We start from the raw sequence: 57,671 nt of genomic DNA on the forward strand, positions 1-57,671 counted from the left end.
GGCGGGCTTGCCTTCTGTCAGTCCCGTGGCTTGAGCGTGCCCGAAGACATCGGCATCGCCGGATGGGGTGGGATGGAGGCGGCGTCCATTCTGCAGAAGCGCCTGACCACGACCGTCGTGCCGACAACCAGCATCGGCAAGGCGGCGGCCGAAGCCCTGGTCGCCAAGCTGAAGGGCGAACCCGTCCAGACCGTCACCTTCGTCCCAACCCGGCTGGTACCCGGCGAGACGGCTTGAGATGCCAAACTGGCCTCAAGGGGTCTGGATGCCGCGCCGGTTCAGCACCACCGAATAAACACTCGTGGTCGCCGTGATGAACAACCGATGCTTCGAGTGACCGCCAAAGCAGAGGTTCGACACCATTTCCGGCACCAGGATCTTGCCCATCAGATGGCCATCCGGCGCGATGCAATGCACGCCATCCGCTGCGGAGGACCACAGGTTTCCGTCCGTATCGACCCGCATGCCATCGGCGCAGCCGGGCGTGATCACATGGAAGATACGCCCATTCACCGGACGCCCATCGACCATGTCGAACACGCGGATATGTTGCGGATCGGAAGAAAACATGCGCCCTGTATCCGCCACATAAAGACGGCTGCCATCCGGGCTGAAGGCGAGGCCATTCGGCCCCTGGATGTCGGTGATCACGGCCTCGAGGCCACCATCCGATGACACCCGGTAGACCGTGCAGGGCAGCTCCTGCTCTGCCTTTGCGCCCTCGTAATTGGTCATGATCCCGTAATGCGGATCGCTGAACCAGATGGCATCATCGGGAGCAACGATGACATCGTTCGGACTGTTGAGACGCTTGCCTTGATAGCTGTCGGCGATAACCGTGATAGACCCGTCCCATTCGGTCCGCGTCACCCGGCGCGTTCCATGCTCGCAGCTGACGAGACGGCCCTGCCGGTCTCGTGTATGGCCGTTCGCAAAGTTCGAGGGCTGGCGATAGGTGGTGACGCCATCCTCGCTCCAGCGGACGATGCGGTTGTTGGGAATGTCGGAAAACAGCAGGCAGCCGGCATCGCCGAACCACACCGGCCCTTCCGTCCAGTCAAACCCGGTCGCCAGCCGCTTTACCGGCGCATTGCCGAGCACATAGGTGGCGAAGATCGGATCGATGACTTCAAAAAACGACATGGCTCATGCTCCTCCCTGAACAGTCGCCGCACTTAAGCCGAAAACGCAATCTGCGCCTTCATTGCCTGGCTCCGATCCGATGCGAGCAGAAAGCCCTTCTCGGCCTCGGCCAGCGACACGGTATGCGTGATCAGCGGCTTTACGTCGATCAAGCCTTTCCGCATCAGTTCGACACCGATGGCAAATTCCTGATGGAAGCGGAAGGAGCCTCTGAGTTCGAGCTCCTTGGCCGTGATCGCCATCATGGGCAGTGTCATATCGCCGCCCAGGCCGAGCTGCAGAATGATCCCGCGTGGCCTGAGCGCCGGAATGGCGCCTGCAAGCGCCGCAGCAACACCCGTGCACTCATAGAGCACATCGAAAGTGCCCTTGTCGCCGGCATAGGCCGACAGCGCATCCGGCTCATTCGCCGTATTGATCACCCTGTCAGCCCCGACCTTTGCGGCCAGCGCCAGCGTGAAATCGGAGAGATCGGTGGCAACGATCTCGGCAGCACCAGCGCGTCGTGCGGAGAGGATCGAGAGCACGCCAATCGGTCCGCAGCCGGTCACGAGGACCCGCTTGCCGAACAGGCTGCCCGCTCGCGTCGTGGCATGCAGGGTGACCGCCAGCGGTTCGGCCATCGCCGCCTCGCCGGCAGAAAGCCCCGTCGCATCGACGCATTGATAGGCATCCGCCACCAGGCTTTCGCGGAAAGCGCCCTGAATGTGCGGGAAGGGCATGGCGCTGCCGTAAAAACGCATGTTGAGGCACTGGTTCTGCAGTCCCTCGCCGCAATAGCGGCACTGGCCGCAGGGCCGAGAGGGCGAAACGGCCACAAGCTGCCCGATCTCGAAGCCGGAGACACCGGGCCCGATCGCCTCGACACGAGCCGAGACCTCATGGCCAAGGATCATGGGTTCTTTCAGCCGCACCGCGCCGAAGCCGCCGTGATTGTAATAGTGCAGATCCGAACCGCAGATCCCGCCTGTCGCGAGCTTCAGCCGCAGCTGGCCGGCTTGCGGGTCTTCCACAGGGCGATCTTCGATCCGGAGATCACGGGCGGCATGAATGACGATGGCTTTCATCAGAGCACCGGAGTGAGGAGGGCTTCACCGGCGAAATGCGCGGTGAGATTGTCGCGGACGAGCTTGCCCATCGCCTTTCGAGTCTCGATGGTCCCGCTGGCATGATGGGGCTGCAGCAACACATTCGGCAGCGACAGAAAGCGCGGATTGAGATTGGGTTCGCCTTCGAAGACATCGAGGGCTGCCGAGCCAAGCTTGCCCGTCTCAAGCGCTTCCAGCAGGGCTTCTTCATCGATGTTGGAGGCGCGGCTGATATTGATCAGCATGCCCTCGGGCCCGAGCGCCTCGATCACCTTGGCACCGACAATATGCCGGGTCGCAGCCGAAGCTGCCAGCGTGACAAAGAGGAAGTCCGAACGCTCTGCGAGTGCTACAGGATCGGCGATGAATTTCCAATCCTTGGCGAAATCCTTGGCCGAGACATCGCTATAGGCAATCTCCATGTCGAAGCCGGCTAGGCGTTTGGCAACCTCGAATCCGATCCGCCCAAGGCCGAGCACCCCTGCCCTGCGTCCCCAGACGCGACGCTTCAGGGGATAGAGACCCTTGGCCGCCCAGGACCCGTCTTTCACCCAGGTTTCAGCACCGATCATCCCACGCGACTGGACCAGCATCATCGCGACCCCGAGATCGGCGACATCGTTCGTCAGCACGTCGGGCGTATTCGTAACGCGGATTCCACGCTCCCGGCACGCGCCGAGGTCGACCGCATCAAAGCCGACGCCATAGACCGAGATGACTTCGAGATTCGGGCAGGCTGCGATCGTCTGTGCATTGGCGCCGAGCTCGCCACGGGTCGCGATACCCCGGATTTTCTGCCCGACCTCGGCCAGGAAGGCAGCCTTGTCGTCAGCCTCGAAGTAGCGATGCATCTGGAAGCTTTGCTCCAGCGGCACCTGGTCCCAGTCCGGATAAGGACCCATCTGCAGGATATCGGGTTTGGTCATGATGTCTCTCCCCAGGGATGCTTGACTTTCGATTGTTATCGATAACATATACAAATCATCCGACGCTTGTCGAGAGCGAAACTGAAGGGAGTAAACCGTGGCACTGAACCTGTTCGACCTGAAGGGCAAGCGCGCTCTGATCACCGGATCCTCGCAAGGGATCGGCTTTGCGCTGGCAGAGGGTCTCAAGGCTGCCGGCGCCGAGATCGTCCTCAACGGCCGCGACGAGGCAAAACTCAAGGATGCGGCCGCACGGATCGAGGGTGCCGACCAGCTCGCTTTCGATGCGACGGACCACAATGCTGTGCGCGCGACCGTCGATGCCTACGAGGCCTCCGGCAAGGGGATCGACATCCTCGTCAACAATGCCGGCATGCAGCATCGCGCACCACTCGAAGACTTCCCCGCCGACGCTTTTGAGCGCCTGCTGCAGACCAATATCGCCAGCGTCTTCCATGTCGGCCAGGCCGTTGCCCGCCACATGATCACCCGTGGTCGCGGCAAGATCATCAATATCGCCAGCGTCCAGACCGCACTCGCCCGCCCCTCGATTGCCCCTTACACCGCGACCAAGGGCGCGGTCGGCAACCTGACCAAGGGCATGGCCACCGACTGGGCCAAGCACGGCCTGAACTGCAACGCGATTGCACCCGGTTATTTCGACACGCCGCTGAATGCAGCTCTCGTCGCCGACCCGACCTTCTCGGCCTGGCTCGAAAAACGCACGCCGGCCGGCCGGTGGGGCAAGGTCGAGGAATTGCAGGGCGCATGCATCTTCCTCGCTTCCGATGCATCCAGCTTCGTCAACGGACATATCCTTTATGTCGACGGCGGGATCACGGCATCGCTATGAGCTTGCGTCTGGTCATCATGGGCGTGGCAGGCTGCGGCAAGTCGAGCGTCGGCGCCGCTCTGTCCGAACAGCTTGATATCCCATACCGCGACGGCGACGATCTCCACAGCACCGAAGCCGTCGAGAAGATGCGGGCAGGTATTCCGCTTGACGATGACGACCGCTGGCCCTGGCTCGATCGGATTGCCGACACACTGAGAAGCGAGGCGCCGCTGATCATCGGCTGCTCTGCGCTTCGGCGCGTTTACCGCGACAGAATTCGCGCTGGCGCTGGCGGAGAGGTGACATTCGTCCATCTCGCGGGCGACCGCGATCTCATTGCATCGCGCATGGCCTCCCGCGCCGGCCACTACATGCCCCTGTCACTGCTCGACAGCCAGTTCGCGACCCTGGAAAAGCCAGGGCCGGACGAAGCCATCGAAGTGACGATCGACCAACCGATGGCAAATATCGTCGGCGAGGTCCTGTCTAATCTCGGAGGAAGCCCGCAATGACCAACAAGATCGCCCTCATCGGGGCCGGTGCCATGGGCGGTGCCATCGGCGCCCGCCTCACAGAGACCGGAACGGACCTGATCGTCTACGATCGTGACCCAGAAAAGATTGCAGCCCTTGTCGCAAAGGGTGCCGCTGCAGCTTCGTCGGCAGCAGATGCGGCAAGCCAGGCCAAGGCCGTTATCCTCTCGCTTAACTCGGCAGCCATCGTCCGCGCCGCCGTCTTCGGGCCGCAGGGCGTTGCCGAAGGGGCCAAGCCCGGCACGCTGATCATCGACATGTCCTCGATCGACCCGGAGACGACAAAAGCACTCGCGACAGAAGGCGCGACCCGTGGCTTGCGCTGGGTGGACAGCCCTCTGTCCGGCGGCATTCCGAAGGCCGCGATTGGCCAGCTGACCCTGATGCAGGGCGGCGCCGAAGCCGACGTGCAGGAAACGCAGGGCATCCTGTCGAAGCTCGCCGGAAACCAGACCCATATGGGCGGTCCAGGTGCTGGACAGACCACCAAGATGATCAATCAGGTGCTCTGCGGCCTCGGCTTCCTGGCTGTGGCCGAGGCAACCGCCCTCGCCGAAGCAGCCGGCGTCGATGTCGAGAAGATTCCGCAGGCGCTCAAAGGTGGCCGCGCCGACAGCGCACTTCTGCAGGAATACATGCCGCGCTTCGCCAGCAGGGATTACCGCCGCACCGGGCGCATCGACAACATGGTCAAGGACCTCAACGCCGCCCAGGATCTGGCGAGGCTCACGCACACCTCGATGCCGCTGACAGCGATCTGCGCCGAAGTCCACCGCATGCTGACAGCCGCCGGCCTCGGCGGCGAGGACCAGGCCGCATTGATGGAATATTTCAAGGGACCCAACAAGGAGATTGCCCCATGATCACCCGCTACGCATTGTTCGACGGCAAGATCCATGAAGGACAGACGGAGGCTTTCCGCGCCGCCGTCCTCGCCGAAATCCTGCCGAAATGGCGCCAGTTCCCCGGCGCCCTCTCCGTCCGCGTCACCTTCGCCGAAAGTCGCGATGACGGCGCACCGGAATATCCGATGATCCTCGCCATCAGCTATCCAGATCTGCCGAGCGTAGACGCAGCCCTTGCGAGCCACGTTCGCACCGAGGCGAGGGCCGCGACCGAGTCCGTCCTGGAGCGCTTCTTCACTGGCTCGATCCATCATCACGTCACAACGGCGCATGAATACACGCCCCTGTGATCTAACCCTGCAGAGACTGGATTTTCGCCAGAGATAACGATAACAAAATGGTATGAGCACGCCCCGCAAAGCACCGACCATGGCCGACGTCGCCCGCCTTGCGGGCGTCTCGCCCATGACGGTGAGCCGGGCGTTCAAGCGTGACGCCTCCGTGAGCGACGCAACGCGCAGTGCCATCCTCGAAGCCGCCGACAGCCTCGGCTACGTCTTTGACAGCACGGCGTCCAATCTGCGTTCGCAGCGCACCGATTTTGTCGCCGTGACGATCCCATCGATCAACAATGCCAACTTCGCCGATACCGTGCGCGGACTGTCCGAGGGGCTGAAGGAGCGCGGCCTGCAGATCCTGCTCGGTTATACGGATTATGACATCCAGGAAGAAGAGCGACTGGTCGAACAGTTGCTTCGCCGCCGCCCGGAAGCGATCGTCGTGACGGGCGGGCGCCAAACCCCGCGGACGCGGCGTCTGCTGGAAAATGCAGGCATACCTGTCATCGAGACCTGGGATCTGCCCGACAATCCCGTCGGCCATGTCGTCGGCTTCTCCAACGCGGCTGCGGTTCGCTCAATGGTCGACCACTTCGTCTCGGTCGGGATCACCCGAATTGCCTTTATCGGCGGCGATGCCGACCGTGACACCCGTGGCACGGATCGCCGGGCGGGCTTCATCGCGGCCATGCAGGCACACGGTCTGGATCCCGATCGACTGATCGCGGCCGGCACACCGCCCATTTCCATGAGAGAAGGCGCAGACGCCATGGGCCGATTGTTGGACACGCTGCCGGACACACAAGCCGTCATCTGCGTGTCCGACCTGTCAGCCTTTGGCGCCCTGACGGAATGTCAGAGGCGCGGCGTGAATGTCCCTGGACAGATCGCCGTCGCCGGCTTCGGCGACTACGAGATCGCTGGGATCTGCGTGCCGTCGCTCACCACTATAAACCCGCTGCCCCGTGAAATCGGCAAACGCGCGGCCGAGCTCATCCTTGATGTTCTCGATGGCACGCAGGCAGGCCCCGCGACCATTGCTCTTGAACCGATCCTGATGCGTCGCCAATCGAGCCCGTAATGGCATGAAAAAAGGGCGCTGATTATGCGCCCTTTCTCTTCGCCAATTTTCAATCCGTTACTTTTGGGTTGCCAGCACAGCATTGACGACTGCATCGCCATTGGCGGCGGTATAACCATCCCAGACCGACTTGACCGCAGCCTGGAAGGCCGCAGCGTCGACATCCGTGTTGACCTCCATGCCGGCAGCCTGGAGCTCGGCGATCATCGATGCCTCCTTCTCCTGTGCGAGCTTGCGCTGCATGGCAACAGCCTCGGCGGCAACTTCAAGGATCACCTTCTGCTCATCGGCGGTCAGGCCGTTGAACTTGGCATCGTTGATGGCGAGCGCCAGCGCCGAATAGGCATGCTGCGTCATGCTCAGATACTTCTGCACTTCATTGAACTTGAAGGACAGGACGATGCCGATCGGATGATCCTGCGCATCGACCACACCCGTCTCAAGCGCTGTGTAGAGTTCGGCGACCGGCAACTGCGTCGGATTGGCGCCGAGTGCCGCGAACATGTCGTTCAGGGCCTTGGAGTTGTTGACGCGCATGTTGAGCCCGGAAACATCGGCCGGCACGCGGATGGGACCGCGATTGTTGGTCATGTTGCGGTAGCCGTTTTCCGGATAGCCGAGCATCTTCAGGCCATGCTGGGTGAACTGGGCCGAAACGCCCTGCCCGACTTCCCCGTCTAGGACCTTGTAGGCAAGTTCCCGGTTGGGGAACATGAAGGGCAGTTCAAAGGCACCGGCATCCGGCACCAGACCGGTCAGGTTGTTGAGGCCCGTCATGACGATGTCGATGATGCCGGAACGGGCACCATCGATCATCGCCTGGTCGTTGCCGAGTTGCCCCTGGGGGAAAATGGTGACCTTGACCGAGCCGTTCGTGCGCGCTTCGACCTGCTCCTTGAAGAAGACGGAGAGGGTCTGCTGCAGATCGGTATCGGGCGCGGCATGAGCAAGTTTCAGCTCTGTTTCGGCATGCGCGGAAACCCCGGTAAAGGCGATTGCGGTTGCTAGTCCAAGCACTTTCAAGATTTTCATGTCAGGCTCCTCCCTGTTGTGAAGTCTCAGCCGCCAAGGAACTTGGCGGGAACGGTAATGAGTTGCGGAAAGATGATGAAAAGGCCGAGCAAAGCCGCGTAGGCGAGCAGGAACGGTGTCACACCGCGCACGGCCACGCTCATCGGGACGCGTCCGACCCCACAGATGACGTTGAGGACGGTCCCGACCGGTGGCGTCAAAAGGCCGATCGAGCAGTTGAGGATGAACATAAGTCCGAAATAGACCGGATCGATGCCCGCCATCTTCACGACAGGCATGAACAGTGGCACCAGGATCAAAACGGTCGGAGACAGATCCATCACCATGCCGACGGCCAGCACGATCAGCATGATCACCAGCATCAGAAGCCTCGGGCTGTCGATCAGCGGCTGCAGCGTTTCGGCAAGCTGCTGAGGCAACTGTGCGACCGTGATCAGCCAGGCGGCAACCATGGCTGCACCGACCAGGAACATGACCATGGCTGTCGACCGACCAGCCGTCACCAGCACTTCAAAAAGGATCTTCCAAGTCAGGGCGCGATAGACGAAGGTGGACACGAGGATTGCATAGACGGCGGCAACGACTGCGGCCTCGGTCGGCGTGAAGGCACCCGAACGAATGCCGCCAATGATGATCACCGGCAACAGCAGCGCCCAGATACCGTCTTTCAGCGCGGCCAACCGCTCCTTGCCGCTCGCCTTCGGCAGCGTGTCGATCTGCTCGTTGCGCATGATGAAGGACCAGACTGCCATCAGCGTCAGCCCCATCATCAACCCCGGCGCAATACCGGCCATGAACAGCTTGGCAATCGAGATATTGCCGGCAACGCCGATCAAGATCAGCGGCAGGGAAGGCGGAATGATCGGCGCGATGATGCCACCCGAAGCGAGCAGGCCGAGGCTTCGACCTTCCGGATAACCGGCCTTGCGCATCATGGGATAGAGGATCGCCACCAGGGCTGCCGCATCGGCAACGGCTGATCCTGACAGTCCTGCCAGAACGATCGCGGTCAGAATGGCAACATAGCCAAGGCCACCGCGCTTGTGGCCGACAAGCGTCATCGCGAGACGAACGATGCGCTCCGACAGCCCGCCCTTGGACATCACCTCCCCGGCCACAAGGAAGAAGGGGATGGCGAGCAGGGGGAAGCTGTCGACACCGTTGATCAGACCCTGCGCCAGGATATCGGGGCTGAACGTGCCCAGATGCAGCATGAGCGCCATGGCGGAAAGCAAGAGAGCAAAGGCGACGGGAAGCCCCGCAAGGATCGCGACGAACAGAACGCCGAGGAACAGGATAAGAGTCATTCCTTGGTATCCTCTGCAATGCGAGCATCTATGCTCATCGGATCGATGAAGCGAACGATGGCGATCGAGGCCATCAAAACAGACGAGACGACGCCCGCGAGGTAAAAGAGACCGGACGGCAGCCCTGTCAGAGGCGACAGGTTGTTCCAGTTCGCCATGGTCTGGTTGAGCGCGCCGATGAACAGCATGCCAACAGCAACCATGACTACGACCCAGCAAAGCCGGCGCAGGATCGGAACGGCTCTCGGCATCAGCGCTTCGGAAAACTCGGCAACGGCAAGATGCTCGCCACGGCGCAGAACGACGGCAGCACCCAGCATGACGATCCAGACGAACCATAATCGGGCCAACTCGACCGACTGTCGTATGCCCGAGGAGAAGCCGTAGCGCAGAACCACATTGGCGAAGACAAGCGCAATCATGGCTGCGAGAATGACCGCCATAAGGATGTCGATCATCGACCAGATCGCCTGGAACAGACGTCGCATGATGAGACCGATCAGTCCGATTTCCGCTTGCTGCATCTTTTCCTCTTTGAACTCTCGTCAGGTTGACACGTGACTAAATCACGGTCCTCATTCTGCTTTTGCCAGCAACGCCGTTATCGACCACGACGGGGAACACCGACTGCTGTTTCTCTTGGTTCAAGGCCCACGATTATCGCGCAGTCCCAACCGCTCTGCCTGTCTGTGAACCCCGAAACCGACAGGGTCCTTCGTGTTCCCGGGTAGGGTTTCGTCGGCGCCCCAGATAGCCTGGTATGTGTCGAACGCCCCGCGGCGCTGCTCCAGAGCCCAGCAGAGCGCCGCCAGAAGGAGCCACCAGCCGCCTAGCGCCAGCCACATCCATGTTGGGGCATTGGCTTGCCATAGGCCGGTGAGGATGGCCGGTACAGAGAGTGCCACGGCTACCAGACCACCCGTCTTGTGAACAGCTTCAAAGATCAGCCGGCGTGGTGTCATGTCATAATGATCGCCTTTCAGGCTCCCACCCGACTTCAGTGCGGGAGGGCCACCCTTTGTGCCTCGCATCCAGCCGGAGGCGAACTGCGAAGCGGCAAGAAGAACGACACTCCAGCCAAAGGCATGATGCATCCAAACGAATGATGTAGTGCTGCCCGACCGGCTACCGGACGAAAGGATCAGCCAGAGACCTATAAGCATCAATAGGCCTGCCATTCCGTGGGCCAAGCGGTGCATATGCCACCAGCGCCGGTCATCCAGGGTGTGCGGCCAGTTTTGGCCCGGAAATACCTTGAAGTAGCGGGCCGACAGCACGCCACAGGGCACTAGCACGCCCCAGGCCAAGACCATTGTCCTGGCATGCCATGAGAGGTGGGGGCCGACCTCGTGGATTCGGGATGGATCAATGGGGCCAAGCAGCCATTCGCTCATCCTTTCACCGCCCCCGCAGTCATTCCGGTGATGATCTGGCGACTGGCGACCAAGGTAAAGATGATCGGGGGGACCGCCAGCAACATCCCTGTAGCCATGATGACACCCCAGTCGATATCATACTCCGTCAATCGATTGACGATGGTAACGGGCACTGTGCGTGTGCCGCGATCCGTCAGGGCGTTGCCCAGCAGGAACTCGTTCCACGCGATACGGAAGGTGAAGATTGCTGCAGCGGCAAGACCCGGACGTATCAATGGTAGGACTACAAGGAAAAACACCGCGAAAGGACCAGCGCCATCGATCCGTGCCGCTTCCTCCAACTGTATAGGCACCTGTCGAATGAAGCTTTGCAGGATCCAGATGACAAAGGGCAGGTTCATGGCAACATAAACCAGCACGAGTCCGGAAAGTGTTCCGTCCAATCCGAACTGGTAGGTCCAGATGCCGAACACTGGCACAAGAAGGACGGCAGGCGGAATCATTCGCAGGATAAGCGTTGAGAAAGACACGACATCGCGCCCCAGGAAGCGGAAACGAACCAGTGCATAGGCAGCCATACAGCCGATCACCAATGTCAGCGCCGTGGCTGTCACGGATACGAGCAGCGAGTTACCGAGCGCCCGGCCAAAGGTCTTGTCGCAACGGCCAAGGTGTTCCGGTGTGTACCAGAGCGCATTGCACAGAACGGTTTCATAGTTGCGCAGAGTGGGCATGAATATTAGGCTGGACGTATCGGACATGATGTCCACGTTCAGACGCAGCGATGTTAAGACCATCATGAGGATGGGTCCCGTGGACATCAGCACCAGCATGACGACAAGGACGAAAAAGGCTGGAGAAGTCTTGTCATGTTTCATGCTACCTGCCTCCGGCTGCGCATCTCAGTGAATTTGGAATAGACAAACATGACTGCGGTCAGCGCCATCAACAGCAGTAGCAGGACGTTGGACATGGCGGCGGCTTGGCCCAGTTCACGGAATTCCGACGCCGTGCGGGAAATGCGCAATGCGAGAATTTCCGTCGAAAGGCCGGGTCCGCCATTGGTCAGCACCAGAATGACTTCCAGAACCTTAAAGGCATCAATCATGCGCAGCAGCGCAGTCACGATCAGAACCGGCATCATCAGCGGCAGCTTGACATAAAGGATCGTCTGGAAGCGTGTGGCGCCATCGACCCGTGCCGCCTCCATCGTGGAGGACGGAAGAGACTGGAGTGCCGCCAGCGATAGGATGAAGATGAAGGGTGTCCACTGCCAGACATCGGCGATGACCACGGACACAAAGGCCCAGCCAGGATCAGATAGCCAGGGAACAGGCTCCAGCCCGATAGCCTTAAGCGTTCGATTGAATATGCCGACCGTCGGATGATACATGTAGCGCCACATCAGGCCGACAACGATAGGCGCAATCATCATCGGGAGGATGAAAAGTGTCCGCAGCACGGACATGCCTCGAATCTTGCGGTCCAGGAGCATCGCGAGGCCTACGCCAAGCACCAGCTCGATTGAAACCACGCTTGCAGCAAAGGCCAGCGTCACTGTCAGACTTTCGCGGAATTGCATATCGGACAGCAGCCTGGCGTAGTTGGCGAGACCGACAAACTCCGCTTCTCCGATCCGCTGACTTGGGTTCCAATTGAGAAAGCTTGCCCAAACCATGTATCCAACCGGGTACATCAAGGCGATCGCAAGGACCACTGCGGCAGGCAGCAAAAATATATATGGTGTAGCTCTGTTGAAAGCGCTCGCACTCATGAAAGATCCTTTTGCAGATACGGTTTGCCATGGTCTCCAGGTTGTGCCCACCGCAGCGATCAACTTGCAGCGGTGGGCACAGCGACCACTACTTGGACCAGGAGTAGTAGCCAGCGTCCCTCATTGTTGCGCCGGCGCGCTCTGCCACACCATCCAGAGCCGATTTCGGATCAAGCCCTTCGGTCAAGACTTTGGACAGTTGGGTACCTAGGTCCGCATTGATCTTGCCCCAGACAGGAATAATTGGGCGCCAGTCGGGATCCGCGTTCTTCAACGCCTCGCCGAAGGTGGCCATCCATGGCATCTTGGCATTCACATCTGCATCAAGATGCGTGGAGTATCGAATTGGATTGCCTCCTGCGAGCGCAATTTCCTTGTCGATCCGTGGCGATGTCAGCCATTGCATCAGCAGAAAGGCTGCTTCCTTGTGCTGCGCATTTTTTGGAATGGCAATGCCGAAGCCGCCTGTCTGGCTTGCACTGCGTACACCCGCCGGATGGGCTGCCCAGGCCACCTTGCCTGCGACCTGGCTGCGCGTCGGGTCATTGACCTGACCGGCGATGGCCGTCGTGTCGAGATACACAGCCGCCTTGCCCTGCAGGAATGAGGCAAGCGCTTCCGCCTGACCGAAGGATTTTGCACCTTCAGGGCCGCAATCGACGATCTTCTTCAGAGTTTCGGCGGCTTTGATACCGGCCTCGCTGTTCAGGACCGGGTTCCAGTCTTCATCGAAGATCTTTCCACCCAGCGGCGCCAGATGCAGGAGGAAAGCGTGACTGGCATGCTGACCGCTGGCCGCGCGGCTGGCCAGACCGCCCATGCCAGGTTCAAGCTGCGGAATCTTGCAGGCAATATCCACCAGTTCTTCGTAGGTCGTTGGAGCCTTCAGTCCGTGCTTGTCGAACACATCGGTGCGATAGCCAAGGATAGAGGTTTCGGCACCAAATGGCAGGCCGAACAAGGAACCGGTCTTGCCAGGCAGATAACCCTTTTCACCACCGGCTATGCCGATATTCTGGATATATCCGTCGATTATGTCAGACCCGTTCCAGCTGGGATCAGCCAGCTTCGGATTCATGAAATACTTGGCGAGATTTTCGAGCTGGTCGGCAAACACGTAATCTGCCTTGGAGAACACAACGTACGAGATTAGATCGTAGTCTCCCTCTGCCTTGGTCAGCTCAAGCGTCTGCTTTTCGCGCATCTTGAGATATTCGAGCTGGTCAACCTCTACCTCAATGCCGGTTTCCTCCGTGAATTGCGGCAAAACCTTCATGACCGCGTCATAGTGCGGATGAGCCGGAAAATTAACCACCAGGGTGGTTCCGGCAAACCCTTCATAGGGATTGGCAATTGCCGTTGTAACAGGCAGCCCCCCCATATAGGCAGCCAATGCGGCCACCGTTGCGATAAACTTCTTCATTTGTTCCTCCCTTTGAACATCGGAAATTGCAGCTGTGAAACGCAGGACGTATTCACGGCTGGAGATCAGTCAGATCCGTAATCCGCTCTCTTTGCTGAACAGCAGGATATCCTCCGGTACGATCTGCATGATGATTGCTTCTCCCGCGCAAAAACGCCTGCCAGATGCAATCTCGACAAGAACCTCCGTTCCATCCGGCGTGCGTGCTGCCACCACAGTCTGTGCCCCGAGATATTCGCTCACGACCACGCGCAGCTCGATGGGAATGCCCCGCGGATGCTCGAGATGAATCGAGGATGGGCGTACACCGACAACGATCTCCCGGCCCCCCGCAGCTTCCGCAGCGCTTGACGGGACAGGGACGCAGAGCCCAGGGCTGATCGCGAAAGTTTCTTGTCCTCGTCCTTCCAGCACGGCTGTTATGAAATTCATCGAGGGGCTGCCGATGAAGCCAGCGACAAACATGTTCGCCGGCTTTTTGAAGAGCTCCTCGGGCGACCCTTGTTGCTGGATTCGTCCCTCACTCATGACCACGATACGGTCACCCAAGGTCATGGCCTCGACCTGATCGTGCGTCACATAGATCATGTTCTTGTGAAGTTTGCCGCGCATCTCGGCAAGTTCAGTACGCATCTTTCCCCTCAACTTGGCGTCCAGATTTGACAATGGCTCGTCGAAGAGGAAGGTCGACGCGTCGCGGACCAGAGCGCGCCCCATTGCGACACGCTGCCGTTGACCACCGGAGAGTTCTGATGGCTTTCGATGCAACAAGTGAGAAATATTCAGCATGTCTGCAACGAGCTTGACCCGCTTTTCGATTTCGCTGGCTGGGGTTTTGGCAAGACGCAGCGCGAAAGACATGTTTCTGGCGATGTTCATATGCGGATAAAGCGCATAGTCTTGAAATACCATCGCAATATCGCGATCTTTAGGCTCCAGCGCGCCGACGGGTCTCCCGTCGAAGAAGATTTCACCGCCTGATATCGTTTCCAATCCAGCCAACATCCTAAGTGTTGTCGATTTTCCGCAGCCAGAAGGTCCGACGAGCACTGTAAACTCGCCATCTGCCAGATCGAGATCCAATGGAGGGAGTACTTCAAGCGCCCCGAATCGCTTGGTAACTCCGGCAAGAGTAATTTTTGGCACCAATAATCCTCCCTCTTTCACGACCATCTATAATCAGAGTGAGGGCTGGAGATGAAGGTTAACTCACGCTAAAACAACGTTAGCGATAACGTCAGATTGATTGGCCCTTAAGTGATGAGCGCAGCGAGATATAACAGGTGAAGCGAAAATCAGATCTGATCCGGCTTGAAGATATCGCCCGTTCAGCCGGGGTTTCGACGATGACGGTGAGTAGAGCTCTTCGTGGCATTGAAGGCGTATCCGAAACCAAGCGTACCGAGATCGAGGCAATCGCCAAACAGCTGAAATACCTTCCGAACCTGCCTGCAAAGGCAATGGTCGAGGCGAGTTCCGGACTGGTGGGGATTTCCTTTCCAACGCTCTTCAACGAGGTCTTTGCCGATATGCTGCTCGGCATGCGTAGAGTCTTTGAAGACCAAGCCATCGCGACAATCGTGAGCACATCTGACTACAATCAATCGCAGGAACTGGCGTGGGCCCAACGGCTCGTTGCTTGGCGTCCGGCAGGGATGGTGCTGACAGGCTGTGACCATGCCAGCGAGTTGACCAGCCTGTTGGCAGGCACCGGTATTCCTGTCGTCGAGATCTGGGATTGGCGCAGTGACCCCATAGACATGTGCGTTGGTCTGGATCATCAGGAAACCGGCTATGCGCTGGCATCCAAGATAAAGGCGTCGGGTTATAGGTACCCCGGTTTCATTGGATGTCCAGAAAACATCGATCCAAGAGCAGAGGCGCGTCTAAGAGGCATGGCGGAGGCTTTTGATAGCGAAATTCCAACAGGGCGCTCACCTTCGCGCAATGCCTTCCAGGTCGGCTTTGAAGCTTGTGCCGAGCTCTTAAAAGGCGGTCGCCATATTGACGTTATCTTTGGCCTCAATGACCATGTTGCTTATGGAGCATGGATGTACCTGCAAACGCACGATATTGTTGTTCCGCAAGACGTTGGACTTGTGGGGTTCAACGGTCTTGGTCTGCTGAATGTTCTGCCTGTAGAACTCACGACGATGCGAACGCCGCGCGAACGGATAGGTGCCTTGGCCGCCAAGGCCATTGTGGCACGCAGCAAGGGCGTTAAGACACCTGTCAGTCTAAAGTTAAAGGCGGAGTATATTCTTGGCCAAACAACGAGACGAGCATGTTGGCCGTAACTGCCAGATACCCTACCGATCGGGCCAAGCAGCTTCAACTCAAAGTCAACCGGAACCTTCAAGCTCGGACAGTTTTGAAGCAAGATCTCGACGATCGCCGCCTCGTGGCCGCGGAAGCCGCCGTTGACACACGGTGATCCTCCATATCAATCCGGTTCGTTCCGCAATCGGAATGAAGGTATCCGGATAGACCTCCCCCAAGGTTGGCGAATGCCACCGGGCAAGGATCTCAAAGAATTGCGGCATTCCCGAATTCGTGTCCATGATGGGCTGAAAGAGCGAATGGATTTCGAGATCGAGATCGGCAGCTTTCAATGTCATTTCAATCTCTCGTTCTGACCGCATTGCCTGCCTGTGAGACGTCGAGAAGATCTCAGCCATCCCCCCGCCGTTTCGCTTTGCAACATAGAGCGCATAATCAGCAAATTCGTAGAGCTGCAAGGCATCACAAGACATATCTGGGCCAATCGCCATGCCGACAGATGCGCTCGCCTCAATGGCTCTGTGACCAATTCTCATGGGCTTTTTGAGGGACGCGATGACGCTATTCGCCCAACCCTGGAGATCATGAGAGCTCCCAGTGGCCGACATATAGAATGCGAATTCATCTCCACCGAGGCGATGAAACTGAGGGGTCGCATGAGACTGGGCTGACAGTCTTTCACCCACTTCTTGTGTTGGCGGCTGTCCAAAAGCGCGGATAAATGGTGCCGAGGATTGAGAACTTTGAAAGCGGCTGAAGAAGCCGCCTTCAGTGTTGCTAATCTTGATTATCGTCGGAAGCTTGTTGGTTTTGGACCATGTGCTGGATGTCAGGGGCGTAATGGTTCCAGATGGCGTCGCGCAGATCATCGAGGAGTTCGAAGACGGCCCATGCCTGCTCGGGGGTCCATTCGGCACTGATGAGGATTGGCAGGCCACGCTTGAGACCTGAAGAGTGGTGCGTCTTTTCGGTCATGATGCGGGCTCTGTTTCGCCGGATTGGTGACTGGCGCGTTGCTGACGCTGGGCTATGGAGCGCTCGTTGGCTTCCTTGAAGCGATAGGAATCTCCTTCGATCGCGACGACTTCGCAGTGGTGGACGAGACGATCGACCAGGCTGACGACGCACGCGGCGTTCGGAAAGACCTCCGACCATTGCGCAAAGGGTTTATTGGTGGTGACGATGGTCGAGCGTTTCTCGTATCGGCGGCTGATGAGCTCGAAGAGCAGATCGGCATGGCGGTTGGAATAGGATAGGTAGCCGATCTCGTCGATCAGCAGGACGTCATGGGAAGCATAGTACTGAAGCTTGCGGCGCAGCAGGGAATCGCTGTCGATGGCGGCGAGTTCGCCGAGCATTTCGCTGGCGGTGCGGAACAGGACCGAATGGCCCCGGATGAGTGCCTGGTAGGCGATGTTGAGGGCGAGCGTCGATTTGCCGACGCCGTTCGGACCGATGAAGACGATGTTGGTGGCATCCTTCATGAATGCCAGCGTCATCAGTTCCTCGACGGTGGCGCGGTCGATGCGGCGCGGCCACTTCCAGTCATAGTCGGCCATTTGCTTGAAGTGGCCGAGCCTGGCGGTGCGCATGCGTCGCAGCAGCGAGCGGTCGGAGCGCTCGTCTTCTTCCCACCGGATCACGGTCGGCACCCAGTCCTGTGTGGCGATCTCGTCCCAATGGGCCGTCAGGCCATAAAGGCGCAATTGTCTGGCGCGATTGAACAGGGTGTCGATCTTATTCATCGTCGTTTCCTTTCAATGTGAGTTGATCGTAACGGTCGAGCTTGTGGGGAATGACAGTCGTGTCCTTCTTGCGGACATGCTCGGGCAGCCTGGTTTCGACCGGGGGCGGAGCGCCCCGCGCAATCCGGCGGCGTTCGAGCACTGATCGAACCGCCTTGGAATGCGAGGCGCCGGCGCGCAAAGCGTCTTCGACGGCCGCCTGGAGTTCCTGGGCGCCGTAGAGGTCGAGCAACGTCAGCATGGCGTTGGTGATTGCGCCGATATTGGCGCCACGTTCTGCGGCATGCATCATCAGCTTCTGACAAGCCGGCACGGCCCGCGTCAGGCTATTGAGGCCGCGATGCTGGCGTGCCTCGCGCTTGACGGCGACGAGTGCCTTCAGGTGCTGAGGATCCTCGATCTGCTGGCCCCTATCGAAGCTGCGACGGTGGCTGGCGATCATCGTGGCGGCGTCGAATATCCTGACCTGGACGAGATCGGCGCGAACGGTGAGTGTTCGTTGGACATGCGTATGAGGGACCGAGTAATCGTTCAGATCGAAGCGCACGTAGGGTGTCTTGCCAACCTTCACGGCCACCTGCTCCTCGACGGGATAGGGATTGGCCGGCAAGGGCAGAAGCATGGGCTGTTCTTTTGAGAACGCCTCACGCACCGTCATTGCCCGGTCCTCCGGGCATGGCCTGTCGGCAGCCTGGGTCCGGCACCAGTGTTCGGCCTGGGCATTGAGATCGTCGAGGTCCTTGAATGTTGGTTTCCACGCGGAACTGAGCCGGTTTTTCCACCGAGAAGTGAGCCACCTCTGAGTATGGTTTTCTGATCAGGCTTTGGTCAAGGGATTGGCCTTTTCTCCTCTCTTCTGTGCCGCTGCGGCCGAGCTGGCCTTGAAGCGGAAGCTGTCGTTTCCTGTTTCCAGGATGTGGCAACGATGGGTCAGACGATCGAGCAGAGCGGTGGTCATCTTGGCGTCGCCGAAGACGGTAGCCCATTCGCTGAAGCTGAGGTTGGTGGTGATGATGACGCTGGTGCGCTCGTAAAGCTTGCTCAACAGATGGAAGAGCAATGCCCCGCCTGACGCGCTAAACGGAAGGTATCCGAGCTCATCAAGGATCAACAGGTCGAGACGGACCAGGGCTTCGGCGATCTGACCGGCCTTGCCCTTGGGCCATGCCATACATCTTCAGGCTCCGCAGCATGATGACCACGGCGGCACTGGCAGGATCATGACGCATGGCGACCCCCTACGATCCGGACACGTAAGCCGTCATAGCGTTCGACATTGGCCTTGGGTTCGCGCACCAAGGTCAGCGCCTGTGGGGTGTCGATATCGGGACCATCGATTGTCTTGCCGTCGATCAGACGGTGCAGCAGGTTCAGCACATGCGTCTTGGTCGCGACGCCGGCATCCAGAGCCAATTCTACAGCACGAAGGACGACCTGTTCGTCGTGATGAAGCACCAGAGCAAGGATGTCCGCCATCTCACGATCACCGCCAGGGCGGCGGAGCATCTGGTCCTGTAATTTGCGGAAGGCGGGTGGCAATTCCATAAAGGGTGCACCGTTACGAAGTGCTCCGGGCTTGCGTTGAATGACGGCAAGGTAGTGTCGCCAGTCGTAAATCGTCCTCGGAGGTTTGTCGTGGCTGCGCTCAATGATCCGCACATGTTCGCAAAGAACGTTGCCCTCGGCAGCAACGACCAGTCGTTCGGGGTAGATTCGCAGGCTGACGGGCCGGTTGGCAAACGATGCGGGCACGCTGTAGCGGTTTCGTTCGAAGGTGATCAGGCAGGTGGGCGAGACCCGTTTGCTTTGCTCGACGAAGCCGTCAAAAGCGGCAGGCAGTGCCATCAATGCTGCCCGCTCATCAGCCCAGACATCCGCGATCGTGCCGGGTAGGCTGCCGTGCGGTGTCTCCTGCCACAGGTCCTGGCAATGCTGCTCCAGCCAGGCATTCAATGCCGCCAGGTCGGGGAAGTCCGGCATCTGTTGCCACAGCCTTGGTCGGGCATCCTGAACGTTCTTCTCGACCTGGCCCTTCTCCCAGCCAGCGGCTGGATTGCAGAACTCGGGTGCAAAGACGTAGTGGTTCGTCATCGCCAGGAAGCGGATGTTGACCTGCCGTTCCTTGCCGCGGCCAACACGATCAACCGCGGTGCGCATATTGTCATAAATTCCACGCGCGGGCACGCCGCCAAAGACCCGGAAGCCGTGCCAGTGGGCGTCAAAGAGCATCTCATGGGTTTGCAGCAGGTAGGCTCTGACCAGAAAGGCCCGGCTGTGCGCTAACTTGATATGCGCGACCTGAAGCTTCGTGCGCTCGCCGCCGATCACGGCATAGTCTTCGCTCCAATCGAACTGGAAAGCTTCGCCGGGGCGGAAAGACAGTGGAACGAATATGCCGCGGCCCGATGTCTGCTGCTCAACCCGCCACTCACGGGCGAACGCGGCGACCCGACCATAGGAGCCGGTAAAGCCGAGAGCCACCAGATCGGCATGAAGCTGCTTCAGCGTTCGGCGCTGCTTGCGTGATCTTCCGGCCTCGGTCTTCAGCCAGGCCGCCAGTTTGTCAGCGAATGGATCAAGCTTGCTCGGTCGTTCCGGTACCGTGAACGTCGGCTCGATCGTGCCCGCGCTCAAATACTTCGCGATCGTGTTGCGCGACAGCCCCGTACGCCGACTGATCTCGCGCACTGACAGCTTCTCGCGCAGCGCCATCCGGCGGATGATGTTTAAAAGTCCCATGTGGATCACTCCGTTGCCCCCGTCGCTCTCCGCGTTGGGGGGAAGGTTCACATGGCTCAATTCTCAATGGAAATTATGCGCCTAACCGGCTCAGTTCCGCGCGGAAACCAACACCTTGAAGGTGCGGGCGATGAAGAAGGCTTCCCGGATGTGGCGAATGGCGCGCTCGACACGGCCTTTCTCGTTGCCCCGTGCTACCGCGACAGGACGGGGTTCGAAGCGATAATGAGCCGCGAAGGCCAACAATGTCGGATGGAAGCGGATGGCATCGCCCTGCCGTTCAAGGACGGCGGACTTCAGATTGTCGTAGAGCAGCACTCTGGGAAGGCTGTTCCAGTCGTTGAATGCGCCGACATGGCCGCGCAGGAAGTTTTCCATGCGGGCATCAAGGAAGAAGCGCAGATAGATGTCGCGCGAGTAGGATAGCACCATGACGAAGGCCATCAGCGGGCGGCGGGCCCTGCCGATCTCGATGTGGCCAAAATGACCCCAGTCGACCTGGCCCTGCTCACCCGGCAGGGTGCGTAGTCGTAGATAAGCTTCCGCCGCCTTCCGTGGTCGGTGCAGCGCCACCATGTGCCGGAAGTGGTCGGGCGATCCCTTATAGCCGCGCTCCTGCACCATCCCGTAAAGGCGGCTGGACGTCAGGTCAGGATATTTGGTCAGCGTCTGCTGGATAAACGGCAGGTACAGGTCGATCTCGGCGGGGCGGATCACCGGCCTGTGTCGAGGCAAGCCCGCGTCCTTCAGGACCCTGAAGACGGTGGTGTGATGGCAATGCAATTGCTTGGCGATCGTGCCGCAGCGCCACTTCTCAACGTGGTACAGGCGCAGGATCATCGCTTCCTTCTCGGCAGATATGGTCATCGGTTCGATCTCCATGGTCGAATGGACGCACGTGTGTCCCCCGGCGACGCACGAAGCCGCGGCGAAAGAACAGCGGCACAGAGCTGCCGCAGCGCCGGCACCACGGCTCGATCGATGACACCACGCCAGCGGTGCCATCGCCCGGTGCAACGATGCCGCCGTTTGTGGACGCCTTCAGTCGTGAACCCTCTGGAACGACGGGTGGAGAGTGATGCGTCACGTTTTTGCGAGCCTGCCGATATCGGCGGGAGCGATCGGCATGGGCAAAGCGCCCCGGCCGGGTGCTCTGGTAGCGCCGTCCGGCTGCCCGCAGGCTGTCACGGCGCGCCGCATGGGCGCAGGCAGAACCGCAATAGCGCTGACCCCGATCGCAATGGCGGCAAAGCAGAACCTGCGCGCGACACCGCCCGCAGAGGAAGAAACGAGCAGTTTGCATCGCGGCGGCGCACCTTTCGAAGCGCCGTCGGGATTGATCGGAGAAGCTCGACGGAATGCGCCAATACCATTATAATGACGCTCACCGTGAACCAGTCGGCAGTCCTGCGTGATGACAGCCACGTCATCTCACAGATGCCTGAGGGATTGGACATCGAATTGGCCTGGTAGCTTTGGTCGATGTCTGTTTGCGGCGCTCCGCCAGTCTATCATTGACGGACGCAGCGCGGGATGTGCCTCAGTCGCCCTCCGGGCTCCTGACGCCACATCCCGCGCTCATCTCCCCCATCAAAACCTTTGCAATAATCTCAGGGCCCTGTCCGCCGCGTCCAGATTCGCCGTAATCCCGTCTCGGCACCAAATATGCGCGGTTCTCAACAGCCACCGACAGCAAGGGCTCTTGAGAGGAGAAGGGCTGGAAACGGGGCGGCTGGACGGATGTCCATCGTCACGACGATACCCAAGGAAAAGGCCAAGGGGTTTGTCCGCAAGCTCACCGAAACCCTTTCCGGTAATCATAGTGTCAGCACGGTCGACATGATCGCCGACCTGAACCGCCAATTGGCGGGATGGGCGGCGTTCTACAAGTTCACCGACTTCACGGCGTACGTCTTCCGGCGCATCGACCATGTCGTGTTTTGGAAACTGGCGCATTGGCTGGGACACAAGTACCGATCTCGCATCAAACCCTTGATGCGGAAATGGTTCAGGGTCCCGGAATTGGGCAAGGCCAAAACCTGGCTCGTGTTTGGTCGCAATGAACGCGGCGACCCTGTCGGGAAAGCGCTGCAACGGCTTGTCTCAAGCCCCAAGGCGCAATTGCGGTGGCGCAATCCGGAGGGAAACCCATACATCTTCCGGCTTGAAGACCGCAGTACCGTTACGTCGCACTACCATGACGTTGCTATGGCCATGGGCCAAGCTTGAATAGAGAGCCGTATGCGCTGAAAGGTGCACGTACGGTTCGGGGAGGAGAAGCGCATCCGCGCTTCTTACTCCACTTCCGATGGCTCGCGGCTTCGTCTATCTCTGCGCCGTCGTGGACTGGTTCAGCCGAAGGGTTCTGTCGTGGCGGCTGTCGATCACGATGGAAGCAGCCTCCTGCATCGAAGCAGTCGAGGAAGCGCTGACCCGTTACGGCAAACCCGACATATTCGATACCGACCAAGGATCGCAGTTCACCTCGATGGACTTCACGGCGGTGCTGAAGAAGGCGAAGATCGCCATCTCGATGGATGGCAAGGGTGCGTGGCGGGACAACGTCTTCGTCGAGCGGCTCTGGCGGTCGATCAAATACGAAGAGGTCTATCTCCACGCCTACAAGACCGTGTCCGAGGCCCGCCTCGGCATTGGCCGATATCTGACCTTCTACAACACTCGACGCCCACATTCATCCCTTGACCGGCAGACACCGGATCAGGCCTACTTCAACGCGCTGGCACCAATGATGGTGGCGGCATAATCGAGGCGGAAATCCACTTAACGAAACGCCCGAAACTGTTCAGACAAACCGAGCCAGCTCTTAGAGACTGGCCTCCCTGACCAGCACCTTCGTGACGCGGCGCCATAACCGGGCAGCCAGACTCCCGCTGCGTCCCTCAAGCGATAAAACTCCTCGCACGGATTGGTTTGGTATTTCAACGTGGTCGGTCAGCCTCACTTCGATCGAAAATACGTTGCGATCTGGGACGAGGCTATCGCTCGTTGTGTGGATCGATCCGCCAAAAGCCGACGCTAGTTCGGGCAGTTCGAGCTTTCGCGTGGCGTCCGGAGCTATGCGTGCAACTACGACATTGGCAGTGTCGCGCAGCGGATCGTCTGGGACAAACTTCCCGACACTGCCGACGGTGATCTCTCCGAGATCCTGTTCGTTCAAGTATCCTCTGGCGACCAGTTCGTCGCCGGAGGTAATGACTGCCAGCCTGCGCTCTTGAGAGATCCAGCTTCCCACTCTCAGGTCTCTCGACATTTCCACCACTTGGCCGTCATCTCGGCTGATCAGTTGAAGTTTTTGCATTTCCGCGGTCAGTTCTTCGATGCGCTGCTGCACGGAGCGGACCTGGCCCTGCAGAACCATGAGGTTTGAACGCCCGTCACGGCTCGAGACGGCTGTGCCAAGCCGCGCTCTTAGGTTTCTCAGTTCAATCTCTGCGATCGCGAGCTCGGTGACCAGTTCGGGCGTCTCAAAGTCGATCAGCTCATCGCCCTTTTTCACCTCACTCGAAGGTCCGAAATGGATGCCTGCTATCTTGGCTTCCCTGGGTGGGTACAGTATCTGAACATTGCCGGAAAGAAGGACTGCTGGCGCAGAGATGGTGGAACCGAATGGCAGGAAGAGGACCGCGAGTCCCACGAGCGTTAAAGTGGTAAGGCGCCGCAGCGGCATTCTCGAACCATTTCCACCGATGAGTTTCCGCCAGACTTTGAGCTCACGCCAAATAGGCAAGAGGATCAGAAGCCCTATTGTGAGAACTAATAGGATCAACCCGACGATCTTAGCTACAAAACCATAGAGAATGTAGGCGATGCCCAGCAAGAGAGAGAGCTTGTAAACCCAGGATGCGAGTCCGAAGAGTATGAGCGCGGAAGTGGTGGAACTGGAATAGGCATAAGGTGCAACAAGGCCCTCTGTTACAAATGTCTTCCTTAACTTCCAGAGCGCAAGCTGCGTTGCTTTTGATTGAAGATTTGGAATCTCGAGGGCGTCCGACAGGATGTAGTACCCGTCAAACTTGGCCAGCGGATTCAGGTTGAATGCCAGGCTGCTGATCCAGCCAACGGTAGCGATGTAGAATAGTGTGTCCCTCAGTGACCCCTCGTCGAGAAATGCCCAGAGGAAGGTTGCCAACCCGGCGAGATAGATCTCTACGATCATTCCCGCAGCACTTATGAGGATACGTTGGCGTTTCGACGTCAGGCGCCATGCTTCGCTGACATCGGTGTAAAGCAGCGGAATAAGGACCATCAAGGCGACCCCCAAGGTAGGCACGCGGCAGCCAAAGCGATGAGCGACAACTGCATGGCCCAGCTCGTGGCAAGCCTTGAGCACTACCAAGGCAATCCCGATCTGAACGATGCTCAAGAGCTCGAAACTCTGCCCCAAGGCAGATACCGTCGCGAACATGTCAAACGCGGAGAGATAGAGTCCGAAAGCCGTGACGATCACGATCGTCGAAGTAAATGCACGTGTGAAGGCTATATCGCTTGTGGGTTTGATGACCCGTAACATCACCTCTGGATTGAACAGGGGAAGGCGTAACGAGATCAAGCTACCAAAGAGCCGAACGAACCGAGACTGGCTGAAATCACCCCGCCGCTTCAACTCGCTCCATGCACCTTCCGGAGTGAGTTCGCAAAGATTGGCCCTCTGGAGAAACTGAACGAATTGTTGAAGTCGATTGGGGCTCAGATCGACACCAAAGCGCGATCTGAAGTCCAGCATCAGGTCTTCGTAAGTTTTGCCAGGATGCCATAGGGAGACAATCCGCTCACAGTCCTTGCTGATGCGAAAAAAGCGATGCTGAACGGGATCATGGATAAGCCAGTCGCTCAAGCGATCAGCTTCGCCTGCCGGGGGGATGAACACGAGATCCTGTCGCATAACCGGCAAGGTGTATTTGGCCTCATCGGTCATAGCCCGATCCATTGTCGCACAGACGCAATAGGTCGGCGAAATAGGTAGAGGGCGAGAGGCACCTTCTGACCGTAGATTTTGGCCGTACCCGTTGTGCCGAGCCGCAAAGTCTCCGATTCATCGGGATCTGGTGTCGCAAACACTTTGTACGAGAGCCGTCCCAGTCTATCCTGTTCCGCGAGATAGCTGATCTGATTGATCTGGCCTTCGATAGAATGCAGCGGGGCGGCGTCGGGGAACAGTTTGACCGGCATGCCGGACGTCAACGAGATGGAGTCGCTGACATCCAGTAAGATCTCGAACTCAATGCGCTCGGGATCTGCGATCTCCAGCACACGCTCTCCGATCGAATACGGGCGTCCAATCAGAGATTTTTCGTCCGTAAAGACAGCTACCCCATCTGCCTCGGCATTGATTGTCGTTCGCGTGGATCGCTCGATAGCCAGGTTCAGTTCTGCACGTTTGATGGCGACATCGGCAAGCGAGGGGCCGAGTTCCCGTCCACTTTCCTGCTTCTCGAAGGACATTTGATTCGCCCGCCGAAGCAACGCTTCACTCATCTCCACTTGCCGTCTTGCGATGGAGACCTGGTTCTTCTCCGCGATGTCGACAAACTTCACCAGCGGCTGTCCTGTCGCGACAGCCTCGCCTGGTTTCACGAACACTTGCTCCACAACGCCTTTGAGTGGAGCAGCTACGATCAGGTGCGACTGGCTGACAACCTGAAACGGGGCGCTTACCATCATCGTTGTCGGCATACACAGCCCGATCGTCAACAGAACAGCTAGGATTGCGCCCGCCTGTTTGGGACGGCTGAACCGCGAGTTGCTTGGTGACCAGTTCGAGGGAGCGGTCGGCTCCCTCAAGCTTTGCGCCTGTTTCGAAAAAATGCCTGCGCATCGTGTAACAAGGTCCAAATCTTCGCGCCGCCATGGCTTGCTCCGGGCATATAGGACCCCGGAGGCTGCCTCATCCTTTGTCAAGATGGGTGTCCAGAGGAGACGAGGGAACGGGTAGGAATCAAGCGGGCCAGGTACGTTGTCTTCAGTGCCCGGTCCAAGGCTCAACATTCGAGCGTGATCGAGTTCGCAGGCGTCCTTCAAGACGCTGAACATCTCCTCAAGATCTTTCACGAGCGGTGATTGTCCGTTGACGCGGGGAAGCCCGGAGATGGCGTCGATGCGGGCAGAGGGGCGAAAGCTAAACACGAAGATCTGTTGTGCAACAATGACCTTGCGCGTTTCGTTTGCAATTATAAGGGCCAGATCGCTTTCAGTTCTGGCACTCGCAACCGCATTCACGAAGCTCGAGAACGCCGCGCTCGGGTCTGTCCCCTCCCGGGAATCCTCCAAGTCTTTCGCTCGATGAGCAGGAGACCCGTCGACGCGGTGAGGGGATCTCTTGGTACGAACTCGATCTTCGCGGGGGGGCTGAAGGAGCGTGCTCATCGCAGCTCCCAATCCACATTGAAGGTCGCTTCGCCACTCATTCCAGGAAGAACGCTGTCTGCATCTTCCGCAAACCTGGCAAAGACACGTAGGGTTTGGCTTGAGGGGTCCACAACTGGTGCAGTTCTCGAAATGATGGCGATCCGCGATTCTCCGGTCTCATCTATCCGGAAGGTGAAGCGCCGGCCGGGCACCATGTCTTTGATCCAATTCGATGTAACGATGAGCTCGATTTCCGAGCTGCGTACATCGACGATGGTGATGATCGGAGAATTGTCAGACGGTCTTTCATTTTCACGGACATGAAGTTCTTCCACGACGCCGTCGAAAGGTGCCGTCAGCACACAGTCTTCCAGCGTGGCGGCCATCGCTTCGACCTCAGCCTGTGCCTGTTCGAGTTTGACTTCGGCTATCTCGACTTCTTGGGTGCTCCCCGCCTTCAGGCCCTGAAGATATTTGGTTGTTTTGACGTTGACCGATCGCTCCTTGCTGACAGCCTCGGCGGCTGAGAGTCTGGCTTTTTCCGCGCGACAATCGAACGTGACGAGAGGGTCGCCTGTACGGAAGTGCTCTCCTACTCTGAAGCTGATGGTCGACACCTTCGCGCCGATGTTGGTTGACAGTGTCGCGTGATTGAGCGATCGGATGACACCACGAACCGGTAATTCGTCGATTGCGTCGCCCGCAGCTGTGGCGTAGGCTGAAGGCAGCATTACCAAGCATCCGGTGGCCGCGCAGAAGGTTATCAGAGACGAGATGATGCGAGGGTGAGCTGGCTGTCGACCTGGTCTTTTGAGACGGAGTGGCATGCTGATCTCCCTAGTGTTTGGCCGGCCGTTGAGCCTTGCGGACAACATTCACGCGCGAATGAAGGTCGGCATTCCACTCAGACTCAATTGCGGACGACAGGGTCTTGACGTCTGCGCGGCGATCAAGGCTCACGGGATCCTCCAGCCCGAGGCTTGATATCAGGCCTCCGTAGGCTTTTTGCATTTCGGCAAAGGAGATATCGTATTTTGCCTCGGCAATAAGCTCGTTCATCTCTTCAAGGATGAGTTCTTGCTCGCTAACGCGTTTCGCCCTGGCCTCCATGCGCATCTGCCGGGTGATGCGTTTTTGGACGGAGAGATGTTTGTCCGCCAAGTCAAGCTTTTCGGTGAAATAGTCGTGTTGCAATAGGCTCAGGTATACCTGCGTGACAACGGCCATCGATAACGCCAACGCTTGGCGTTCAAGGATTTGTTGACGGGCCTCGTTTGCCTTGGCTTTTGCGGGATATTCGAATGCTTTGATGAGGCTCCAGCTTACGGCCGCACCGGCGGACATCCAGCTGCCATTCGCCAGAAACGAATTGCTGCTATCGCTATGGCTGACATAGCCGCGAAGGCTCGGGAGTATGCTTAGAACCTGAGCCTTTGCCTCTTGCACATTGATGCGTTGCTCGTACCAGTTCCGCCGCAGTTCCGGGCGCTGTGCGACAGCAATTTCAAGAAGTTCATCTAACGGCAGGTCTAGCGCATTTGGCCGCGATGTAGCTCGCGTGACATCGAGAGTAAAATCGGTTCCGGGCTTCAGGTTCATCAACCTTGCTAACTCTGCTTTAGCGCTCAGCAGATTTTGCTCAAGATCGTTGATTGCCTGCTTCACCTTGATCAATTCGCGTTCTGAGTTGAGAACTGTCAGGCGGTTCAGCTGGTTTTCTTTTGACAAGCGTTCACTGTTGGCGATCGCCGCGTCAGTTCGCTTTTTCAGCTTATGCAGTCTATCGATGAGGCGCTGATACGTGCTCGCACGCCAGTACTCGACTCTGACGTCCTCTAGAAGCTGATGAACCTCCTTGCGCCAAGCCTCACGCGAGATCAGTACGTCGTCAGCCGCTTGTTTTGCCCGAACATAAGAGAGGCCGAAGTCCAGGATATCCCAACTGATTGATATGTCGCTGGACCGCTGCCGGCGATCTTGCGACGTCGAAAAACTTGCGTCTCTGGTGTTACTCAGAAGGTCGAGGCTGGTTGATGCATTGTCGTTGTTGCGTCGGACGTATCCCGCTTCGATTACGGCGGTCGGCAGCATGCTGTAATGCTGGAGGTTGAGTTTTGCGTTTGCGAGCATCACCTGATCCCTCTTCACGCGAAGGTCTAGGTTGTACTTCAGTGCGCGGGCCATGGCTGCTTCAAGACTGATTGATCCTGATATGGGCTCCTGGTCCGCGGTCATGCGAAGGATATTGGCTTGCGCATTCCGCTGAAAAGCCAGGTTGGATCCGGGGCTGGGGCGGAGGCTACATCCGACCAATCCGGCCACCAGCACTACCGAAACGCCGACCTTGAAGAGCATAACTAATCACTTTGCCTGATGACTTGCGAGAATCTGAAAGATGGCTGCATTTGACATCTTCCGGGACAAATTTTCCTCCCGAAAACTTAAGGGTAAATTTAGCAAATTATACTTAACTAATGATTAATTCGCTGACTGCCGATTCCGATGCAAGTTTCTAAAATGTCGTCGGACCAGATTTATCAGCTATTTGTTAACGGCGTTTTTTTAGATTTGTTCATCGTTGAGGAGGGTTTTCCCTCATGTAGAATCAGGAGTTTGGTTCATCATGCCCGTATCCGGTGCGAACCATCGATTTGCCGTTCAGGAATACCGGAAAGCGTCGAGCAGATCGCTCCCGCGCGCGGTGCTTGAGTTCTGCGAGTTGGAGCCGCGGATCGTGTTCGACGCGGCCGCAGGAGCTATCCTTGCGGACTTTACGTCGGAAGGTGACGACGGACAGGTCGATACGAACGGTTCACCGGCCGCCGATCCAAACGAGACCGATAGCGAACAGCCCCTAACCGCCATTGCACCGATTTCCGTTCTCGAACAGACAACGTCAAAAACGGAGATCATGTTTGTCGACCCGCGGGTCCAAGACCTGGATACGCTACTTTCCGCTCTTGACCCTTCTATCGAAATTATTCTGCTTGAAGCAGATCGCGACGGCGTTGAGCAAGTTGCCGAGGTGATGGCTCAGAGGACGAACGTGGACGCGGTTCACATACTCGCGCACGGTTCAGCCGGCCAACTGCAGCTGGGGAGCGGCATTCTGGATGCCACGACAATGGATGGCGTCTATGCCGCGCAACTCGTGAACATCGGAATGTCCTTGTCAGGTGATGCGGATATTTTGATCTACGGTTGCGATTTCGGGGCCGGTGAAGTCGGTGCCACAGCACTTAACATGCTGGCCAATCTTACCGGAGCGGACATCGCTGGAAGTGATGACGCGACCGGACATTCAGATCTGGGGGGCGACTGGGATCTTGAGCGCCACATTGGCGATGTGGATGCTACTTCCGCGTTAACGCAGAATTCCTTGTCGCGCTGGGTCCATATCCTCGCCACAACAAGCTTCCAGGAAGGCACGTCTGGTTATGTTGGAACCCAAGATACTGAAGTCGTCGCATCTCACCCAACTGTGGACCTGGGAAGTGCAACCACGCTTTTCGTCGACGATGGCACGCCCAACGACAACAATATCCTCATTAGCTTCGACGGAATTTTCGGTTCGGGTTCGAATTTGATACCCTATGGGTCAACTATCAACTACGCGGAATTGAGGGTATTCGTCAGCTCAGATGACCCTTTGGACTCAGTCGAAATTTACCGCATGTTGACGAACTGGAGTGAAACTTCGACATTCGATTCGCTCGTTGGCGGCGTTTCAAGAGACGATGTGGAAGCGAGTAGCTTGGCAACCTACAGTCTCGATGCTGGCCTGAGCGGAACCCAGAGCTTTGTCATAACCTCGGACGTTCAGGCCTGGTCGAATGGCGTTGCGAATTACGGATGGTTGATCGCGACGGCTTCGTCGAGCGTGGATAACTGGGGCATCAGCAGTTCTGAAAACTCGACGATCGGGACGAGACTACTACTCTACGTCGATTACACGCCCCCTCAAGCACCCAGCATAACCCCGTCCGGGGCAACTGCGACATATACAGAAGACAGTGCGCCGCAGCCGATCGATAGCGGCCTCGTTCTGTCAGACGTTGATAGCGCGAATTTGTCTGGAGCGACGGTCAGCATAACGAACTTCGTACCGGGCCAAGACGTTTTGGGCTTCTCCGCCCAGAACGGCATCTCGGGGACGTGGGACAGTACGAACGGCACCCTGACACTTTCAGGCAGCGCGAGTGTCGCCCACTACGAGGCTGCACTTCGTTCCGTGACATATGAGAATACCAGCAACACCCCCGACACGACGAACCGAGTGGTGGAATTCGTGGCCAATGACGGCTACGTTTCCAGCACGGCCGAAACCGTCTCAATCACCATAGCCAGCGTCAACGACGCGCCCTCTGGGTCTCCGGTGATTGTCGGGACGGCAGCCGAGAACCAGACGCTGACGGCAGATACATCGGGCCTGACGGATGCCGACGGTCTCGGTTCCTTCAGCTACCAATGGTACCGTGACACAGGCTCGGGCGCTGTTGCGATCGGTGGCGCGACGGGTTCGACCTATACGCTTGGCGACAGCGATGTCGGCGCGGTGATGAGTGTTGCGGTGTCCTATGTCGATACCAGAGGCACGTCCGAGGGCCCGCTGACCTCGTCGTCGACCTCGACGGTGACGAATGTCAACGACGCGCCCTCTGGGTCTCCGGTGATTGTCGGGACGGCAGCCGAGAACCAGACGCTGACGGCAGATACATCGGGCCTGACGGATGCCGACGGTCTCGGTTCCTTCAGCTACCAATGGTACCGTGACACAGGCTCGGGCGCTGTTGCGATCGGTGGCGCGACGGGTTCGACCTATACGCTTGGCGACAGCGATGTCGGCGCGGTGATGAGTGTTGCGGTGTCCTATGTCGATACCAGAGGCACGTCCGAGGGCCCGCTGACCTCGTCGTCGACCTCGACGGTGACGAATGTCAACGACGCGCCCTCTGGGTCTCCGGTGATTGTCGGGACGGCAGCCGAGAACCAGACGCTGACGGCAGATACATCGGGCCTGACGGATGCCGACGGTCTCGGTTCCTTCAGCTACCAATGGTACCGTGACACAGGCTCGGGCGCTGTTGCGATCGGTGGCGCGACGGGTTCGACCTATACGCTTGGCGACAGCGATGTCGGCGCGGTGATGAGTGTTGCGGTGTCCTATGTCGATACCAGAGGCACGTCCGAGGGCCCGCTGACCTCGTCGTCGACCTCGACGGTGACGAATGTCAACGACGCGCCCTCTGGGTCTCCGGTGATTGTCGGGACGGCAGCCGAGAACCAGACGCTGACGGCAGATACATCGGGCCTGACGGATGCCGACGGTCTCGGTTCCTTCAGCTACCAATGGTACCGTGACACAGGCTCGGGCGCTGTTGCGATCGGTGGCGCGACGGGTTCGACCTATACGCTTGGCGACAGCGATGTCGGCGCGGTGATGAGTGTTGCGGTGTCCTATGTCGATACCAGAGGCACGTCCGAGGGCCCGCTGACCTCGTCGTCGACCTCGACGGTGACGAATGTCAACGACGCGCCCTCTGGGTCTCCGGTGATTGTCGGGACGGCAGCCGAGAACCAGACGCTGACGGCAGATACATCGGGCCTGACGGATGCCGACGGTCTCGGTTCCTTCAGCTACCAATGGTACCGTGACACAGGCTCGGGCGCTGTTGCGATCGGTGGCGCGACGGGTTCGACCTATACGCTTGGCGACAGCGATGTCGGCGCGGTGATGAGTGTTGCGGTGTCCTATGTCGATACCAGAGGCACGTCCGAGGGCCCGCTGACCTCGTCGTCGACCTCGACGGTGACGAATGTCAACGACGCGCCCTCTGGGTCTCCGGTGATTGTCGGGACGGCAGCCGAGAACCAGACGCTGACGGCAGATACATCGGGCCTGACGGATGCCGACGGTCTCGGTTCCTTCAGCTACCAATGGTACCGTGACACAGGCTCGGGCGCTGTTGCGATCGGTGGCGCGACGGGTTCGACCTATACGCTTGGCGACAGCGATGTCGGCGCGGTGATGAGTGTTGCGGTGTCCTATGTCGATACCAGAGGCACGTCCGAGGGCCCGCTGACCTCGTCGTCGACCTCGACGGTGACGAATGTCAACGACGCGCCCTCTGGGTCTCCGGTGATTGTCGGGACGGCAGCCGAGAACCAGACGCTGACGGCAGATACATCGGGCCTGACGGATGCCGACGGTCTCGGTTCCTTCAGCTACCAATGGTACCGTGACACAGGCTCGGGCGCTGTTGCGATCGGTGGCGCGACGGGTTCGACCTATACGCTTGGCGACAGCGATGTCGGCGCGGTGATGAGTGTTGCGGTGTCCTATGTCGATACCAGAGGCACGTCCGAGGGCCCGCTGACCTCGTCGTCGACCTCGACGGTGACGAATGTCAACGACGCGCCCTCTGGGTCTCCGGTGATTGTCGGGACGGCAGCCGAGAACCAGACGCTGACGGCAGATACATCGGGCCTGACGGATGCCGACGGTCTCGGTTCCTTCAGCTACCAATGGTACCGTGACACAGGCTCGGGCGCTGTTGCGATCGGTGGCGCGACGGGTTCGACCTATACGCTTGGCGACAGCGATGTCGGCGCGGTGATGAGTGTTGCGGTGTCCTATGTCGATACCAGAGGCACGTCCGAGGGCCCGCTGACCTCGTCGTCGACCTCGACGGTGACGAATGTCAACGACGCGCCCTCTGGGTCTCCGGTGATTGTCGGGACGGCAGCCGAGAACCAGACGCTGACGGCAGATACATCGGGCCTGACGGATGCCGACGGTCTCGGTTCCTTCAGCTACCAATGGTACCGTGACACAGGCTCGGGCGCTGTTGCGATCGGTGGCGCGACGGGTTCGACCTATACGCTTGGCGACAGCGATGTCGGCGCGGTGATGAGTGTTGCGGTGTCCTATGTCGATACCAGAGGCACGTCCGAGGGCCCGCTGACCTCGTCGTCGACCTCGACGGTGACGAATGTCAACGACGCGCCCTCTGGGTCTCCGGTGATTGTCGGGACGGCAGCCGAGAACCAGACGCTGACGGCAGATACATCGGGCCTGACGGATGCCGACGGTCTCGGTTCCTTCAGCTACCAATGGTACCGTGACACAGGCTCGGGCGCTGTTGCGATCGGTGGCGCGACGGGTTCGACCCTATACGCTTGGCGACAGCGATGTCGGCGCGGTGATGAGTGTTGCGGTGTCCTATGTCGATACCAGAGGCACGTCCGAGGGCCCGCTGACCTCGTCGTCGACCTCGACGGTGACGAATGTCAACGACGCGCCCTCTGGGTCTCCGGTGATTGTCGGGACGGCAGCCGAGAACCAGACGCTGACGGCAGATACATCGGGCCTGACGGATGCCGACGGTCTCGGTTCCTTCAGCTACCAATGGTACCGTGACACAGGCTCGGGCGCTGTTGCGATCGGTGGCGCGACGGGTTCGACCTATACGCTTGGCGACAGCGATGTCGGCGCGGTGATGAGTGTTGCGGTGTCCTATGTCGATACCAGAGGCACGTCCGAGGGCCCGCTGACCTCGTCGTCGACCTCGACGGTGACGAATGTCAACGACGCGCCCTCTGGGTCTCCGGTGATTGTCGGGACGGCAGCCGAGAACCAGACGCTGACGGCAGATACATCGGGCCTGACGGATGCCGACGGTCTCGGTTCCTTCAGCTACCAATGGTACCGTGACACAGGCTCGGGCGCTGTTGCGATCGGTGGCGCGACGGGTTCGACCTATACGCTTGGCGACAGCGATGTCGGCGCGGTGATGAGTGTTGCGGTGTCCTATGTCGATACCAGAGGCACGTCCGAGGGCCCGCTGACCTCGTCGTCGACCTCGACGGTGACGAATGTCAACGACGCGCCCTCTGGGTCTCCGGTGATTGTCGGGACGGCAGCCGAGAACCAGACGCTGACGGCAGATACATCGGGCCTGACGGATGCCGACGGTCTCGGTTCCTTCAGCTACCAATGGTACCGTGACACAGGCTCGGGCGCTGTTGCGATCGGTGGCGCGACGGGTTCGACCTATACGCTTGGCGACAGCGATGTCGGCGCGGTGATGAGTGTTGCGGTGTCCTATGTCGATACCAGAGGCACGTCCGAGGGCCCGCTGACCTCGTCGTCGACCTCGACGGTGACGAATGTCAACGACGCGCCCTCTGGGTCTCCGGTGATTGTCGGGACGGCAGCCGAGAACCAGACGCTGACGGCAGATACATCGGGCCTGACGGATGCCGACGGTCTCGGTTCCTTCAGCTACCAATGGTACCGTGACACAGGCTCGGGCGCTGTTGCGATCGGTGGCGCGACGGGTTCGACCTATACGCTTGGCGACAGCGATGTCGGCGCGGTGATGAGTGTTGCGGTGTCCTATGTCGATACCAGAGGCACGTCCGAGGGCCCGCTGACCTCGTCGTCGACCTCGACGGTGACGAATGTCAACGACGCGCCCTCTGGGTCTCCGGTGATTGTCGGGACGGCAGCCGAGAACCAGACGCTGACGGCAGATACATCGGGCCTGACGGATGCCGACGGTCTCGGTTCCTTCAGCTACCAATGGTACCGTGACACAGGCTCGGGCGCTGTTGCGATCGGTGGCGCGACGGGTTCGACCTATACGCTTGGCGACAGCGATGTCGGCGCGGTGATGAGTGTTGCGGTGTCCTATGTCGATACCAGAGGCACGTCCGAGGGCCCGCTGACCTCGTCGTCGACCTCGACGGTGACGAATGTCAACGATCCTCCGACCATAACCAGCAATGGCGGAGGAGCTGTCGCTGTCATAGATGTCGACGAAAGCGAGACCGTGGTCACAAAGATTACCGCCACCGATGTGGATAGCGTCAGTTTGACCTATCAGATCGTCGGTGGAACGGATGGAGGGTTGTTCAATCTCGATGCCTCTACAGGCGTGCTATCCTTCGCCGTACCTCCTAGATTCAATGCGCCTTCTGACTCCGACGGAAATAACTACTACGAGGTCATCATCCAGATCAGCGATGGTAATGGAGGATTGGTGCAACAGCAGATCATTGCCGTTGTCACTGGCGATTCAGGTTATCACCAAACCACCGAATACACTTTCACCCCGCCTCCGGAAACGACCCAAGCGGCGCTCGACGAGCAAATCGAATTCGATAGTAGCCCTGATCAGATCGGGTCGACCTCGACGGAACCGAAGCTGCCTGACTTCTTTGGTGGCAAGAAACAGGCAGATACATCAGGCTCCCAGGGCGATATGCTCGATGCAAGGCCTGGTGAAGTAAACGGCGTCGCTACTACCCTCCAGCGTCTCTCTGAAGTACGTCTGCTTGGAGAATTTGACCTGCTGACACAATTCGGACCTCCGCTTGTTCCTTCCCCCAATCTAGTGTTTCAAATCAGCCTTGATCTATCTGACCTCAACGAACTGAAACTGTGGAGATCGATGAGTGAAGCAAGCGCTGACCTTCGGAAGCAGGAACAGTTTTTGGGAATGGAAGTCCGCAGCCTGACGATTGGCAGCAGCGTCGTGCTATCCGCCGGCATCGTAGCCTGGGCCTTGCGGGGAGGGGCGCTTGCCACCGCCCTGATGGCTTCTGTTCCTACTCTCAGTTTCTTCAATCCGATGTTGATTGTCATCGCACGCAGGAACATTGACGGCGATCAAGATGTGGTCGGCGACATGTTCTCACGCCCGGCGGCGAACAACGCGCAAGGAATCGCAGCTTGAACCTGTTGCGTCGTTCACCCTCGTCATCGGGTCAATACATCTCACCGTCATTTGGCCTGGCGCTGTCGATGACGCTCTTGTTGCTCAGCATAGTTTCGGTTGCGGCTCTTCTCGGCCTGCTTCCGGATCGGCTTGCCTACCAACTCGAGGCCAGGGCGAGGGTGGCCGAAGCACTCACGCTTCAAATCGCCGCTGCAGCCACGAGAGACGAAATCGAAATCATCAACGATACCATTTCCGCAGTACAACGACGCGACGAATCGGTCAGGTCTATCGCGCTCAGGAGGGCATCCGGCGAGCTTGCGGCGGCGACGCCAAATCATGATGAATTCTGGAACGGAACAGGAGACGGAAGATCACCCCAGACACACGTCCATGTCCCAATCTCTGATGGGACGGTGGGGTGGGGCGCCGTTGAAATAGTGTTCCAGCCGGTGGGGTCCCGGTTGTCTGTGCTTGGCATACCATTCGACCTCCTGCTGTTTTGCGGCTTTGTCGGCGTGTGCTCATTCGTCGGGATGTTTCTGATCCTAGCTAGGAGTATGCGGCTCCTCGACATGACGAGGACGGTTCCGTCTCGGGTGCAGAGCGCTTTTGATACCTTATCAGATGGCGTCGCGGTCGTTGACCCTCGCAGCAACATCTTGCTCGTTAATAAGTCGCTGGCAAATATACTCGACAGCGATCAGAACACGCTCGTTGATCATGAGCTCAGTGCTTTGCTGTGGCGAAAGTTGAAACGGGGGAGCGAGCTTGCCGAGCTGCCGTGGCTGACCGCTCTTCGCGAAAACAAGGCGGTCACCGATGTTCCAATGAACCTGCGGCGGGAAAGCGGCGACATCGTCAATATTTTGGTCAATGCAACCAGTATTTCCCCTGATGGCAAAACAGTCCATGGAGCTCTGGTAACGTTCAAGGATGTTACTGCCATTGAGCGCAAAAGTCGCGATCTCTCGATCGCCTACAATAAGCTTCAGCAATCGGAGACGGAGATTAAAAAACAGAATAGCCAGCTCAAATATCTGGCCAATCACGATCCACTCACCACCTGTCTCAATCGCCGAGCTCTGTTCGAGCAGTTTGAGCGAAAGTATCAGTCTGCTCTTTTGTCTGGCGGCGATTTGACCTGCCTCATGATCGATGTCGACCATTTCAAGAGCGTCAACGATACCTATGGTCATGCCGTTGGCGATGATGTCATCGCCGGCTTGGCACATACGTTGCTGGAAGCAGGCGGGCCAGATGACCTTGTCGGTCGCTACGGGGGTGAAGAATTCTGTCTGGTCCTCGACGGGGTGGACCTCAATGCGGCCAAGGAATTGGCCGAAGAACTCCGAGGGCTGGTGAAGCAACGGTCGCCTGAATGGCTCAAACAAGACAAGACCTTGTCGATTAGCATTGGAATCGCGCCCGTCGATGGGCAGGTTGGCACTGTTCACGCTGCCGTCAACAACGCTGACCAAGCGCTCTATGCGGCCAAGAAAGCGGGACGGGACCGGTCCGTCATCTGGAACCCATCGTCGGAAAATTCCATTCTGCAGAATAAACCAGGTGACGAGCCTTTGGTCCGCCCCATTGGAGGTGAAGCTGAGAATGGGCGCGTCAAGCTTGTCCCGAAGCAAAAAACGCCACTGGAAAATTTCACACGCCGTATTGAAAAATCCTTGATCCAGTCGGGCGATGACCAGAATGCTATAGCAGTTATCTGCGTCAATCTGGATTCACAGAGCGAATGCGAGGCGCGTTTCGGCTCTCGCGTTTCGGCTGAACTTATGAGGAACGCATCCGACAGTCTCGACGCCATTTTCAGAGATGCCGACATGATGTCATTGATGTCGGGGAAAGAGCGGAGGGTTTCCATTCAGCCAATTGATGTCAGTATGTTTCTGATCGAGCTTACCCAGGCGAACGACTCCGGCTCTTTGTTTTGGGTTTTGCAGCGCTTGGTTGAAAAGCTTTCTTCGCTGTTTAACTCTGTCGTAGGCGGGCCCCCGGTCCGCTTCAGTGTCGGTGCTTGTCTTTACTCCAACGACGTGCAGACAGCTCGCGCCTTGATTGACAATGCGATCGCTGCGCAGCGACTGGCGTCGAGACAGGAGGGCGATCACACCTTCCAGGTCTTCTCATCCAACATGGCGTCTGTTGTCGACGACCGGAATTCGCTAGAAAAAGGCATCCAACAGGCCTTGCGCAACAGCGAGTTCCAGCTCCACTTCCAACCTATCATCAATCTGAGTACCGGCGATGTTTCGGGCGCGGAAGTTCTATTGCGCTCAACCAACGAATACCTAAAAAACACCTCAATCGACGCCGTGATCCAGGTCGCGGAAAAGACCGGACTCATACATGACGTAAGCGAATACGTGTTCGGTAAGGCCTTCGCCATTATTAGCGAGTGGCATCGACAGGGCGTGAGTGTTCCGCTGATCTCGATCAACATCTCTGCCGAGCAGCTCAAGGGCAACGACATCATTTATGATATCCTAAAATCGGTAGAGACATATGGGGTCAATCCTGCCTCCATTCAGCTGGAAATGACAGAGTCGGCGATGGTGACCGACATCGTACAGACCTCAGAGATACTCAGGACGCTACAGACCTACGGCTTCCACATCGCACTGGATGATTTCGGTACCGGGCAATCGTCTTTGGCTCATTTGCTCGACTTTAACCCCGACACGATCAAGATCGACAAAAGCTTTGTTCAATCAATCGAAACCAATCAGGCAAATCAGATCCTCGTGACGACGATCGCTGATCTCTCGCGAAAAATTGGCGCCAAGGTGACCGCCGAAGGGGTTGAAACGCCACGGCAACTCGAGTTGTTGGCCGAAATGGGATGCCATCATGTTCAGGGTTACGTCATCTCTAAGGCTTTGCCGGCTGAACTGTTTGTTGAGTGGCTGCGAATGTTTCGAAGTGACAGCACAGAAGCGAAGCCCGCCGCTTGCGCCGCCCGGTGATGACCTCGATCCGTCGGTATCCGCCTTCATGACGAGCCTCATGCATGGCTTCATCAATGACTCCAGCCATCGCAACGGCTGCTCCACGATGAGGCCTCACGAAAAGCTCGAACCTGGGTATCACCGGCTAGGATTGCACAACTTTTGCTGATGCGCCGCGTGAAGAACCCCACCTTTGAAAATTGTGAGCCATGGCGTTACCGGGTACTTGGCGCACTCATTCCTGATCTCGATGATGTCGTTGATCGGTAAGCGATGTGCTCAGGCCACGGCTTTGAGTTTGCGGTTTGCGGTATAGGCCCACGGCAACAGGTCGTCGATCTGGCTGTTTGAATGGCCGTTGACGATCCTGGTGAGGACATCTGAGAGATAGGCCAGTGGCTCGACATGGTTGAGCTTGGCAGTCTCGATGAGCGAGGCGATGGTCGCCCAGTGTTCGGCCCCGGCGTCGGAACCGGCAAATAGCGCGTTTTTGCGATTGAGGGCAATTGGCCTGATGGATCGCTCGACGGTGTTGGAGTCGATTTCGATCCGGCCGTCGTCGATGAAGCGGATCAAGCCCTCCCAGCGTGACAAGGCATAGCGGATAGCTTCGGCGAGCTTTGTCTTTTGGCTGATGTAGCCGAGTTGTTCACGCAGCCAGGGAGCGAGGCTATCGATGATCGGGCGGCTCTTTTGTTGGCGCGTGGCGCTACGCTCCTCGTTTGTGAGGCCACGTATCTCGTCTTCGATCCTGTAGAGTTCGCCGATGCGTTTGAGCGCCTCGCTGGCAATGGGTGCCGGGCCAGCGGCGGCCAGCTCATAAAAGCGGCGTCGAACGTGAGACCAGCAGAAGGCCAGCAACACGGTGTTCTTTGCCGCGAGCGGACGATATCCGCTGTAACCGTCGACCTGCAGGATGCCGACGAAGCCGTCGAGATGGGCCATCGGCCGTTCGCCTTTGCGATCCGGCGCATAGACATAGGCGACGCCGGGTGGATCATTTCCCTGCCACGGCCGGTCATCTCGTGCATAAGCCCAGAGCTGGCCGGTCTTGGTCTTGCCGCGTCCCGGATCGAGCACCGGGGCCGTCGTCTCGTCGGCAAAGAGCTTGGACGACGACTTCAAATGATCAAGCAGCCGCTGATGAACGGGGCGAAGATGCCAGGCGGCACGACCGACCCAGTCGGCGAGCGTCGAACGGTCGAGGTCGATGCCCTGACGCTTGTAGATTTGCGCCTGGCGATAAAGAGTAAGCGGTTATGCGACACGACGTCCAAGCATTTCAGAGGACCGGAATTGGGCACGGCTGATAGTCGTATCGAAAAGCCAAGGGGGCTATCGCCCGAAAGTTCGCCGCAGGATCCTTCACGCTATGTGGATCTCCGGGAAACCCTTCCGCTGGTCATCGCAAGAGCCGAGTGAGTTCGCATGATTTCTGCCAATGTCCTTATAATGGATTGGAAGTCACCAATGGCTGTGCGGACGACCATCAGCTCAGTCGTTGTCGCTCTACTTGTTGGATTACAGACAGCAGTAACCTGTCGAAACAGGGCCGACACGAATAAGATAGCCTTGAGCAAACAAAAGCTGCCTCCTGATATGCCAACAACGAGCCGCTTCAGGGAGCACATCACTTCCAGCCTCCGCGGCGTGTTCATTCAGCCCCACGCGCAGGTCGCCTAAGAATGGCATGGTCGCCAACCGGGGTGATTGGCGACCATTGGTTCAGATTCGGTGCGGCCCTGTGTGTTTTATCACACTACATCGCTGAGAGGCTGCCTCAAAAAGAGGTGGGTGATTTCAAGAGGTTATGATTCCTTCGGATTTGCGAAGAATCGATGGAGTTCACGATGGCCTGGACTGAAATCACCCGTCGGCAATATGCCCGGCGAACGGCACGCTACGCAAGTGACATGACGGATCGGGAATGGGTGTTGGTTGAGCCTTTCCTGCCGATGCCGCGCTGCCTGGGCCGTCCCCGCACCACGGATTTGCGCGAGGTCGTCAACGCTCTGCTTTACATCGCCATGACCGGTTGCCAGTGGCGAATGCTGCCGAAGGATTTCCCACCCTGTTCAACCGTGCAGCGTTATTTCTATGAATGGCGGACGCTGGGACTTTGGGCGCGCATCAACCATCATCTGGTGATGGAAGCCCGCGAGCTGGAGGCAAGAGAGGCAAGTCCGACGGCCGGTGTGATCGATAGCCAAAGCGTGAAAACCACGAAAAGCGGCGGCATACGAGGCTATGATGCGGGCAAGAAGATCAAAGGCCGTAAGCGCCACATCATCGTTGATACACTCGGTCTGATGGTCGGTCTGGTGGTGCACACCGCCGACATCCAGGATCGCGACGGTGCTCCCGATCTCCTGAAATCCATCCGACACCGGTGGCCATGGTTGTTGCATGTCTTCGCCGATGGTGGCTATGCAGGCGACAAGCTGAAGCGGCGGCTGAAGAAGATCGGGCGCTGGACGATTGAGATCATCAAGCGCTCGGATAAGGCCAAAGGCTTCGAGGTTCTGCCACGGCGCTGGGTCGTTGAGCGGACCTTCGCGTGGCTCGGCAGGTGCCGAAGATTGGCCAAAGATGTCGAACGCTCCATCGCATCAGCCGAAGCGTGGATCATGATCGCCCACATCCGCCTGATCACCCGCAGGCTTGCAAGGTACCGATATCATTGAAGGCTTTTCGAGTCAGACTCTGAGGCTGTGGTTTCGGTCAGTTCGTCACCGTTCAGCAACGCATAAGCCTTCAGGACTTCTTCGAGCTTCAAATTCACATCGGATAGATCGATTATGGTCTGGTCCGAATCGTCCCATTGGCCGGCGGAGATCGGTTCGGTCGGCCACCGTTCCTTCATGACTGCCAATTCATCGACGCTGATGACACCATCCCCATCAGAATCGAAATTGGCAAACAGGTTGACCGCCATTTCATCGCTTACGTCTTCAGGTCTTCCGGCAAGGAACTCCGCCTCGGAGATTTCACCATCGCCGTTGGTATCGAGAGCATCCAGCGCGTCCGTCGAGCCCTCATCCGTCTGATCGGATACCATGTCCGTTGGCGGTGGCGGACCAACGGCGCGGTTGGCCGCTGGGTCACCGCTGTCATACTCTTCGGCACTGATAGAACCATCACCGTCGGCATCCAGATGGTTGAACAAGTTCGTCGCCATGTCGTCGGTCACATCATCCGGCTTGCCGGCCAGGAACTCCGTCTTGGACAAGACGCCGTCAGCGTCCGCATCCAGTTCGGACAGACGATCCTGCCGCGCTTCGTCCCCGTTTTCCGCAGAGGTTTCGCTGCTACCGGATGATTGAGCCATGTTAAGCGACATGGATATCAGTGCAGACAGCAACTGACTGAGCGCACTGTTGCCGTCTACACTCTCCGAGCCACCGGAGAGTAAGCCACTGCCCTGCGGGCCAGAGCTTTCGGTGGTGTTCATTCCGCTTTGGACGCCGGACTGAAGGCCCGAGTACAACTTGAGATCATAACGCGCGTTGTTTATGGATGAAATACTGGTCATCGTTCTCTCCCTTGAGGAGCGTACCTGCTTTTTTTGTTGGGGGGAGCATGTTCGCGCCACGCAAAAAAGGCGAACGACTCACGATATCGTGAATCGATATCAAACAGAAGGCCAGCATACCGAAAGAGGCGTCGATTTACTGCTTGAGGAAGGCTTACAAACCAACCTGACATGCTTCGCGCAAGCTTCGCCGCGATTAGTCAGGGTCACCGGCGGGCGTAGGTTCGATAGGTGTGGGAAAAAAGTCGCTTTACGGCCAACGAGCGTCCATGCTTCCGCAACAAAGCCGGCAGTCGCAATGGAAGGACGTGAAGCGGAGGGTTGCCGCAGCAGACAAAGGAGACCCATCCACGCCGTTTCGCGGCGCCTCCTGCTGGGTCTCGGGAGCGCATCTCAACCAGCCAGCACCTGGCCGCAATCGACAGGATTTGGGGCGCCCGCATCTAGGCCGTAGTGACGATTTAACGGTCCCGGTAGGGACGATGGTTGCCCATCGCCCCCCGGCCAGATCCGTACGTGCGGCACTACCGCATACGGCTCCTATCGGATGTTGTGACGGTGAACCGAGCATCTGGATGCGGGTGCAACAGACGACATGGCGGCAGGTATTTGCGAAGCAGCCTTTGGAATCGATCCCAAGGCAGCCGGTGTCTCTGGCTTCGACGCATCAAAGCGTGTCGCCAGGCGCGACCAACTTCCCAGCGGAGCCCTCCCAATCTTCTCAGATTGTCGGGCACCGCATGGTAGTTCAAATACCCCTGCAACACTTGCCTTAGCCACCGACCTACTATTGCCACTGGTTCATGGCGCCGTCGCATTAGCGTTTCCCGAATGGCCGTCAGCGTCGTGCGCATTCGCTTCTTGATTGTCAGACGGACAATCTTGAAGCCTCCATCATTGCGCCGCCTGCCGCAGCAGTGCGTGAATCCCAGAAAGTCGAAGGTCTCTGGCTTGCGGATACCACGTTCCCGGCATTGTCGCGCGGCATACCGCCCGAAGCGAATCAGCCGCGTCTTCTCCGGGTGTAGTTGCAAGCCGAACTGAGCGAGCCGCTCCCGCAATGCTTGCAGAAAGCGCTGCGCCTCTCCTTCGTACTGGAACCCGTGTCACGCTGTCGTCGGCATAACGGACAATGATCACGTCGCCTTTGGCATGTCGAGTACGCCATTGCTGGACCCATAAATCCAATGCGTAATGCAGATAGATATTCGATAGCACGGGGCTAATTACAGATCCTTGGGGAGTTCCTCGCGTCGATGCCACGCGGCGGCCATCCTCAATCGTGCCCGCTTTCAACCATTTGTAGATCAGACGTATCAGCCGGCGGTCACCAACTCGATGCGACAGGAAACGGAGCATCCACTCGTGATCGATTTCATCGTAAAACGAGCGAATATCCGCGTCCAATATCCAGTTGATCTTCCGTTTGTCGATCCCAACCCACAAGGCGTCCAGCGCGTCATGCTGTCCCCTTCCTTGTCGGAACCCATATGAGAAGCCCAGGAAGTCCTGCTCATAGATCGCGTTCAGGACCGTGGTAACGGCCATCTGCACGACTTTTTCTTCCAGCGCTGCAATGCCGAGTGTTGGTTTCCGCGCGGAACTGAGCCGGTTAGGCGCATAATTTCCATTGAGAATTGAGCCATGTGAACCTTCCCCCCAACGCGGAGAGCGACGGGGGCAACGGAGTGATCCACATGGGACTTTTAAACATCATCCGCCGGATGGCGCTGCGCGAGAAGCTGTCAGTGCGCGAGATCAGTCGGCGTACGGGGCTGTCGCGCAACACGATCGCGAAGTATTTGAGCGCGGGCACGATCGAGCCGACGTTCACGGTACCGGAACGACCGAGCAAGCTTGATCCATTCGCTGACAAACTGGCGGCCTGGCTGAAGACCGAGGCCGGAAGATCACGCAAGCAGCGCCGAACGCTGAAGCAGCTTCATGCCGATCTGGTGGCTCTCGGCTTTACCGGCTCCTATGGTCGGGTCGCCGCGTTCGCCCGTGAGTGGCGGGTTGAGCAGCAGACATCGGGCCGCGGCATATTCGTTCCCCTATCTTTCCGTGCAGGCGAAGCATTCCAGTTCGATTGGAGTGAAGACTATGCCGTGATCGGCGGCGAGCGCACGAAGCTTCAACGCTCATACGGATCGGTCCGCCCCAGTCTCCTGCATCGGTACTCTCGCCTTGCGGTTTCTCCGCTTGGGCTTCTCCCTTGGCATCAGGAGCCTGGTTCCTGCAGTTCCGCGTAAAAGCCTGTATTCGACTCACGCCCCCTCTACGCCGGTCGCCGCCCGCCCAGTCATCAGGCACCCGGCGGACTTGTCCCAGGATGACGAAACAATCCTGGTTTCGACGACGCTTTATTCATAACGGCGCGTCTTCGGAGGGTTCACTTTCGTTCGTCTTTCGAACACTCACCTGCTCGGATCTCGTCCGAACTTTTCATCCGACGCTCACCACCACGGCTCTTTACCGCAGCAACTCGGACTGGTTTGAGACCCGCTCCTGAAAGCCGATCTCGGGGGGCCGTCCCCCATCATTTACGCAGCTTTTCGCTACGGTCTTAGTTCATATTGAACTCCTTCCGCTGCTCTGCAGCACACTCTCATCAATGAAGACCAGTCGCTCGGGATCCAGATGATGTTGCAAGTTCTTCCATCGCTCGTGCCTGCGGGCGATATCGGCACGGGCCTGCTCAGCGGCGAACAGCGTTTTTTTTGAAGCGCAGCCCCTCGCTGCGGATGAACTCCCAGATCGTATTGTGGGAGACGGCAATGCCTCGTGATGCCAGTTCCGCCTTCAGACCATGCAGCGTCAGGTGGGAGTTCTGTTCGAGCAGTTCAGTAATGAAGCTGCGATCCGGCTCCAGAATCCGTTTGCGATAGCCACCCATCTTGGCCGGACGAACCGATCCTGTCGCCCTGTATCGCTGCGACCACTTCACCACCGAAGAGACAGCGACGCCGAAACGTCCAGCCACTGCACGACTACTCTCGCCAGCTAAAACGGCTGCAACAACACGCTCACGCAGATCATTTGATAACGGTGCGGTCATGAGACGCTGGCCTCCGCCCAGCCAGCATCAATGAATCATAACAAACCTCATTGCAGAAGCCCGGCCGATTCCGAAAAGTACGGAAACGCTCTATGGTCGACCACTTCAAGGAAAGTCATTTCGTGCATGCGTCGGCACTCTTCGCGCCCGATCCGAACGACGTCGCCGATCTGATCAGGCATGCCGACACTCTCGATGACGAGGCATCCCCGGCCGAAGTCGCTGAGGATGGCCCCGAGGTCGAGCGTATTGAAGGCGCCGCTGCTAACGCGGAGACGGAGCCAGACACAGGCGAAGGCAATCCGGTTGGGGAGAGCACGGTCGATGAAGGCGGCGCTTCCGATCTGCCCGAGACCATCGAGGATGCTCCAGACGCAGCCGAGCCTGACGAGGAGCAGGACGCCTACGGCATCGCGGCGGAATAGCCGCACTCCCTTTTCCCTTCCGAATGATGTTCCGCCGCCGGTGCTCTCCATCGGCGGCGATTTCGTTTCAAGGCCTCTCAAGACTTAGGGAGAATTTGTATGATCGAGAATACTGAACACCAGGGAGAACGACAGGCACTCGGCCGTCGCGAAATCATCACCCGCGTCCATACACAGTGGCGAGTGTCACAGCGAACGACCGTCTACGCAGAGGGTATCGCGTTCCACACGACATCAGGTCACGGCGGCTTCAAGCTTTCGGCGACACGCAATCGCGACGTTCACTCGCTGCTGCGGTCGGAAGATGGTTTCTATGAAGAAGACTGTGCCTTGGCGATCGTGGCGATCACCTTTCCCCATCTGTTCACCGCATTTGAGCGGCAGTGCGCGGAGCGTGCCATCAAGGACTGGTGGCCCGATGCCTGGGAGAAGATTTTTGGCACGATCCTGGGCGCCGGAGAATCCCATTTGAAGGACCGTCGCGCCTTCGAGGCAAAGCATGCCGGTGACTGGGTCGTCATATCAGCCATCCGGTCGGATCATCATTCCGGCATGACGGAGGTCATCGCCACGCGCGGCGGCAGGCGGGATTTTCACATTGAGGAGCGACGCTTTCTGGTGCCATCTTCGGAATACGAGGTCGGCCGATTTGGCTTCGTCATCGATGAGGCTTGCCATGTTGCTTATGACGGCCCGTCGAGCTTCGTGTCGTGGACGGGGAGGGGTGCGGCATGATGACCTCAGGAGACCGCCAGACCGAATTGCGGCGCATGGAGGAGACCTGCCGCCAGACACGGCATCAGCTCGACATGATCGATCGTCAGATCATCCGCAAAATGACGGCATTGATCCCGTCGCTTTCGCAGCGCCGATCAGGGTATCGTTGCGGCAGGCCGCCTAATCCGGAAGCCTTCCTCTGCCGCTACCGCTCCCATCTTGCGGCGATCACCACTGAGCGCCAACCGGAGATCGAGGCGCTCTCGCGCAAGCTGGCAAGACAGGAAGCGGCAATCGCGTCATTGCGTGCCATGAGTTCACCGTCCAGCTCTGCTCGACAGGGCGGCCACGCAGGCGGAGAGGATCCGAGACCCTGATTGTTGCGCTGGCCGAGGTCACGGGGCGGGCGGTTGGGTGGAGGTCAGGTGCGAGCTTTGCCCGGTTTCCTTGTCCGTTCGGGCTCGGAGGAGCCCCTTCGGCAACTGGAAAAGGAAACCATCATGGCAAAGCCCGCAACCCAGTCCCGTCAAACCGCTCACCCTGCTTCCCGCCCCTCTGGCCGTGTTGTGCAACTGCGCAAGGGTGCCACCATCGAAATGGTCCGCCTCACATGCCCCGATGAAGCCCAGGCGCTGAAGATCGCCGAAAGCTTTGGCACCGCCATCCTGGACAGCGAAGGCATCCGCGACCTGCATGAGCGCCTGATTGTCGAGACCGCAACCGCTCTTTCCGACGGTCTTGGCGAACGCGCGATGCAGATCCATCTCCAGCGCATCGTCGGCGCCTATGTCGGTTCCGCTCATGGCGCCGGCCAATTCTACAGCAAAGCCGTCACCGACGCGCGCGACGCTACGGCCAAAGGATCTGCTGACGCCCGCGACGAGGACCTCGATGGCCCTGTCGGCTATGACAGCGCCGCCCAGCGCAAGCGCGAGTTCGCCGCCGACATGGGCGTCCATGCTCACGCGCTCCGTCTGGCTGCCGAAGGCGCCGTTTCCGCCTACGAGCAGATCGTCGGCGAGGTATGGAAGCCCTTCGATCGCCCAGTCGAACATCCGGGCCAGTCCCTCGACCGCAAGGCGGCCGCCGCGCAGATGTCGGCCTTCGATTGAGGCCGAGCTGGCGGAGCTTCGGCTCCGCCATTTTCATGGTGTGCGCGACCTGTCAGCCCGGTATCGCTGGCGCACAAGCCCTCATTCACGGCTTTCTCGCGATCATGCTGGTGACGCTTTCGATTTTGTCGAGCCAGGCCGCAGCGGTCACATTGCTCCAGGAGATGATCTTGCGAATCCGCTCATACTCCTCCTGAATGTTGCGCCGGAAAATCGGCTCATGGTGTGCGATGCGGTTTCGCAGATCACGTATCTTGAAAAGGGTATCGTTTCCTTCGCCGCGTAAGGCTTGAACGGTTCTGCTGTTATCTGTGTTGGGAAACACTGTCCGAAAATGCGTGTTCCAGATCGCACCGTCATGCCCATGCGTCAGCATCTTCTCCCAGAAGACAAAGTTCAGTTCGGCAACGATCTTCCCTGATGTCGGCAGAGAACGAAGTCCCATAAGGTTTCGACGCGGACTGTATCCCGTCGGGGGATTTCGCAAGCTGATTTCGAACCCTCGTTCCCAAGGCCAATTCGGCCCATAGGTCGATTCTATTGCCGAGACGATTGAATTGCGAACGCTGACTTCGCATATCTGAAGGGGAACGAAGAATGCCGATGAGAGTTCAAGATTCCACTGGTAGAGTTCCAGCGCCGCTTCTTTGTCACCGGCCCTTTCAGCCAGATAAGTTGCGAAACGCGGAGCTGATAAAACGGTTGGGAGATTATGGATTTCGTCGTGTGTGAATGGCAATTGTTCGGTCCCGTCGCAGACAGCAGAGGTCAGCTTGTCATTGACAAATACACGTGATTCTGACTAATTAGAAATCGAAAGGCGCGTGAGGTCGCGGGGTAACACCACCCTCATCGTCACACGATAAATGGAAAGAGCTCGCCACTGGCGGGCTTTTTTCATTTTCAGCTAGTCAATCGCTGTCGTCTATGGCGCCCAGCTCTGCTGACATCCCAGCCTGAACTCAACCGACGTGCGGCGCCAGCTCCCCTTCGATTGGTCCTTCTAAAACGCGACGACAACGGTATCGGGAGGTTATTCCCCACCCATCGCGTCCCGTCCCTCCTGTCGGTCCTGCAGGAGCCGGCAACAGGCGCAACGGCTGCGCCGTCCTTCTCTTCGTTCCGGCCTTCCGGTGCGCCTGCCACCGATCGCTCCTGCCCTCGGCCCTCCACGACGGGGCCGCGATGGGCGCGGCCTCCTCAAAAAACGGAGGTCTGGAATATGAGCAGGAAATCAGAGAACACGCGCACGGACATTTACGCGCGCATCACGGACAGGATCGTTGCCGATCTGGAAAAGGGCGTGCGCCCGTGGGTCCAGCCGTGGAGCGCCCGCAACATGTCCGGCCGGGTCAGCCGGCCGCTCCGCCATAACGGCCAGCCGTATTCGGGGCTCAATGTGCTGCTTCTCTGGTCTGAGAGTGTCGCCAGCGGCTTCATGACGGCAACGTGGATGACGCTGCGCCAGGCAAACGAGCTTGGCGCGCATGTGCGAAAGGGTGAGACAGGCGCAACTGTGGTCTATGCCAGCCGCTTCACGAAGACGGAGAAGGATGCGGGCGGCGGCGAAGTCGAGCGGGATATCCCGTTCCTGAAAGCGTACACCGTGTTCAATTGCGACCAAATCGATGGACTCCCCGATCACTACTATCGCCACCCTAAACCGGCACCAAAGCCGCTGGAGCGTATCGAGCATGCCGACCGCTTCTTCGACAACACGGGTGCTGAGGTCCGTTATGGCGGAGATAGGGCCTATTATTCCCCGGCATCCGATCATATTCAGCTGCCCCAGCCGGAGCAGTTCCGGGACATGGCGTCCTTCGTCGCCACGAGAGCCCACGAAACTTCTCATAATGCCGACATCTAGATTATGCCGACAACTGTCCGGTTGAGCCGAATGCCGTGGCCTCCGGCTCACTGGTTCCGGCATAATCAGAGGGGTGCAAGAATTTGGGAAAGCCGCCTTCGCCAAGAAGCCAGCCCGATATGATATATCCGACAGCCCGTTATGGACCTGAAGGCGATATGAATTTATCTAAAAGTGCCGACTTTTGCGGTAAGGATTGTTCTATAGATTCGAAGTGTTCAGTTTGTTTGGTGCCTCGACGCTGAGCAGCGAGCGAACCAATGCAGCCTGACTACGAACGCCCGTCTTGTCGAAAATGCGCTGCAACTGCGTGCGTAGCGTATTAACGCTAACTGCCAAGAGGTCAGCGGCGCCTGCCAGGTCATGTCCATCAACAATGAGGCGGGCGAGCTGGATTTGTGCCGGTGACAAGCCATAAACCTCCCGCTCCCGATCGATTCGACGCGCAACTGTCTCCGCATCGTCGAACGAAACTAGCGCCTTGCCATCTTCGAGATGGACCCAGCAGTGCATCGGCACCCCTGTCGCATCCTGGCCGAGTGTGACGGCCCAGGCCTGTTTTGGCGACAACGTTAGCCGTGTCTGGCCCTGCAATTCGCGAAAAGCCAGGCGGACGGCTTCACGGAGGGTCGAGTCATGTTCGCGCCGCCGCGCACGGAGTCGACCGGTAGTGACAGCAAGGCCCTTGTGGCCCCGTATTCGCTCCTGCGCGAGTCGGTTCTTCCACAGAATGCGCATATCCGCATCGACCTCGATTAGCGGGAAATGCGCCTGCTCTACGGTACTTTCCATCATCACCATGCAGCTGATCTTCCAGACGCCATCGACCCGGTGAAGAATTTTAAGCTCGCGTTTAAGATCATCGCCGCCATCAATCCCGATCTGGTCATAAGTGACCCAGGCCATGTTCTCAGCAACGGTGACGTTAATCTTGTCCCACCGAACGTGTTCCGAAAAAGCCCGCTTCTGCGGGAAGCGCTCCACGATAGTCTTAAGTCGTGCGGCAATCACGTCCCAGCCTTCATCAACCCGAACGCCAAGCGACGCGTAATATTCCATTCGCCGGGTCTGCGGCGACTGTACCCAGTGGTTCGCCAACGCGTCGAAGTCCCGCTGCAGCCATGCCTCCGTCTCGCTGCGGAGCACAGTTAGGATCGCAACTTTGTCAGCCTCACTTCCGTCCATCTCATGTCCCCCGATAACGCCAGACCGTTGCATAGCACGGCGGGAATCGTGTGCACGAAACTGCTTCAGATCAAGGTCATGCCAAGTATTATGATCATGCCGGCGGCCATCGCAACCGATCCAAACAGCCCCGGTCTGAAGCGTGGCACGCCCTTGTGGTCCGAGTAGTAGCGGTCCTCCGCCCACGCGCTCATCCGCACCGTTGGCACCGGGGCGTGAATGTGGGTGATAGCAAGGCTGTAGATGTCCACGACTTCCCTCCTGTCCTCGCGCTTTCATCCCAGCAGTTTGGCATGGAGAGCCAACTCGGCCTGTCATGCGAACGGACGACAGCGAACAAGAATGCAACAGGAATTGAACGATCGATGATGCCCGTTTGCGGTTAACGCGAAACGGACGACGATTCATCCATCGTAGACTGACATACACCTTGCACGGCATTCGAATTGGCCGCCGTCTTTCCTTGTTCGAAACAAGGAGAACACCATGACGATCAGTCGCTACCGCTACTTCTACGCCTGTGCCTTCTCGCTGTTCGAGGACCATCTCGTGGCCTTTGTCGATGAGATGGTCGAGCTCGATCATGCAGAAAGCACGATCACCCTGTACCTGAGCTGCATCAACGATGTTGCGAAAGCAATGCACGAGGCCGGGATGGCTGCATCTGACCTCGATCAAAGGCGAGCCGCCGAACTCATCGCAGCCATGGGGTGGATAGAATCCCGAGAGTCCTACGCGAAGTTCATGATGAAGCGGTTTGTGCGCTTTCTTGGCGAGCGTGGCGTGACGAGAGAGCGTCCGGCGCTATCGCCAAAAGAGGCCGCGCGGATGGAATTACGGGTAGCCTATGAAGACTATTTGCGCCGTCAGCGGGGATTGAGCGAGCGCACAATCACCGATAGCTGGCGGTTTGCGGGGCAGTTCCTTGACTTCCGCTTCCCTGAAGAGACCGATGATCTTGGGAGTATATCCGCCTCCGACATCGCCCGGTTCCTGCATATGCGCGTAGTCCAAAGGGCACCGCGAGACAAAACCGTGCCGTCACACCTGCGAAACTTCTTCCGCTATTTGTTCAAGACTGGGAAGACGGCCACAAACCTGGCGAATGCCGTGCCGCGTGTGGCGCAGCGGTTCGGAACTCGGCTTCCACGTCATCTCTCGCTCAACCAGGTTGAGATGATCCTGGCTGCGGTGCGCGACACGGCACCATCCACCTTACGCAACTACGCGATGGTTCTGTTGATGGCGCGCCTTGCTCTGCGTCCTCAAGAGGTCGTCGCCATACAGATCGATGACATCGACTGGCGCTCAGGTGAAATCCTCATTCGTGGAAAGGGCGACAGACACGACAGGTTGCCGCTATTGCCCGACGTCGGAAAGGCGCTTGCGGACTACATCAAGCTCGAGCGCGTGGCGACGTCTCGATCTCTGTTTGTCATCGACCGAGCGCCGCACCGCCCGTTCAAAGATGCGCAGGTTCTAAATCAGATCCTGCGCAAGGCGTACGAACACACGGGGTTAAAGCCACCAGCACCCTATGTCGGGGCCCAGATCCTGCGCCACAGTCTGGCGACCAATCTGGTTCAGAATGGCGCTTCTCTGGAGGAAATCAGCGACACGCTGCGCCATCGCTCCCGTGCGACCACGATGATTTACGCAAGGCTTGATGTCGAGGGTCTGCGCACCATTGCTCAGCCGTGGCCGACCACAGGAGGTGCAGCATGAGCAAGCTGTCTCAAGAGCTGGATCGCTATCTAGCCGTCCGCCGTGGCCTCGGGTTCGAGCTTCGCACGGATGAGCGGATATTGAGGCGCTTCATCGAACATGCTGAGAAGATGGGCACGGAATATGTGAGCGCCGAGGTCTTTATCGGATGGCGTGAGTCTTTCGGTGTTGCCAGCCAGCAGACGTGGTCACGACGGCTCGGTATCGTCCGGATATTTGCGCAGTGGCTCCACGGCATCGATCCTCAGCACCAGGTCCCTTCAATTGACCTCATCCCTAGCCGTCATCGGCGAAGCAGGCCCTACATCTACAAGCCGGAAGAAATCCGCGCCATCGTGGAAGCGGCAGCAGCATTGCCATCGACTAACGGAATCCGTCCGCTGACATATGCGGTCTTGTTCGGCCTGATCGCGGTCACCGGGCTCAGGATCAGCGAAGCGATCTCGCTCGACAGCGGCGATGTCGATCTTGAGAATGGCGTTCTCACGCTGCGGAAGGGTAAGCTCGGCAAGGCAAGGCTCATCCCGGTGTCGAGGTGTACCGCACTTCAGCTTGCGGTTTACGCGAAGGAGCGGGATCGGCTGCTTGAACGTCGCTCCCGGCCATTCTTCGTCGCGGACCACGGTGAACGGGTCGGCGACTGCGGTGTTCGATACAACTTCGCCCTCGTCTGCCAAACTCTTGGTCTGCGGGAAAGGCAGAGATTCCATAAGCACGGACGTGGCCCACGAATCCATGATCTGCGCCACACCTTTGCCGTCCGCACCATGCTGAACTGGTATCGATCCGGCATGGACGTCACTCGCGAAATGATCAAGCTGACGACATATCTCGGGTATGTCAGCCCCGAGCATACCTACTGGTATATCGAGGCTGTGCCGGAACTTTTGGCGCTCGCCTCCGCCCGCGCTGAGCGCGCTCTGGCGCTGGAGGGAAGCTTATGAGCCGATCATTGCTTCCCTCGCTCGTACAGCAGTTCTTTACCGACCGGCTGTGCACCCAGATGAACGCCAGCCCGAACACGATCGCCGGCTATCACGACACCTTCCGCTTATTGCTGCGCTATGCGAGCGAGAAGATCGGCAAACCACCAACAAAGTTGTCGATAGACGATCTCGGCGTCGAACTGGTTGCCGACTTCCTTTGCGACATTGAGACCCGGCGCCGCAATAGCGCTCGCAGCCGAAATACCAGACTTGCCGGCATCCGCTCATTCTTCCGCTTCGTGGCGATGAGCGAACCGCAGTACATGCTGCAATGCCAGAAAATACTGGCCATGCCGAGCAAACGTCATATCCGGCGAACTGTCGAATTCCTCGATCGTGAAGAAATCGATGCACTGCTGGCAGCGCCCGATCGGTTGACCGGGATTGGCCGCCGTGACCATGCAATCCTACTGATCGCGTTGCAGGGAGGCTTGCGAGTCTCGGAGATCACCGGCCTTCGGTGCTGCGATGTCGTGATCGGCACAGGGGCTCACATTCGGTGCGAGGGCAAAGGTCGCAAGCAACGGACAACACCGCTGCGGCGGGAAACAGCCAAGGTTTTGGAATCCTGGCTGAAGGAGCGGAGGGGCGGTCAAGATGATCCGCTCTTCCCAAGCAATCGTGGGACACGGCTGAGTCGGGACGCGCTGGAAGACATCGTCCATCGGCACGTGCTCACCGCATCGAAATCGTGCCCGTCGCTCGTTGGTAAACGGGTCAGTCCGCACGTCCTGCGTCACAGCACCGCGATGGAGCTTTTGCACCACGGGATCGACCAGACGGTTATCGCGCTCTGGCTTGGGCATGAAAATGTCGAGACCACGCAGGTCTACGTTCATGCGGATCTGCGGCTCAAGGAAAAGGCCCTGTCCCGATTAACGGCTCCAGCTGAAAATCCGGGAAGATATCGGCCGGACGACAAGTTGCTCGCCTTCCTTGAATCCCTCTGATTATGCCGGAACCATTGAGCCGGAGGCCACGACTTCCGGCTCTTCCGGAGAGTTGTCGGCATAATCTGGATATCGGCATTATGCGTCGCCTCATGGCTGAGGACGGCCGCGTACCCAGCCGCATCGCGAAACGCCTCGAAGGGCGGCATCTGGATATGGTCCATGACCGGCGAGTAGTAGGCCTGAGTGCCACCGTGTCGGATGACTGCGCCCGTCGCTTTGAAGAAGCGATCGGCGCTCTCGATGCGCTCTACGGGATCCCGCACCTTGGCCGGCGGGGCATAATAGGTGTCAGGCAAACAATCGATCTGCTCGATATTGAACACTGAATACGCCTTTAGGAACGGGATTTCCCGATCCACATCGTTACCGCTCCCGTCGGCCACCGATTTGGTGAAGCGACTGGCGAAGACCACCGTTGAGCCCGTTTCGCCCTTCCGGACGGCTCCGCCCAGTTCGAGAGCTTGTTTGAATGTCATCCACATCGAGGAGGAGAACCCGCGCGACAGCTGCTCCGACCACAGCAGGAGCACGTTCATCCCCGAGTAGGGCAGGCCGTTGTGGCGCACCGGCCTGCTGATACGACCACTGGTATTGGCGGCGCTCCATGGTTTGATCCAGGGGCGGACACCCTGTTCGAGATCTTCAACGATCCGGTCGGTGATCCGCGTGTAGATGTCGATGCGATCGCTATCTGTTTTCTTGACCATAACTTCTTTCTCCTTTTTTCAAACCGCGCCTGTCGCGGTCCGTCACGGAGGTCCGAAGCCAGGAGCCGATGGTGCGCCCATGCACCGGAACGGCCGCAACAGCGTGGAGGACGGCAAAGCCGTTGCATGGGCGCCCGGCTCCTGCAGGACCGCCGACCGGGACGGGCCGCGACAGGCGCTTCTCCACCCCTTGATTTCGACATGACAAAAGGCCGGCGCGTGTAGGCGCCAGCCTGAGAGCAGAGGAGATGGCGGGGTCGCCCCCGCCGATCGTGCTATCCGAAGGCGGCCATTTGAGCCTCGGCCGCCTTGCGGTCGAGCGACGCGCCGGGGTTCTCGACCGGCCGGTCGAAGGGCTTCCAGGTTTCGCCGACGACCTGTTCGTAGGCCGCCACCGCGCCCTCGGCTGCCATGCGCAGCGCGTGGGACTGGACGCCCATGTCGGCTGCAAATTCCCGCTTGCGCTGGGCGCCGCTGTCATAGCCGACCGGACCATCGAGATCCTCGTCGCGCGCATCGTTCGATGCCTTTGCCGTTGCGTCGCGCGCCTCGGTGACGGCCCTGCTGTAGAACTGTCCGGCGCCATGCGCCGATCCGACGAAGGCTCCGACGATCCGTTGCAGATGGATCTGCATGGCCTTTTCGCCCAGGCCTTCGGAGAGACTTTCGGCGGTCTCGACGATCAGCCGCTCATGCAGGCTGCGGATGCCATCGCTGTCGATGATAGCCGTGCCGAAGCTTTCGGCGATCTTATGCGCCTGGATGGCGTCGGGGCAGGAGAGGCGGACCATTTCGAGAGTGGTGCCTCGGCGGGATTGTGCCGATCGGGCGGTGGAGCGATTGGGGGTGGCGGGCTTGGCCATGTCTGTTCCTTCCGTGGCTGCCGAAGTGGTCCCGGCCCGTGCCGGTCTGCCCTTCGATGCGGACGACCAAGACCGGCAAAGGAAGGGCGGCTTCACAGGTCCGGTCCGACTGAACCAGCAGGGCCGGTTTGCGGGCCAGCAGGTCTTGACCTGAGCAGACCGCGGGCCTGCCCTCGCGCAGAGAAGACGGATCGGCCGCTCCGCGGCGCGCCAGCGGCCTTGAAACGACCGGCCGCCGGTTCAGACCGCAGCGAAAAGAAGGGCAGTCCGGCACGGGTCAGTTTTCAGATGCACGCCGACGAGGGACAATATGGCCAAGCCTGCCACCCTGGGAGATGTCGTGGCCGCAAGATGACCAGATGCCGCCCAGTGCACTGTCCCGTTAGATGTCCACCTATCCCGCCACCGACGAAACAGGCGCATCACCGCAATGCTCGAGCGCGTTGATGATCTGCTCCTGAAACGCCAACCGATGTGCAAGCGTGTCGAGTTCGGCCCAACGTTCGAAGGCCAGGCGATCAGCCAGGTCATCACGATAGAGCGGGAACCCTGATCGGTGTCGCGCCCGGCTCCGGACTTTCACGGTGATCGCTTGCCGGCCGGCGCGGGCTGCAATCTGCCGGTTCAGACAATCGAGATGCCGCTGGGTCTCACGCCGGGCGCCGATTGCTTTCGCCAGCGGCCTCAAGAGGCGGATGTCGATCATGAGCCATCCCCCCGGCCTCGCCAGCCGATGAAGGAGGACGGCCCATGATATTCGGCGTGACGGTCGGGATCGATGACAAAGCCAAACCGGCCGCGCCCAGCATACTCGTCGCTCGGCACCAGGAAGCGACGCTCATCGTCGTCAGATCTCCGGTCACCACCGACGACAGCCACGGCCTCGGTCATGCCGGGGTGTTGAACGGAGAGGATTGCCGAAGTGACGATATAGTCTGCCGCATGACGCTGATCGAACGCCCGTCGATCCCTGGCCCAGCTTTCTCCCTCGGCCAGCTTGGCGCCGTGGATCGCCTCCCAGGCAT

47 protein-coding genes and 9 pseudogenes (1 of these 56 running past the window's edge) are annotated in these 57,671 nt (G+C 58.7%); 23 read left to right on the plus strand and 33 right to left on the minus strand.

All coding sequences use genetic code 11. The features are described 5' to 3' along the window. A partial coding sequence (locus OU993_RS19900; protein ID WP_268160408.1) for a substrate-binding domain-containing protein occupies positions 1 to 237 on the plus strand: 237 nt, incomplete at its 5' end. 15 nt (positions 238 to 252) lie between these two features. Here OU993_RS19900 and OU993_RS19905 read toward each other — a convergent pair. Genes OU993_RS19905 through OU993_RS19915 form a run of 3 tightly spaced genes read right to left on the minus strand, consistent with a single transcriptional unit; the run spans position 253 to position 3,157 of the window. Next, the gene (locus tag OU993_RS19905; RefSeq protein WP_268160410.1) at positions 253 to 1,143 is read right to left on the minus strand and encodes an SMP-30/gluconolactonase/LRE family protein; all 891 of its coding nucleotides are present in this window, start codon (positions 1,141 to 1,143) and stop codon (positions 253 to 255) included. A gap of 32 nt (positions 1,144 to 1,175) precedes the next feature. Beyond that, positions 1,176 to 2,210, minus strand: coding sequence for an L-idonate 5-dehydrogenase (locus OU993_RS19910; protein WP_268160412.1), 1,035 nt, complete (start codon positions 2,208 to 2,210; stop codon positions 1,176 to 1,178). Then, positions 2,210 to 3,157, minus strand: a complete 948-nt coding sequence (locus tag OU993_RS19915; protein WP_268160414.1) for a 2-hydroxyacid dehydrogenase — start codon at positions 3,155 to 3,157, stop codon at positions 2,210 to 2,212. The genes OU993_RS19910 and OU993_RS19915 overlap by 1 nt, the downstream gene beginning before the upstream one ends. A 97-nt stretch (positions 3,158 to 3,254) precedes the next feature. Here OU993_RS19915 and OU993_RS19920 point away from each other — a divergent pair, with 97 nt between their 5' ends. The 5 genes from OU993_RS19920 to OU993_RS19940 are packed head-to-tail and all read left to right on the plus strand — an operon-like array spanning position 3,255 to position 6,789. Next, positions 3,255 to 4,010: an SDR family oxidoreductase gene (locus OU993_RS19920; protein WP_268160416.1), complete on the plus strand. Its 756-nt coding sequence runs from the start codon at positions 3,255 to 3,257 to the stop codon at positions 4,008 to 4,010. Continuing rightward, positions 4,007 to 4,504, plus strand: coding sequence for a gluconokinase (locus OU993_RS19925; protein ID WP_268160418.1), 498 nt, complete (start codon positions 4,007 to 4,009; stop codon positions 4,502 to 4,504). Before OU993_RS19920 ends, OU993_RS19925 begins: the two co-directional genes overlap by 4 nt. Next, the gene (locus OU993_RS19930; protein ID WP_268160420.1) at positions 4,501 to 5,388 is read left to right on the plus strand and encodes an NAD(P)-dependent oxidoreductase; all 888 of its coding nucleotides are present in this window, start codon (positions 4,501 to 4,503) and stop codon (positions 5,386 to 5,388) included. Before OU993_RS19925 ends, OU993_RS19930 begins: the two co-directional genes overlap by 4 nt. Continuing rightward, positions 5,385 to 5,720, plus strand: coding sequence for a hypothetical protein (locus OU993_RS19935; protein WP_268160422.1), 336 nt, complete (start codon positions 5,385 to 5,387; stop codon positions 5,718 to 5,720). Before OU993_RS19930 ends, OU993_RS19935 begins: the two co-directional genes overlap by 4 nt. A 52-nt stretch (positions 5,721 to 5,772) precedes the next feature. After that, positions 5,773 to 6,789, plus strand: a complete 1,017-nt coding sequence (locus tag OU993_RS19940) for a LacI family DNA-binding transcriptional regulator (protein WP_268160424.1) — start codon at positions 5,773 to 5,775, stop codon at positions 6,787 to 6,789. Positions 6,790 to 6,846: 57 nt separating this feature from the next. On the opposite strand, the gene OU993_RS19945 is transcribed toward OU993_RS19940, so the two are convergent. The 8 genes from OU993_RS19945 to OU993_RS19980 form a co-directional block, all read right to left on the minus strand. After that, positions 6,847 to 7,821 carry a TRAP transporter substrate-binding protein gene (locus tag OU993_RS19945; protein WP_268160426.1) on the minus strand — a complete coding sequence of 325 codons (975 nt, stop codon included), beginning with the start codon at positions 7,819 to 7,821 and terminating at the stop codon, positions 6,847 to 6,849. A 26-nt stretch (positions 7,822 to 7,847) separates the two neighbouring features. Next, a complete protein-coding gene (locus OU993_RS19950) occupies positions 7,848 to 9,128 on the minus strand; it encodes a TRAP transporter large permease subunit (RefSeq protein ID WP_268160428.1) in 1,281 nt (426 codons plus the stop codon). After that, positions 9,125 to 9,652 (minus strand): TRAP transporter small permease, encoded by a 528-nt coding sequence (locus OU993_RS19955; protein ID WP_268160429.1) that lies wholly within the window; start codon positions 9,650 to 9,652, stop codon positions 9,125 to 9,127. Before OU993_RS19955 ends, OU993_RS19950 begins: the two co-directional genes overlap by 4 nt. Positions 9,653 to 9,772: 120 nt before the next feature. Further along, positions 9,773 to 10,522 carry a cytochrome b561 domain-containing protein gene (locus OU993_RS19960; protein WP_268160431.1) on the minus strand — a complete coding sequence of 250 codons (750 nt, stop codon included), beginning with the start codon at positions 10,520 to 10,522 and terminating at the stop codon, positions 9,773 to 9,775. Beyond that, positions 10,519 to 11,382 (minus strand): carbohydrate ABC transporter permease, encoded by an 864-nt coding sequence (locus OU993_RS19965; protein ID WP_268160433.1) that lies wholly within the window; start codon positions 11,380 to 11,382, stop codon positions 10,519 to 10,521. Before OU993_RS19965 ends, OU993_RS19960 begins: the two co-directional genes overlap by 4 nt. Continuing rightward, on the minus strand, positions 11,379 to 12,278 hold the full coding sequence (locus OU993_RS19970; RefSeq protein ID WP_268160434.1) for a carbohydrate ABC transporter permease: 900 nt from the start codon (positions 12,276 to 12,278) through the stop codon (positions 11,379 to 11,381). Before OU993_RS19970 ends, OU993_RS19965 begins: the two co-directional genes overlap by 4 nt. Before the next feature lie 88 nt (positions 12,279 to 12,366). Beyond that, complete coding sequence (locus OU993_RS19975; protein ID WP_268160435.1) at positions 12,367 to 13,701, minus strand: extracellular solute-binding protein; 1,335 nt, start codon at positions 13,699 to 13,701, stop codon at positions 12,367 to 12,369. A gap of 69 nt (positions 13,702 to 13,770) precedes the next feature. Continuing rightward, entirely contained in the window at positions 13,771 to 14,874 is a 1,104-nt protein-coding gene (locus OU993_RS19980) for an ABC transporter ATP-binding protein (RefSeq protein ID WP_268160436.1), read from the minus strand. 110 nt (positions 14,875 to 14,984) lie between these two features. Here OU993_RS19980 and OU993_RS19985 point away from each other — a divergent pair, with 110 nt between their 5' ends. Continuing rightward, entirely contained in the window at positions 14,985 to 15,998 is a 1,014-nt protein-coding gene (locus OU993_RS19985) for a LacI family DNA-binding transcriptional regulator (RefSeq protein ID WP_268160438.1), read from the plus strand. Between the two features lie 45 nt (positions 15,999 to 16,043). Here the strand turns inward: OU993_RS19985 and OU993_RS19990 are convergent, their stop codons facing one another. From OU993_RS19990 to istA (OU993_RS20020), 7 genes and pseudogenes are all read right to left on the minus strand, one after another. Then, the gene (locus OU993_RS19990; protein WP_268160439.1) at positions 16,044 to 16,850 is read right to left on the minus strand and encodes a diguanylate cyclase domain-containing protein; all 807 of its coding nucleotides are present in this window, start codon (positions 16,848 to 16,850) and stop codon (positions 16,044 to 16,046) included. Next, complete coding sequence (locus OU993_RS19995; RefSeq protein ID WP_268155107.1) at positions 16,759 to 16,956, minus strand: hypothetical protein; 198 nt, start codon at positions 16,954 to 16,956, stop codon at positions 16,759 to 16,761. The genes OU993_RS19990 and OU993_RS19995 overlap by 92 nt, the downstream gene beginning before the upstream one ends. Next, positions 16,953 to 17,726: an IS21-like element helper ATPase IstB gene (gene istB, locus OU993_RS20000; protein ID WP_268154921.1), complete on the minus strand. Its 774-nt coding sequence runs from the start codon at positions 17,724 to 17,726 to the stop codon at positions 16,953 to 16,955. The genes OU993_RS19995 and istB overlap by 4 nt, the downstream gene beginning before the upstream one ends. Further along, positions 17,719 to 18,348 carry a Mu transposase domain-containing protein gene (locus OU993_RS20005; protein WP_268159760.1) on the minus strand — a complete coding sequence of 210 codons (630 nt, stop codon included), beginning with the start codon at positions 18,346 to 18,348 and terminating at the stop codon, positions 17,719 to 17,721. Before OU993_RS20005 ends, istB begins: the two co-directional genes overlap by 8 nt. A gap of 195 nt (positions 18,349 to 18,543) precedes the next feature. Then, positions 18,544 to 18,879 (minus strand): annotated as a pseudogene (locus tag OU993_RS20010) (ATP-binding protein); the annotation flags it as partial. 65 nt (positions 18,880 to 18,944) lie between these two features. Further along, positions 18,945 to 20,465, minus strand: coding sequence for an IS21 family transposase (istA, locus tag OU993_RS20015; RefSeq protein ID WP_268160441.1), 1,521 nt, complete (start codon positions 20,463 to 20,465; stop codon positions 18,945 to 18,947). A 90-nt stretch (positions 20,466 to 20,555) separates the two neighbouring features. Continuing rightward, positions 20,556 to 21,332 (minus strand): IS21 family transposase, encoded by a 777-nt coding sequence (gene istA / locus OU993_RS20020; protein ID WP_268160443.1) that lies wholly within the window; start codon positions 21,330 to 21,332, stop codon positions 20,556 to 20,558. Positions 21,333 to 22,205: 873 nt separating this feature from the next. On the opposite strand from istA (OU993_RS20020), the gene OU993_RS20025 reads away from it, so the two are divergent. Both OU993_RS20025 and OU993_RS20030 read left to right on the plus strand, forming a co-directional pair. Further along, the gene (locus tag OU993_RS20025) at positions 22,206 to 22,694 is read left to right on the plus strand and encodes a group II intron maturase-specific domain-containing protein (protein ID WP_268160445.1); all 489 of its coding nucleotides are present in this window, start codon (positions 22,206 to 22,208) and stop codon (positions 22,692 to 22,694) included. A 64-nt stretch (positions 22,695 to 22,758) separates the two neighbouring features. After that, positions 22,759 to 23,229: pseudogene (locus OU993_RS20030) on the plus strand (transposase); the annotation flags it as partial. Positions 23,230 to 23,289: 60 nt separating this feature from the next. Here the strand turns inward: OU993_RS20030 and OU993_RS20035 are convergent. The 4 genes from OU993_RS20035 to OU993_RS20050 form a co-directional block, all read right to left on the minus strand. Continuing rightward, entirely contained in the window at positions 23,290 to 25,401 is a 2,112-nt protein-coding gene (locus OU993_RS20035; RefSeq protein ID WP_268160446.1) for a site-2 protease family protein, read from the minus strand. Next, positions 25,398 to 26,849: an efflux RND transporter periplasmic adaptor subunit gene (locus OU993_RS20040; RefSeq protein ID WP_268160447.1), complete on the minus strand. Its 1,452-nt coding sequence runs from the start codon at positions 26,847 to 26,849 to the stop codon at positions 25,398 to 25,400. The genes OU993_RS20035 and OU993_RS20040 overlap by 4 nt, the downstream gene beginning before the upstream one ends. Then, entirely contained in the window at positions 26,846 to 27,562 is a 717-nt protein-coding gene (locus tag OU993_RS20045; protein ID WP_268160448.1) for an efflux RND transporter periplasmic adaptor subunit, read from the minus strand. The genes OU993_RS20040 and OU993_RS20045 overlap by 4 nt, the downstream gene beginning before the upstream one ends. Positions 27,563 to 27,668: 106 nt before the next feature. Beyond that, positions 27,669 to 29,186, minus strand: a complete 1,518-nt coding sequence (locus tag OU993_RS20050; protein ID WP_268160450.1) for a TolC family protein — start codon at positions 29,184 to 29,186, stop codon at positions 27,669 to 27,671. A 556-nt stretch (positions 29,187 to 29,742) separates the two neighbouring features. On the opposite strand from OU993_RS20050, the pseudogene OU993_RS28945 reads away from it, so the two are divergent. The 3 genes and pseudogenes from OU993_RS28945 to OU993_RS20060 all read left to right on the plus strand — a co-directional run. Further along, positions 29,743 to 30,222, plus strand: a pseudogene (locus tag OU993_RS28945) (DUF4347 domain-containing protein); the annotation flags it as partial. An 840-nt stretch (positions 30,223 to 31,062) separates the two neighbouring features. Further along, positions 31,063 to 34,251: a hypothetical protein gene (locus tag OU993_RS20055; RefSeq protein ID WP_268160452.1), complete on the plus strand. Its 3,189-nt coding sequence runs from the start codon at positions 31,063 to 31,065 to the stop codon at positions 34,249 to 34,251. Between the two features lie 2,316 nt (positions 34,252 to 36,567). Beyond that, on the plus strand, positions 36,568 to 39,534 hold the full coding sequence (locus tag OU993_RS20060; RefSeq protein WP_268160454.1) for an EAL domain-containing protein: 2,967 nt from the start codon (positions 36,568 to 36,570) through the stop codon (positions 39,532 to 39,534). 261 nt (positions 39,535 to 39,795) lie between these two features. On the opposite strand, the pseudogene tnpC reads toward OU993_RS20060, so the two are convergent. Beyond that, positions 39,796 to 40,770, minus strand: a pseudogene (tnpC, locus tag OU993_RS20065) (IS66 family transposase); the annotation flags it as partial. Between the two features lie 596 nt (positions 40,771 to 41,366). Here tnpC and OU993_RS20070 point away from each other — a divergent pair. Then, a complete protein-coding gene (locus OU993_RS20070; RefSeq protein ID WP_268160458.1) occupies positions 41,367 to 42,200 on the plus strand; it encodes an IS5 family transposase in 834 nt (277 codons plus the stop codon). Here the strand turns inward: OU993_RS20070 and OU993_RS20075 are convergent. Together OU993_RS20075 and OU993_RS20080 are read right to left on the minus strand one after the other, a co-directional pair. Next, the gene (locus tag OU993_RS20075) at positions 42,194 to 43,048 is read right to left on the minus strand and encodes an EF-hand domain-containing protein (protein ID WP_268160460.1); all 855 of its coding nucleotides are present in this window, start codon (positions 43,046 to 43,048) and stop codon (positions 42,194 to 42,196) included. The genes OU993_RS20070 and OU993_RS20075 overlap by 7 nt on opposite strands. Positions 43,049 to 43,942: 894 nt before the next feature. After that, the gene (locus OU993_RS20080) at positions 43,943 to 44,596 is read right to left on the minus strand and encodes a reverse transcriptase domain-containing protein (protein WP_268160462.1); all 654 of its coding nucleotides are present in this window, start codon (positions 44,594 to 44,596) and stop codon (positions 43,943 to 43,945) included. Positions 44,597 to 44,745: 149 nt separating this feature from the next. Between OU993_RS20080 and OU993_RS20085 the strand changes: the two are divergent. Continuing rightward, positions 44,746 to 45,186 (plus strand): annotated as a pseudogene (locus OU993_RS20085) (IS21 family transposase); the annotation flags it as partial. A gap of 451 nt (positions 45,187 to 45,637) precedes the next feature. Here OU993_RS20085 and OU993_RS20090 read toward each other — a convergent pair. Next, positions 45,638 to 46,106 (minus strand): annotated as a pseudogene (locus OU993_RS20090) (IS630 family transposase); the annotation flags it as partial. Positions 46,107 to 46,198: 92 nt separating this feature from the next. Between OU993_RS20090 and OU993_RS20095 the strand changes: the two are divergent. From OU993_RS20095 to OU993_RS20110, 4 genes and pseudogenes are all read left to right on the plus strand, one after another. Then, entirely contained in the window at positions 46,199 to 46,531 is a 333-nt protein-coding gene (locus tag OU993_RS20095; RefSeq protein ID WP_268160464.1) for a hypothetical protein, read from the plus strand. Between the two features lie 90 nt (positions 46,532 to 46,621). Then, positions 46,622 to 47,266, plus strand: a pseudogene (locus OU993_RS20100) (DUF7007 domain-containing protein); the annotation flags it as partial. Further along, on the plus strand, positions 47,263 to 47,625 hold the full coding sequence (locus OU993_RS20105; protein ID WP_268160466.1) for a hypothetical protein: 363 nt from the start codon (positions 47,263 to 47,265) through the stop codon (positions 47,623 to 47,625). The pseudogene OU993_RS20100 and the gene OU993_RS20105, both read left to right, overlap by 4 nt. A gap of 123 nt (positions 47,626 to 47,748) precedes the next feature. Then, positions 47,749 to 48,360: a hypothetical protein gene (locus tag OU993_RS20110; RefSeq protein ID WP_268160468.1), complete on the plus strand. Its 612-nt coding sequence runs from the start codon at positions 47,749 to 47,751 to the stop codon at positions 48,358 to 48,360. 85 nt (positions 48,361 to 48,445) lie between these two features. Here OU993_RS20110 and OU993_RS20115 read toward each other — a convergent pair whose 3' ends face one another. Next, positions 48,446 to 49,099, minus strand: a complete 654-nt coding sequence (locus OU993_RS20115; protein ID WP_268160470.1) for a hypothetical protein — start codon at positions 49,097 to 49,099, stop codon at positions 48,446 to 48,448. Positions 49,100 to 49,582: 483 nt separating this feature from the next. Here OU993_RS20115 and OU993_RS20120 point away from each other — a divergent pair. Then, positions 49,583 to 50,212, plus strand: a pseudogene (locus OU993_RS20120) (ArdC family protein); the annotation flags it as partial. Positions 50,213 to 50,428: 216 nt separating this feature from the next. Here the strand turns inward: OU993_RS20120 and OU993_RS20125 are convergent. Beyond that, the gene (locus OU993_RS20125; RefSeq protein ID WP_268160472.1) at positions 50,429 to 51,412 is read right to left on the minus strand and encodes a helix-turn-helix domain-containing protein; all 984 of its coding nucleotides are present in this window, start codon (positions 51,410 to 51,412) and stop codon (positions 50,429 to 50,431) included. A 65-nt stretch (positions 51,413 to 51,477) separates the two neighbouring features. Beyond that, entirely contained in the window at positions 51,478 to 51,663 is a 186-nt protein-coding gene (locus tag OU993_RS20130; protein ID WP_268160474.1) for a hypothetical protein, read from the minus strand. A gap of 235 nt (positions 51,664 to 51,898) precedes the next feature. On the opposite strand from OU993_RS20130, the gene OU993_RS20135 reads away from it, so the two are divergent. Genes OU993_RS20135 through OU993_RS20145 form a run of 3 tightly spaced genes read left to right on the plus strand, consistent with a single transcriptional unit; the run spans position 51,899 to position 55,073 of the window. Continuing rightward, complete coding sequence (locus OU993_RS20135; RefSeq protein ID WP_268160476.1) at positions 51,899 to 53,137, plus strand: tyrosine-type recombinase/integrase; 1,239 nt, start codon at positions 51,899 to 51,901, stop codon at positions 53,135 to 53,137. Continuing rightward, the gene (locus OU993_RS20140) at positions 53,134 to 54,081 is read left to right on the plus strand and encodes a tyrosine-type recombinase/integrase (protein ID WP_268160478.1); all 948 of its coding nucleotides are present in this window, start codon (positions 53,134 to 53,136) and stop codon (positions 54,079 to 54,081) included. The genes OU993_RS20135 and OU993_RS20140 overlap by 4 nt, the downstream gene beginning before the upstream one ends. After that, positions 54,078 to 55,073: a tyrosine-type recombinase/integrase gene (locus OU993_RS20145; protein ID WP_268160480.1), complete on the plus strand. Its 996-nt coding sequence runs from the start codon at positions 54,078 to 54,080 to the stop codon at positions 55,071 to 55,073. Before OU993_RS20140 ends, OU993_RS20145 begins: the two co-directional genes overlap by 4 nt. Here the strand turns inward: OU993_RS20145 and OU993_RS20150 are convergent. Both OU993_RS20150 and OU993_RS20155 read right to left on the minus strand, forming a co-directional pair. Continuing rightward, complete coding sequence (locus OU993_RS20150; RefSeq protein WP_268160482.1) at positions 54,959 to 55,783, minus strand: ArdC family protein; 825 nt, start codon at positions 55,781 to 55,783, stop codon at positions 54,959 to 54,961. The genes OU993_RS20145 and OU993_RS20150 overlap by 115 nt on opposite strands. 275 nt (positions 55,784 to 56,058) lie before the next feature. Beyond that, a complete protein-coding gene (locus tag OU993_RS20155) occupies positions 56,059 to 56,646 on the minus strand; it encodes a hypothetical protein (protein WP_268160484.1) in 588 nt (195 codons plus the stop codon). Here OU993_RS20155 and OU993_RS20160 point away from each other — a divergent pair. Beyond that, positions 56,645 to 56,800 (plus strand): hypothetical protein, encoded by a 156-nt coding sequence (locus OU993_RS20160; protein ID WP_268160485.1) that lies wholly within the window; start codon positions 56,645 to 56,647, stop codon positions 56,798 to 56,800. The genes OU993_RS20155 and OU993_RS20160 overlap by 2 nt on opposite strands. Positions 56,801 to 57,040: 240 nt before the next feature. Here OU993_RS20160 and OU993_RS20165 read toward each other — a convergent pair whose 3' ends face one another. Then, the gene (locus tag OU993_RS20165) at positions 57,041 to 57,352 is read right to left on the minus strand and encodes a hypothetical protein (protein ID WP_268160487.1); all 312 of its coding nucleotides are present in this window, start codon (positions 57,350 to 57,352) and stop codon (positions 57,041 to 57,043) included. Next, a pseudogene (locus OU993_RS20170) lies at positions 57,349 to 57,671 on the minus strand (DUF7007 domain-containing protein) (it continues 571 nt past the right edge of the window). Before OU993_RS20170 ends, OU993_RS20165 begins: the two are co-directional and overlap by 4 nt.

This window comes from Rhizobium sp. SL86, assembly GCF_026672545.1.
Lineage (GTDB): Bacteria > Pseudomonadota > Alphaproteobacteria > Rhizobiales > Rhizobiaceae > Neorhizobium.

Coding starts and splice junctions, on each gene's coding strand:
- OU993_RS20025 (WP_268160445.1), top strand. CDS start 22,206: ATGTCCATCGTCACGACGATACCCAAGGAAAAGGCCAAGGGGTTTGTC.
- OU993_RS19935 (WP_268160422.1), top strand. CDS start 5,385: ATGATCACCCGCTACGCATTGTTCGACGGCAAGATCCATGAAGGACAG.
- OU993_RS19915 (WP_268160414.1), bottom strand. CDS start 3,157: ATGACCAAACCCGATATCCTGCAGATGGGTCCTTATCCGGACTGGGAC.
- OU993_RS20040 (WP_268160447.1), bottom strand. CDS start 26,849: ATGAGCACGCTCCTTCAGCCCCCCCGCGAAGATCGAGTTCGTACCAAG.
- OU993_RS20080 (WP_268160462.1), bottom strand. CDS start 44,596: ATGGCCGTTACCACGGTCCTGAACGCGATCTATGAGCAGGACTTCCTG.
- OU993_RS19955 (WP_268160429.1), bottom strand. CDS start 9,652: ATGCAGCAAGCGGAAATCGGACTGATCGGTCTCATCATGCGACGTCTG.
- OU993_RS20105 (WP_268160466.1), top strand. CDS start 47,263: ATGATGACCTCAGGAGACCGCCAGACCGAATTGCGGCGCATGGAGGAG.
- OU993_RS20005 (WP_268159760.1), bottom strand. CDS start 18,348: ATGCTTCTGCCCTTGCCGGCCAATCCCTATCCCGTCGAGGAGCAGGTG.
- istA (WP_268160441.1), bottom strand. CDS start 20,465: ATGGGACTTTTAAACATCATCCGCCGGATGGCGCTGCGCGAGAAGCTG.
- OU993_RS19965 (WP_268160433.1), bottom strand. CDS start 11,382: ATGAAACATGACAAGACTTCTCCAGCCTTTTTCGTCCTTGTCGTCATG.
- OU993_RS20035 (WP_268160446.1), bottom strand. CDS start 25,401: ATGACCGATGAGGCCAAATACACCTTGCCGGTTATGCGACAGGATCTC.
- OU993_RS20140 (WP_268160478.1), top strand. CDS start 53,134: ATGAGCAAGCTGTCTCAAGAGCTGGATCGCTATCTAGCCGTCCGCCGT.
- OU993_RS19910 (WP_268160412.1), bottom strand. CDS start 2,210: ATGAAAGCCATCGTCATTCATGCCGCCCGTGATCTCCGGATCGAAGAT.
- OU993_RS19940 (WP_268160424.1), top strand. CDS start 5,773: ATGAGCACGCCCCGCAAAGCACCGACCATGGCCGACGTCGCCCGCCTT.
- OU993_RS19950 (WP_268160428.1), bottom strand. CDS start 9,128: ATGACTCTTATCCTGTTCCTCGGCGTTCTGTTCGTCGCGATCCTTGCG.
- OU993_RS20150 (WP_268160482.1), bottom strand. CDS start 55,783: ATGGTCAAGAAAACAGATAGCGATCGCATCGACATCTACACGCGGATC.
- OU993_RS20095 (WP_268160464.1), top strand. CDS start 46,199: ATGGTCGACCACTTCAAGGAAAGTCATTTCGTGCATGCGTCGGCACTC.
- OU993_RS20075 (WP_268160460.1), bottom strand. CDS start 43,048: ATGACCAGTATTTCATCCATAAACAACGCGCGTTATGATCTCAAGTTG.
- OU993_RS19990 (WP_268160439.1), bottom strand. CDS start 16,850: ATGATCTGCGCGACGCCATCTGGAACCATTACGCCCCTGACATCCAGC.
- OU993_RS19980 (WP_268160436.1), bottom strand. CDS start 14,874: ATGGTCGTGAAAGAGGGAGGATTATTGGTGCCAAAAATTACTCTTGCC.
- OU993_RS19995 (WP_268155107.1), bottom strand. CDS start 16,956: ATGACCGAAAAGACGCACCACTCTTCAGGTCTCAAGCGTGGCCTGCCA.
- OU993_RS19970 (WP_268160434.1), bottom strand. CDS start 12,278: ATGAGTGCGAGCGCTTTCAACAGAGCTACACCATATATATTTTTGCTG.
- istA (WP_268160443.1), bottom strand. CDS start 21,332: ATGACCATATCTGCCGAGAAGGAAGCGATGATCCTGCGCCTGTACCAC.
- OU993_RS20125 (WP_268160472.1), bottom strand. CDS start 51,412: ATGGACGGAAGTGAGGCTGACAAAGTTGCGATCCTAACTGTGCTCCGC.
- OU993_RS19925 (WP_268160418.1), top strand. CDS start 4,007: ATGAGCTTGCGTCTGGTCATCATGGGCGTGGCAGGCTGCGGCAAGTCG.
- OU993_RS20070 (WP_268160458.1), top strand. CDS start 41,367: ATGGCCTGGACTGAAATCACCCGTCGGCAATATGCCCGGCGAACGGCA.
- OU993_RS19945 (WP_268160426.1), bottom strand. CDS start 7,821: ATGAAAATCTTGAAAGTGCTTGGACTAGCAACCGCAATCGCCTTTACC.
- OU993_RS20045 (WP_268160448.1), bottom strand. CDS start 27,562: ATGCTGCCTTCAGCCTACGCCACAGCTGCGGGCGACGCAATCGACGAA.
- OU993_RS19975 (WP_268160435.1), bottom strand. CDS start 13,701: ATGAAGAAGTTTATCGCAACGGTGGCCGCATTGGCTGCCTATATGGGG.
- OU993_RS19960 (WP_268160431.1), bottom strand. CDS start 10,522: ATGAGCGAATGGCTGCTTGGCCCCATTGATCCATCCCGAATCCACGAG.
- OU993_RS20155 (WP_268160484.1), bottom strand. CDS start 56,646: ATGGCCAAGCCCGCCACCCCCAATCGCTCCACCGCCCGATCGGCACAA.
- OU993_RS19930 (WP_268160420.1), top strand. CDS start 4,501: ATGACCAACAAGATCGCCCTCATCGGGGCCGGTGCCATGGGCGGTGCC.
- OU993_RS20110 (WP_268160468.1), top strand. CDS start 47,749: ATGGCAAAGCCCGCAACCCAGTCCCGTCAAACCGCTCACCCTGCTTCC.
- OU993_RS20135 (WP_268160476.1), top strand. CDS start 51,899: ATGACGATCAGTCGCTACCGCTACTTCTACGCCTGTGCCTTCTCGCTG.
- istB (WP_268154921.1), bottom strand. CDS start 17,726: ATGAATAAGATCGACACCCTGTTCAATCGCGCCAGACAATTGCGCCTT.
- OU993_RS20165 (WP_268160487.1), bottom strand. CDS start 57,352: ATGATCGACATCCGCCTCTTGAGGCCGCTGGCGAAAGCAATCGGCGCC.
- OU993_RS20050 (WP_268160450.1), bottom strand. CDS start 29,186: ATGCTCTTCAAGGTCGGCGTTTCGGTAGTGCTGGTGGCCGGATTGGTC.
- OU993_RS20145 (WP_268160480.1), top strand. CDS start 54,078: ATGAGCCGATCATTGCTTCCCTCGCTCGTACAGCAGTTCTTTACCGAC.
- OU993_RS20160 (WP_268160485.1), top strand. CDS start 56,645: ATGTCTGTTCCTTCCGTGGCTGCCGAAGTGGTCCCGGCCCGTGCCGGT.
- OU993_RS19905 (WP_268160410.1), bottom strand. CDS start 1,143: ATGTCGTTTTTTGAAGTCATCGATCCGATCTTCGCCACCTATGTGCTC.